Raw genomic sequence first — 55,357 nt, forward strand, 5'->3', positions numbered from 1 at the left:
AACATCGGTGGATCAAGGCTAAAGCTGGGCCAGAACCTGGGCCGGTTTGTTGGTGGTGATCTCGTGAATACCGAGCCCCTGGCACAAGGCCACGTCGTTCTCGGCATCCACTGTCCACACGCGGAACCTGCGGCCCGAGGCCAGCCAGCGCTGGACGGTGCGGGCTGGCGCACGTAGTCGATGCCCGGCCCGGCCATGCCCACTTCGCAGTCGTTGAGGATCCGCTCACCCTCCAGCTGGGCGGCTTTCATCACGTTGGCCACGGCCCCGCCCGTGAGCGGTCCAAGGCCCAGCTCTTCCCGGATTTCGGCGACGTTGATGTCATCCAGCAGCTGGCAGATGAACTCCCCGGGTACGGTCTTGCGAAGATGCCGCACCGAGTCCGGGCTGAAGCTCATGAAGGTGATCCGGATGTTGGCCAGCCGGGACGTCAAGGGGTCCCAGCCTTCCCTGCGGAGAACCTCCAGCACCCGGTCCTCCAGTTTCAGCTGGTACGGGCTGGGATGTTTCAGTTCGATGGCAAGCCCGATGTCACGCCCGAAGTCCCGGAGTAGGTCGAGCAGGTCGGGCAGCGTCAGGAACTGCTCGGACCGGGCGCCGTACGCCTCGGGAATGCGGACTCCCTTCCACGAGGAGAAGTCCAGCAGGCGCAGTTCGTCGATGGTCCGTTCGGCCACCGGCCCCGTGCCATCGGAGGTGCGGTCCAGGTTGGCATCGTGCAACAGAACCACGTGCTGGTCGCGGGTCAGGTGCACATCACATTCCACGCCGTCGGCTCCGTCGGCCAGGGCCCGGAGATAGGCTGCGCGCGTATGCTCCGCAAAGTCCGCGCTGGCGCCCCGGTGGGCATAGACCAGGGGGCGGGCCGGGGCTGCATCCTCGATCGTCATGCTGACACGTTAGCGGACAGCCGCTACGGAAGCGGGACTAGGCTGGGCACATGCAGGTGAACTCTGAGCCAACCACCCAGCCCGAAGCGCCTCCCGCAGCACCGCGGGCACCCTCCCGCCCGGCGCAGGTCCGTCCCGCCGTCGCGAAACGGCAGCTCAGCGCCGGCGACGCCGAAAAGGCGGCTGCCCTCCGGAGAATGAAGCTCCTGGCGCTCAGCCTGCTCATCGCCATGGCCGTTGTGTTCATCTTCGCCTTCGCCCTGCAGAAGCAGTACCCCTGGCTGGAATACGTCCGGGCCGCGGCCGAAGGCGGGATGGTGGGCGCCTTGGCCGACTGGTTCGCGGTGACGGCCCTGTTCAAGTACCCCATGGGCCTGAAAATCCCGCACACCGCCATCATTCCGCGCCGCAAGGACCAGATCGGCGCGTCGCTTGGAGAGTTCGTGGAGACCAACTTCCTCTCGGAGCAGGTGGTCCAAGAGAAGCTGGCCAGCCTGAACATTTCCGGCAGGGCTGGCCAGTGGCTGTCCGGTCCGGGCGGCGCCGAGCGGGTGGCCAAGGAAGGTGCCGCGGTCATCCGCGGCGCGTTCAAAGTGTTGAACGACGACGACGTCCAGGCAGTAATCGAGGGCATGGTCCGGAAGCATCTGCTCGCGCCGCCGTGGGGGCCGCCGGTGGGCAGGATGGCAGAGCGGATCTTCGCCGAGGGGCACCACCACACGCTCATTGACCTGCTGGTGGACCGCGCCGCGGACTGGGTGGCGGCCAACCACGAAACCGTCAACCGGCTGGTAACGGACCGCTCACCGCAGTGGGTTCCCAGCTTCGTGGACGGCCTCGTGGGAGACAAGGTCTACCTCGAGCTGCTGAAGTTCGCCCGCGCGGTCCAGACGGACCCCCAGCACCAGGTCCGCCTGCACATCGACAAATACCTCACCGACCTGGCCCAGGACCTGCAGCACGATCCGGCCATGATCGCCCGCGCGGAAGGCATCAAGGCCCAGGTCCTCGGCGACCCGGAGGTCCGCGAACTGGCCTCCCGGACCTGGGCGACCATCAAGAACGCGCTGCTCACCGCCGTCGACGATCCGGACAGCGAGCTGACCGTGAAATTCAAGGCCGCCGTCCGCGACTTCGGCGCGCGGCTGGTCAACGACGACGAACTGGCCGGCAAGGTCAATGCGTGGATCGGCGATGCCGCCGGCTACCTGGTCCGCACGTACCGGTCCGACATCGCCGCGGTGATCACGGACACCGTGGCGCGCTGGGATGCCGAGGAGACGTCGCAGAAGATCGAGCTCCAGGTGGGCAAGGACCTGCAGTTCATCCGGATCAACGGCACGGTGGTGGGGTCGCTGGCCGGGCTCGCGATCTTCACGGTGGCGCATCTGACGTTCGGCTAGGAACGCTCCGGCGGAATGCCCTTGACAGGGCGGACCGCCAGGGCCACGTTGGTGTCTACAACGCCGCCTGGTCTCCCGCCGGACCGTCTCGCGAGGACACGATCCGGCACCGCGGCATTGGTTCCGCAGCGTTCGGAATGAGGTGCCATGAGCCGCAATCCTTGTCCCACCACTGACGAACCAACGGCGTTCCGCCGCAACCGGCGGAGATCCGCGGCCCGGAAAACGGGCCGGCTGTTGTGCCTCCTGTTGCTGTCCGCGGCATTTTCTGCCCAGTTCCTCCCGGCGGCCGGCGCCGGTTCCGATCCCGACGGCGGCTACCGGCCCGGCAGTCCCGGCCTGGGTGATCCGTACTATCCGCTGGACGGCAACGGCGGTTACGACGTAGGGCATTACCTGCTGGACCTCAGCTACGACCCCGCAACGAACGTCCTGGCCGGTTCCGCCACGATCAGCGCAGAGGCAACGCAGAACCTTTCCGCTTTCAACCTGGATCTTGACGGCCTCACGGTCCGCTCCGTCAAGGTTGACGGCGAGGCCGCCGCATTCACCCGCAGGGGCACGGAGCTCACGGTGACGCCGCGCAAGGGCCTCAAGGACGGACGGGAATTCGAGGCCGTTGTGGCGTACGACGGCGTGCCGAAGACGCTCACCGCCCAGTTCGGCACGTCCGGGTTCTTCCACACCGACGACGGCTCACTGGTGATCGGGCAGCCCCATGTGGCCGCAACGTGGTTTCCCGCCAACGACCACCCGCTGGACAAGGCCTCCTTCACGTTCCGGATCACCGTTCCGCAGGGGCTGCAGGCAGTGGCAAACGGAGTGCTCAGCGAACAGGAATCGGAGCCGGAGTCCGTGCAGGGCCGGGGACACAGCACGGCAACCTGGGTCTGGCACGCGGAAGAGCCGATGGCCACCTACCTTGCCACCGCGAGCGTCGGCCAGTTCCGGCTCAACGCCTACCGGAACGGCCGGATCAGCTACGTGGATGCCATCGATCCCGGCCTCTTCACGCCGGTGGTGACGCCGCGGACCGGCGCGAACTTCGCATGGTCGCACGCCGGCACGGGTTCATACACGCGCCTGACCAGGACCATCCGCGTTCCCCAGGCCGGGGCCCGGCTCTCCTTCTGGCTCACGCGGAACATCGAGGCGGGGCGCGACTTCGCGTTCGTGGAAGCGCGCACAGCGGGGGCCGCCGACTGGACCACGCTGCCGGATGCCAACGGCCACACGTCCGCCGATACGGGCCGGTCCTGCACCGGTTTGCTGGCGCTCCACCCGTTCCTGAAGCACTATCAAACGCCCGGCGCCAAAGGCGTATGTGCGCCCACAGGCAGCTCGGGTAAATGGTGGGCCGCCACGGGGCAGGGCACCGGTTGGGAGCCGTGGGCCGTCAACCTTGCCGGCTTCGCGGCGAAAACCGTGGAAGTCTCGCTCACCTATGTCAGCGATGACGCCATCCCCTTCGACGGCGTGTCCGTGGATGACATCACCGTCTCGACGGGGCAAGGCTCCACGTCCTTCGAAGACGACGGCAACACGATGGACGGCTGGACCGCCTCGGGACCGCCTGCCGGCAGTCCTCCCGGCGCAAGCGGCTGGAGCGCCGGAACGCAGGGTCCGCCGTCGCTCGGCGACAAGGTCCAGGCGTCCTTCAAAAGGCAGCCGGAGATCATCAGGTTCCTGGCCGGGTTCCTCGGTCCGTACCCGTTCAAGGCCGCCGGAGGCATCGTGGATGACGTGAGGAACCTCGGTTTTGCCCTGGAGAACCAGACCAGGCCCATCTATTCCAGGCTCTTCTTCGCCACGCCGAAGGGCGGCGACTCGGTGGTGGTCCACGAGCTGGCACACCAGTGGGTGGGCGATGACCTGTCAGTGAAGGAGTGGCGGGACATCTGGCTCAATGAAGGATTCGCCACCTACGCGGAGTGGCTGTGGAGCGAACAGGAAGGACGGGAAACCCCGCAGCAGCTGTTCGACTTCTATGCCGCCGCGATACCCGCGGAAGCACCGTTCTGGTCCGTCAGGATCGGCGATCCCGGAACGGCGGCCCTGCTCGACTTTGCCGTCTACGCGCGCGGTGCCATGACGCTGCACGCGCTTCGCACCCGGGTGGGCGACGAGGTGTTCTTCGGCATCCTCAAGGAGTGGACGGACTCCCACGCCGGCGGCAACGTTGCCAGCGCTGACTTCATGGAACTGGCCGAGGAGCTTTCCGGCCAGGACCTGGCGGGCTTCTTCAACACCTGGCTTTTCACGGCGTCCAAGCCCGCAGGACTGGACGCCGTTGCTCGAAGGTCCGCGTCCCTGGCCATGGATCCGCCGGAGACTGCACGGTTCCTGGAACAGCGGGTCCAGGCCGGCCTCAGGCCCCGATAGCGCCGAGGAAACGGATCCGCTGGCCGGGCCGGGCCTGGCCCAGGAGATCCAGGTCAGCCCGCCGCACGACGGCGATGACGGGGTAGCCGCCTGTCACCGGATGGTCTGCCAGGAACACCGTGGGAAGGCCCGACGGCGGCACTTGCAGCGCGCCGAGCACGGCACCTTCGCTGGGCAGTTCTTCCGTCCGGTTCTGGCGGAGGGGCCTGCCCAGCAGCCGCGCCCCGATCCGGTTGGATTCCGGCGACATGGTCCAGAACTGGCCGGTGAGCCGGCGGAGGGACCCGTCGTCGAACCAGTCGGCTCTGGGGCCCCGGTCCACCCGCAGGGTGATGGGACTGTCGGGGTCCGGCGCGCGGCGGAAAACATGGCGGACGACGTCGGGCGCCGGAACGTGCACCGGAGCCGCGGCCGTTACAGCTGCGCCGTTACCGCGCGTCAGGGCGAGGGTATCCCCCGCCTTCAACGGCGGCGGCCCCTCGCCGGAGAGCAGGTCGGCGCTGCACGAACCCAGAAGTGCCGGGGCGGCGATGCCGCCGGACACGGCCAGGTAGTAGCGGATTCCGAAAGCCGGCGGACCGAATGCCATAACCGCTCCCGGCGGAACCCGGACGGCCTGGTTGAGGTCAATGTCGGTGCCGTTGACGGTGACTCTGCCCTCGGCCCCCGTCACGGCGACGCTGGCTCCCGTGACGAACCGCAGGCGGAGTCCGCCCAGCAGCACCTCGAGTCCCGGCGCTCCGGGCGCGTTGCCCAGCAGTGCATTGGCCAGCATCAGTGATTTTCTGTCCAGCGCACCGGAGGGGCTCAGTCCCAGGTCGGCCGACCCCCGCCGGCCCAGATCCTCGATGAGCGTCAGCGGCCCCGGGGCCATCACCACGATGCCCATCAGACCTCCCGAAACCGCACGGTGTCTCCCGGCCGGATCAGCGCAGGTTCGGGCCGGGCCGAGTCCCAAAGCACCGCCGTCGTGGTTCCGATCAGCTGCCAGCCGCCCGGGGAGGACCGCGGATACACGCCGCTGAACTCGCCGGCGAGCCCCACGGCACCGGCCGGCACCGCGGTCCGCGGCGTGCTGCGGCGGGGCACGGTCAGCTGATCGCCGTCCGTGACGAGGTAGACGAAGCCGGGCGCGAATCCCGCGAACGCCGCCGTCCAGTGCGCTCCGGTGTGGCGCCTCACGACGTCGGCCTCGGTGGTCCGGAGAAGTCGCGCAACCTCGGCCAGGTCCGGGCCTCCGTACGCCACGGGAATTTCCACGCTTCGCCCGGACTCAGCGGCGCTGTGGTCCGGCTCTGCGGCGGACAGCCAGGCCAGGACGTCCGACGGCGCCAGCAGGTCGGGGTCGAAGGTCACCAGCACGGTCCGGGCAGCCGGCACGACGTCCACGACGCCCTGCGGGCGGCCCGTCATTCCGGCGCCGAGGAGACCGCGGTAGAACGCGATGACGGCAGCCAGGTCCGGCAGCTCCACGAGGAAGGCGCTGTCACCATAGGGCACCATGGCGGGCAGCTCAGGCGAAGGGCTCAAGCTCCACACCAGCTTCTTGAAGGCCCGCCCTGACGGCGGCCGCCATGCCCACGGCCCCGGGCGTATCGCCATGGATGCACAGCGAGTCAGGGTCCACCCGCACCACCGAACCGTCCACGGCCACCACCTCGCCCTTGAGCGCGAGGCGGACGGCCCGTTCCACGATCGGTCCGACGTCGTGCAGCACGGCACCGTCCTGCGAGCGCGGCACCAGGGTGCCGTCGGGCAGGTAGGCGCGGTCCACAAACGCCTCGCGGAACACAGGGTGGCCCGCGTCCTGGGCGTGCTTCAGCAGCTCCGAGCCCGGCAGGCCCAGGACCGGCAGGCCCGGATCGTACGCGTGGATGGCGGCCACGATTGCCGAGGCCTGTTCGGCGTCGTGGAACGCCCGGTTGTACAGGGCGCCGTGCGGCTTGACGTAGTCCACGGATGCGCCCACGGCATGTGCCACTCCGTCGAGCGCGCCCAGCTGATATAGGACATCGCCGAACAGCTCGTCAAAGGACATGTCCAGGGAGCGCCGTCCGAATCCCGCGAGGTCACGGTAGCCGACGTGCGCACCGACCGTGACGTCCAGTTCGAAGGCGGCACGGCAGCTGTCCAGCATGGTGACCGGGTCCCCGGCGTGGAAACCGCACGCCACGTTGGCGCTGGTGACGAGCTGGAACATCGCGGCGTCATCGCCCATGGTCCACGAGCCGAAGGACTCGCCCAGATCAGCGTTCAGATCCACCGTTGCCGCCTTCCGGCGCCCGGTTCAGCGGCGCGCCTGCTGTTGATTCTGCTGATGTTTCCGCCGTTGCCTTCAGTTCCCCGGGAATGGTGTCCGGCAGCGGGCCGAACGCCTCCTTGGCATTGGCCACGACCGCACGGCCCATCATGAGGTTGCCGGCGCCGCCCACCACGGCGCCGATGCCGAACGGCAGCGCCCGCCCGAACAGGGCCGTGCCCTGCCGCTTCAGCAGGCTCCGCAGGAAGACTTTCTGGACGTGCTCGCGAATGGAGCCGAATCCCGACGAGGGCATTTTGCGGGCCAGGACATTTCCCCAGGCCTGGGTGGCGCCCTTCCCCTTCCCCAGGGCCTGCCCGCTCAGCGACCCGAGCAGCGCGGTCCCCTCTTCACCCAGCATCACGGCCATGACCATGGTGCTGGCTTTGTCCGGATCCGTCATCCGGATGCCGTGAAGCTCGGCCAGCGACGTTGCGTAGAGCGCCGTCGCTTCGAGGAAGGCCACGGTGGCTGCGGCGGAGAGGCCGAGCGAGGCGATGGTTCCGACCCCCGGGACCACAGCTGTGGCGCCCACCAGGGCGCCGCCGCCCGTGACGGCGGCGAGGTAGTCTCGTTCCATCCTGTCCGCCAGCTGGGCGGCGGAAGCTCGCGGGAAGCGCCGCTGGAGACGGCGGATGTACGCCAGTACGAGCGGCCGCTGGATATCTACCGCGCGCAGCAGCAGATTGTGGACCCCTGGTTTGGGGTTGCCGTGGGCATCGAACACCGCATTGTGTGCTGTTTCCTGCGCGATTCTCACCGCCGGATTGCGTCGCCTGGCCATCGTCACCTCTACCTCGATACAGCTACGTCGATACGGCCAACAGCCGGTTGCTGTCGTCCAGCCTTAACACTAGGCCACGCCCCTGACGCGATGGCCAGGGAGCAGGCCACGGGGGTGGGCCACGGCAGCAGGCCACGGGGGCAGCGGCTAGATCACCCAGGACTCGGCCACGGCCATGTACGCGGAGGAGGACGGTCCGCGCGGCCCCGGATACACCGTGGGAGACCCCGGCCACTCCACCCCGAATTCGGACAGCCGGCCCGTGCTGCATGGCAGGTAGACATTGCTCAGCACGGCGCTGGCGGGCCCGAGCTGGAAGTCGGGCGCGGAAAACTGCCGCCGGTCCAGCACCCCGGAGATCTCGAGCGACGCGCGGCGCCCGGTGGCGGTGAATCCGCGCTCAAGGTCCAGTTTGACGTCGAAGGCGTCGTCGGTGTGGCTGATGGCGCTCAGAGGAAAGCGCGCGGCTTCCGGGAAGAAGCGGGTCAGTTCGGAGGCAAGGGTTGCGGCGAAGAACTCGTTGGAGCCGTAACTGCGCCAGCCTTGGAGCGTGGCCACGAGCAAGGCCGTCCCGGTCCCCCACTTGGACCAGTCTGCCATCCAGAACGATGCGAAGCAGCTGGCCGGCTCGCCGGGAACGTGCGCTCCTTTCCGGTCCACCGGGTGCAGGGCAAGGCCGCAATTGGCACCGATCAGCGCTACGCTGCGCCGCCGCGGTACGGCGGGTATGTTCCCCATGCCAACGAGCCTATCCCGGCCCGCACGTTCCCCCGGGTACAGGCTCGGCTTAAGATTGCCGTGTGCCCCTTCCCCGAGCCCTGCGTCCCTTTGCCCACCGCGAATACCGGGTGCTGATCGGCGCGCTTGCCGTGTCCATCTTCGGTTCGGGCATGTGGGCCGTGGCCATGGTCTACGAGGTCATCCACATCGGCGGCGGGCCGCTTGAACTTTCGCTTGTGGCGGCGGCAGGCAGCGTCGGGCTCGTGGCGTTCGTCCTTGCCGGCGGGATCGCGGCGGACCGTGTTCCGCAGCGTCTGCTGATCATCGCAGTGGAAGGCACCAATCTCGCCGTGATCGCCGCCGTCAGCGGGCTGGCGATGGCGGGCTGGCTGCAACTCTGGCACCTGGCGGCCGGGGCGTTCGTGCTGGGCCTGGGCGCGGCATTCTTCTTCCCCGCGTACTCCGCGATCCTGCCCAGGATCCTGCCCGCGGAGGACCTGCTGGCGGCCAACGGCATGGAGGGGACCATGCGGCCCATCCTGCAGCAGGCAGCCGGCCCCGCGGTGGCAGGCATCGTCGTGGCGGCGCTGTCGCCGTCGCACGCCGTGACGGGGGTGGCCGGATGCCACCTGCTGGCCTTCATCATCCTGAATTTCCTCGGCCAGCACGCGCTGGACGCCCCGGCGAACGATGCCGATCATGGATCGCCGGCTGCGCCCGCGGACGGCCACACGGTGAAACCGCCTGCCCGGACGTCCTTCTTCCACGACCTCCGGGAGGGAGTCAGCTACACGCTCCGCACGCCGTGGCTGCTCTGGACGCTGCTGTGGGCCTGCATCTCTGTGCTGTTCCTGATCGGTCCGATCGAGGTGCTCCTGCCTTTCGCGGTCCGCGACCAGCTGGGCGGGGACTCCAGGATGTTCGGCTTCCTGCTCGCCGTGATGGGAATCGGCAGCGCCGCAGCCTCGCTGGTCACCGCGTCCTTCAGGCTCCCACGGCGGTACCTGACCGTGATGATGGTGTCCTGGGGCGCCGGCACCCTGCCCCTGGCAGCCGTGGGGATGATGGACAGTTTCTGGATGCTTGCCCTGGCGCTTTTCATTTTCGGCGCCACGGGCAGCGTGGGCATGGTCATCTGGGGGACGCTGCTTCAGCGGCGCGTGCCCGCGCACCTGCTGGGCCGCGTCTCAAGCCTGGACTTCTTTGTGTCGCTGGCCCTCATGCCGGTGTCGATGGCCCTGGCCGGCCCCGCGGCCGCAGCTCTCCCCATCTGGCTCATCTTTCTGGTGGCCGGAGGCGTCTGCCCCGTCATGGCGGTCCTGGCGATGGCCGTCGCCAGGATGCCCGCGGACGAAATCGCGCATCCGCTGGACCGCCGTCCCAGCCTCTCCGCGGACGCCGACGCGGAAGCCAATCGCTGACCGCGCCAAACGCATCAATGGAATCAAATCTGAGGACGCTCGTTACGCCTCGCGCCGACAAACTGATGGCCGGTTACCCCAACGGGTAACCGGCCATCAGCTTCGCTGCGTCAACTGCTAGGCGCGGGCGCGCACCACGGGGAGGCTCGCCGTCGGCGGCCCGCTCGGGAAGATCGACGGTTCGGGCACCTCGACGGGTTCCAGGGTCACGCGGACGGGTTCGGCGCCAACGGACCAGACTTCGCCCCGCACATCGACGTCCAGCCGTTCGCCGTCGAGGACGCTCAGCGTGATGGCAGCCGGATCCAGTTCCACGACGAGCAGCCGCCCCTGGAGCTTCAGGTGGAAGGACAGGCTGTCCCATTCCTCGGGAAGCCGCGGGTCGAAGTAAGGCACGGCGCCCTGGTCCCTAAGCCCGGCAAAGCCGCATACCAGTGAGCTCCACACGCCGCCGGTCGACGCGATGTGCACGCCGTCGATCGTGTTGCCGTGGGAGTCGTCCAGGTCGATGAATACTGCGTTGGTGAAGTGTTCCAGGGCCGCCTTGCGGTAGCCCACTTCGGCGGCCATGATCCCCTGGACGCACGCGGACAGCGTCGAGTCGCCGGTGGTGATGGGATCGTAGAAATCGAAGGCGCGGCGCTTCTCCTCGGCGGTAAATTCCTGCCACTGCAGGAACATGGCCAGCACCGTGTCGGCCTGCTTGAGCACCTGGTGCCGGTAGATCACCAGCGGGTGGAAGTTCAGCAGGAGCGGGTACTTGGAGCGGGGCGTCGTCCAGTCCCACGGCTCCAGGGTCATGAAGTCGTTGTCCTGCGAGTACACCTGGAAGCGCTCATCGAACGGCAGCTGGATCCGGGCCGCAGCGGCCTCCCAAAGCTGCCGCTCGGCGTCGTCGATTTCCGGGTGGTCCAGCGCGGCCGCGGCCCGCAGGTTAAACCGGGCCATGACGTTGGTGTAAAGGTTGTCGTTCACCACGGCCGTGTACTCATCCGGGCCGGTCACGCCGTGGATGTGGAAGAGGCCATCCTTGCCGAAGAAGCCCAGGGACACCCACATGCGGGCGGTCTCGATGAGCAGGTCCGCGCCCATGCCGCCACGGAACTCGGAGTCGCCGCTCGCCCAGACGTACCGGTTGGCGGCAAAGGCGATGGCGGCGGCAATGTGGAACTGCGCCGTACCGGCGGCGTAGTAGGCACTGGCCTCCAGCCCGTTGATGGTACGCCAGGGGAACAGCGCGCCGTCCACGCTGAGTTCCTTGGCCCGAATCTTGGCGTCAGGCAGCATCTCATGGCGGAATTCCAGGACCTGGCGGGCGCCGTCGGGGTTGGTGTACGTCAAGTACGGCAGGAGGTAGACCTCCTGGTCCCAGAAGTAGTGGCCCTCGTAGCCCGAGCCGCTCACGCCCTTGGCCGGGATGCCCGCAACTCCGGCGCGGGCCGTGGCCTGCGCCAGCTGGAACAGGTTCCAGCGGATGGCCTGCTGCAGCTCCGGCTGGCCGCCCACCTGGATGTCGGCGGTGGACCAGTAATTGCGGTAATGGGCTTCGCTTTCGGCAAAGACTTCGCTCACCGGCTTCAGGCCGGCCTCGGCCACCTCGGCAGGATCCAGCCCGGCTTGGGCATCGATGGCTCCGGGCACGCCGGCAAGGGCACCCCGTGCTACGGCGTAGCTGACGCTCTTCTCGAGCCGGAACGGCTCATCCGCGCCCACGGCCAGCACATAGCGGACGCTGCTGTCGTCCTGGTCCACGAGGGTATCGAACGGCTGGTGCCCGGCCGAGGTCCAGTGATCCACGGCAACGCCCACGCGCTGCTTGGACTCCGCGGCCTCCCAGGACAGCCGGAGCGAGCCGTCGCCGCCGTCGATCCTGAGGGGAAGCAGGACGCGGCCGGCGTGCCGGCCTGCCCGGCGGGGATCATGTGCGGAGTGGTCCTCCACCGGCTGGTCCTGCCGGTTGATCACGGAGGACGTGACGTCTGCGGAGACGGCACGGTCCGTGGAAAGCTCCAGCGAAATGCCCAGGCTGCCGCGGGACTCGAACCCTACGGCGCGGCGCTCCACCGTGGTGACTGTGGCACCTGAACGGCACTGCCACACGATGCGGCACTCGTAGATTCCGGTGGCGAAATCCGTGGTTCGGCGGTAGTCCAGCACGGTCGATTCAGCGAGGCTGAGCGTTTCGCCGTCGACGATCACCGTGAAGTTGTTGGCGTCCGGGATGTAGAGGATCCGCTGGCCGGTGCGGGCGAAGCCGAAGGCATTTTCCGCGTGCTTGATGTCCCAGATCTCGTGGAATCCGTTGATGAAGCTGCCCGGAAGCTCGGCATCCGCCGCGGCCCAATGGGAGCCCCTGATGCCAAGATGCCCGTTGCCCAGGGCAAAGAGCGTTTCAAGCGTGCCGGCGTTGCCGGGGGCGTGGCTGGTCTCCACGAGCTTCCAGGGATCGTTGGGGAAGCGGACGCGGTCAGCAGTAATGAGTGCCATGAGTGGCGTTCCTTAGGCGGTCGGAGGTGCGGCCAGGGTTGGGGACCTGGCAGGGTGTTCTGTGCCGGGCTGGGTCAGCCGGGCTAAAGGAGCTCTTCAAGGTCGTTAACCACGAGTGTGGCGCCGGCGTCCAGCAGCGTCTGGCGTCCCGCGCCCCGGTCCACGCCGATCACCGAATGGAAGCTGCCGGCGTTCCCGGCCTGCACGCCGGAAACGGCATCCTCGACGACGACACATTCTTCGCTCGGCAGGTCCAGGAGCCGGGCGGCATAGTCGTAGGTCGCCGGGCTGGGCTTGCCGGGCAGGCCCTCGGCAGCGGCCACGACGCCGTCAACCACCACCGGGAAGTGGACGTCCAGCCCTGCTGCGCGCAGCACCGACGGGGCGTTGCGCGAGGAGGACACGACGGCGACCTTCAGTCCGCGCGCCAGCGCGGCTTCGAGGAAGCGGACCGATCCCGTATACGGCTCCACGCCGGAACTGACGATGTCGTTGAAGATCTTGTTTTTCCGGTTGCCCAGGCCCTGGACCGTGGCGTGGTCCGGATGGTCGTCGGTGGGACCCTCGGGAAGCGTGATGCCCCGCGATGTCAGGAAGTCCCGGACGCCGTCGAACCTCGGCTTGCCGTCAATGTGGTCGAAGTAGTCGCTCTCGCGGTAGCCGGCCTTGCCGGGCTGGGACTCGAGGTAGCCGTCAAAGAGCTCCTGCCAGGCACGCTCATGGACAACCGCGGTGGGCGTGAGCACACCGTCAAGGTCGAAGAGGATGGCGGAAGCATCCGTCCAGCTGTTGGGGGTACTGCGTGGGCTGGTGCTAAGAAGATCGGTCATGCCTGGTGCGGTGTCCTTTCGGATTGCGGACAGCATTGGTTGGGGACCATGGGGCGAGGAGGTGCGGCGTCGGCGACCGCGGGTGGAGCGTCGTACGGCGCAGTGCCTCGACTGGGGAGCGCCCGGAGGGCGCGTTCAGGTGACTACATGCGCAGGCGCTCTGAGAAACGTCTACTTCCATGATGAGGCCGTTGCCCGATCAGGGCAAACGCCACGCGGTTCACCGCCGGGGTCCCTGCAGCGTGCATGCGCGGTCCAGCCCTTTCAACGCTCCAGTCAGGGCCGGTGGTCTCGGCCGAAGTCGAGTGTAAGCGCTTGCAAATTTGCCCGGCAACTGTTTTTAGAAACCGGCTGAAGTTTTACGGCCACGGCTCAGTTCAGGACGTAGTGGCGGAGGAACGCGCTGACGTCCACCATCTCTGTCTTGGACATCGCATGGCCCATGCCGGGATACGTCCGCGCCGTCAGCCGGGTATGGGTATCCAGCCACTCCGCGGTGTAGTCGGTGGCTTCGTCGTTGATGACCAGATCGGCCTTGTCCCTGCCCCAGAAGAACGGCGGCGGGACGTCAAAGGATTCGCTGAGCGCCAGCAGATCATTATTCAGGACAAAACCGGAAAGCCCGACGACGGCGGGAAAGTCCCGCGGCCGCAGCCGCAGCAGCGTGCTCGCCATCGCCATGCCCTGCGAATACCCCAGCAGGCTCACGCTGCTGTGCGCGCCTTTGACCAAGTCGATCCAGGAAAAGACCGAGTTGGCGGCCGCGATGACGTCGGCAAAATCGTTCGCCAGGAAGTAGTCCAGCAGGAACCACCCGTAGCCGTCAGCGATCGGCATGGGCGCGCGCAGCGCGGCGCACGTGAATTCGGACGGGAGGTGGCCGAACAGATTCACCATCCGGGACTCGTCCGTGCCGTAGCCGTGCATCATCACCAGCAGCGGCGTGCCGGCGCGCTCATTTTCCGGCTTTGACCAAACGACTGTCTCCATCGGAACAGCCTAGCGAGTCGAAACGGATCGATCCCGGGCTGACCTGCGCGGATGATTGAAACAGGGGTTACCGCGATGTAGCCTGACGTTTGACAGCATGCTTAGCAATTGACGCAGGACAGGCCATAGCTACCAAGTTGCGGGAAGTCCGCGAACGCAAGGAGCAAGTCATGAGAATCGGTTCCGCAATCTTCCTGATCGCCATCGGCGCCATCCTGGCTTGGGCCATCACGCCGGGACTCATCCCGAACGTCGACCAGACGCTGATCGGCTACATCCTCATGGCGGTGGGCGTGATCGGGCTGATCGCCTCCCTCGTCCTGGCGTCCCCCGGACGGAGCCGCCGCATCAGCGAAACGCGCTCGGTGGTGGACCCCAATACCGGCGAGCGGATCACCCGCAACGAAAGCCGTGACGGCGGAATCTGACGTTGCGCAGGCGGATCGCCGCGCCGCGGAATGGCCGGCCGTGAACCCGCCATCAAACACCGGACTGCCGGGCCAGACCTCCGGGTCCGGCCCGGCATTTTGGTTTCATGTTGTTTTTTCATTGACAAACCAACATGAACGAAGATAAAGTCAAGTAATTGCAGATCATGTGATTACAGTCACTGATCGGGCAGGTCACTGATCAGCAGTGACGGAGCGGTTTTGCAGTAGTTACGCAGTGCAGTACTTACGCAATGGAGGGTATGTGTTCGCTGAGGAGCGTCAGCAGCAGATCGCCGGGCTCGTGGCAGCCAGCGGCCGCGCCAGCGTCACCGATCTCGCCGAGCGTTTCCGGATCACCACCGAAACCGTCCGGCGCGACCTTGCCGCCCTCGAATCCGCGGGCACCGTGCGCCGCGTGCACGGCGGGGCAGTCTCCGCTGACCGCTTCAGCACCACCGAGGAAAGCATCCTCGAGCGGACCATCCAGCGCCAGGCCCAGAAACTCCGCATCGCCGAGGCCGCACTGAATTTCCTTCCCCAGGGCCCGTCCGGCAGCATCCTCCTGGACGCCGGCTCCACCACCGAGGTCCTGGCCGACATCCTCGCCCGCCGCAGTGCCGGAGGAGCCGGCTCCCAAGGCGCGGACGGCGAAAGGGAACTGGTGGTCATCACGCACGCCATTCCCATCGCCGCGAAACTTGCCAGCACGCCAGGAATAGCCCTGCAGATCCTCGGCGGCCGGGTCCGCGGACTCACCCAGGCGGCCGTCGGGCAGGCCACCGTGGATGCAGCGCACAAGCTCCGGCCGGACATCGCATTCGTAGGAACCAACGGCATCCACGCAAGCTTCGGCCTCAGCACTCCCGATCCTGAAGAGGCCGCCGTCAAGGCTGCCTTCGTCCAATCGGCCCGCCGCATCGTGGTGCTGGCCGATTCGTCCAAGCTGGACGCGGAAACGCTCGTCCAGTTCGCCTCGTTGAAAGATCTGGACACCGTGATCACTGACCGCAAACCCAGTTCCGAACTAGCGGCCGCCCTGGCCGAGGCCGGGGTCGAGGTGGTGATCGCATGATTGTCACCCTCACTGCAAACCCCAGCCTTGACCGGACCGTGGCTCTGCCTGCCCCACTTGAACGGGGTGAGGTGCAGCGCGCTGTCTCTGTCCGCCAGGAATCCGGCGGCAAAGGCGTCAATGTCTCCCGCGCCCTCGTAGCGTCCGGGCTGGAGACCCTGGCGGTGCTTCCGGGAGCAGACTCCGATCCCGTCCTTGCGGGCCTGCGGGACGCCAAGGTGCCTTTCGCGGCGCTGCCGATCCATGAACCGCTGCGCACCAATGTGGCGCTCACCGAGCCCGGGGGCGTCACCACCAAGATCAACGAGCCGGGACCGGTCCTCAGCGAAGAGACGCAGGAGGCCCTCATCGACCTCCTCCTGGAACGCTCGCAAGGCGCCAGTTGGGTGGTCCTGGCGGGTTCCCTGCCGCCCGGAGTTCCGGCCGACTTCTACGCCACCGTCACCCGGAGGCTCCGTTCCGCCGCCTCCGGTGCCGGCGTTCCGCAGGTCGCCCTCGACTCCTCGGGGGCGCCGCTCGCCGCGGCCATCGCCGGCGAGGCGTCAGGAACAGTGTCCGGGAAACCGGATCTGCTCAAACCCAATGCCGAGGAGCTCGCGGAACTCGCCGCCGCAGCAGGTTTCGCCTCGGTGAGCACGGCTGAGGAACTCGAAGCGGATCCGGAGGCCGCCGCGGCGGCCGCTGCCGCCGTCGTGCGTTCCGGTGTGGGGGCCGTGTTGGCAACGCTCGGATCGAAGGGCGCTGTCCTTGTGACGGCCGACGGCGCGTGGCTGGCCACGCATCCGCCGGTCACCGCGGTCAGCACGGTCGGTGCAGGCGATTCGTCGCTGGCCGGATATCTGCTCGCCGCCAGCCAGGGCGCCGCCCCGGCTGACTGCCTCCGCCAAGCTGTGGCCCACGGTGCCGCAGCCGCTTCCCTGCCGGGCTCCACAGTCCCGGCAGTCCACCAAACCACCCCCGACGCCGTTACCATCACGGCCCTCCGGAAGGATTGACAGTGACTCAGCTCATCACCACCGACCTGGTCGAGCTCGACCAGAACCTGGGCAGTTCGCCCGAGGACGTGATCCGGCATCTGGCTGGCAGGGTTGCCGCCACCGGACGCGCGAGCGAAGTCGAAGGCCTCTTTACCGATGCCTTCGCCCGCGAGCAGAAGACCGCCACCGGCGTACCCGGCGGCATCGCCATCCCGCACTGCCGCTCGGCTGCGGTGAACGAACCGACCCTCGCCATGGCACGGCTGTCCCAGCCGGTCGACTTCGGCGCGAAGGACGGCCCCGCCGACCTCATCTTCTTCATCGCAGCGCCGACGGGTGCGGACCAGGAGCACCTCAAGCTCCTGTCCAAGCTGGCCCGGTCCCTGATCAAGAAGGACTTCACCGGAGCCCTGCGCGCCGCCACGTCCAGGGAAGAAATCGTCGAACTCGTGGACAACGCCCTCGCGGACAAGCCGGCACCCGCCGCCGCGGCGGCCGCTCCCGCGGACAGCATGGAGGCTGCCGCAGCGGCCGGCGCAGCCGCAGGCGCCACCCCGGCAAAGGGCGGCCCCAAGCGCCTGGTTGCCGTCACGGCCTGCCCCACGGGCATCGCGCACACCTACATGGCCGCCGACTCCCTCGTGGCAGCGGCCAAGGAAGTGGGCGTCGACCTGCAGGTGGAAACCCAGGGATCCTCCGGCGCCAAGCCGCTGGACCCTGCCGTGATCGCTGCCGCCGACGCCGTGATCTTCGCAGTGGACGTGGATGTGCGCGGCAAGGAGCGCTTCGCCGGCAAACCCGTTATCAACGCCCCCGTCAAGCGCGGCATCGACGAGCCCGCCAAGATGGTCCAGGAAGCGCTGGACGCAGCGGACAACCCGCATGCCCGCCGCGTTCCGCACTTCGGCGCCGAGGAGCAGGCCGAGCAGGAAGCCGCCGAAAAGGGCGAGCACATCGGCCAGAAGCTGAAGAGGGCACTGCTGACCGGCGTCAGCTACATGATTCCCTTCGTTGCCGGCGGCGGCCTGCTGATCGCCCTGGGCTTCCTGCTGGGCGGGTATGACATCACCGGTGTCGCCGACAAGGTTGTTGTTGAGAACAACTTCGGCAACCTCCCCGAAGGTGGCCTCGCCATCTACCTGGGTGCCGTGATGTTCAAGATCGGCGCCCTGTCCATGGGCTTCCTGGTACCGGCACTGGCAGGCTATATCGCCTACGCGATAGCGGACAGGCCGGGCATTGCCCCCGGCTTCGTTTCCGGTGCCGTGGCCGGCTTCATGGGTGCGGGCTTCCTCGGCGGCATCGTCGGCGGCCTGCTCGCGGGCTACATCGCCCACGTGATCGGCACCTGGGCGGTACCGCGCTGGCTGCGCGGCCTGATGCCCGTCGTCATCATTCCGTTGCTGGCGTCCATCGTCGCCTCCGGCCTGATGTTCATGGTCCTCGGAGGACCGATCGCCGGCCTCACCGCCGCCCTGAACAGCTGGCTCTCCGGCATGACCGGCGCCTCGGCCGTGGTCCTGGGCATCATCCTTGGCCTCATGATGTGCTTCGACCTCGGTGGTCCGGTTAACAAGGTTGCCTACGCCTTCGCTGTTGCCGGTCTGAGCGCCGGCAGTGCCACCAACCAGGCGCCCTGGCAGATCATGGCGACCGTCATGGCCGCCGGCATGGTGCCGCCGCTCGCGATGGCCCTGGCCACCGTGCTGGACAAGAAGCTCTTCAGCCTGGCCGAGCGCGAAAACGGCAAGGCAGCCTGGCTGCTGGGTGCCTCCTTCATCTCCGAGGGTGCCATTCCGTTCGCCGCTGCCGATCCGCTCCGCGTTATCCCCGCCAGCATGGTGGGCGGGGCCGTCACCGGTGCGCTCACCATGGCCTTCGGCGTCACGTCGCAGGCGCCGCACGGCGGAATCTTCGTGTTCTTCGCCATCGGCAATGTGCTGATGTTCATCGTCTCCATCCTGGCCGGCACGGTGGTCACGGCGCTCGTGGTGCTCACCCTCAAGCGCTGGGCGGCCCGCAAGGCCGTTGATACGGTGGAGAGCGTCCCCGTGACTGTCTGACCCCCGCTGTCCTTCAGCACCAACCCCAAACTGCAATTGCAAGGAGCAGAAATGTCCGAACGTACCGCAACCGTCGCCAGCCGAGTAGGCCTGCACGCCCGCCCGGCAGCCATCTTCGCCGAGGCAGCCGGCGAGTTTGACCTCGACATCACCATCGCCCGCGAAGGCGAGCCTGCCGACGAAGCCATGGACGCCGCCAGCATCCTGTCCCTCATGAGCCTTGGCGCATCGCACGGCGACGTTGTGGTGCTCCGCGCGGACGGTGCAGGCGCCGACGTCGCCCTCGAACGCCTGGTCCAGATCCTGGAAACGGACCACGACGCCGAATAGGCCCCGCCAGTTCAGTGGCCGGTTTCCTCCGCAGCACCCGTCAGGGAGTTGCGAAGGAAACCGGCCACTGCTGTCTAAGTAAGCAAACTTAGTAGTTTCTTGTGTTTGTTCCTGAGCACAACTAGCTTGGATTTGGATAGTTGGAATTGCGGCCCCGCCGTTCGACACACCCCCGGAGACCCGGGCTGAAGGAGGATGACAGAGTGGCAACCTTGCAGGAAAGCATCGAAGTCGAAGTTCCCGTCAGCACCGCCTACAACCAGTGGACGCAGTTCGAATCGTTCCCGCACTTCATGAAGGGCGTGGAATCCGTCGAGCAGATCGACGAGACCTCCCTCCATTTCCGCACCAGCGTGGCGGGGATCAAGCGCGAATTCGACGCCCAGATCCTGGAGCAATCGCCTGACTACTGCATTGCGTGGGTGAGCAAGGACAAACCCCGCCATGCCGGCAGGGTCACGTTCGAAAAACTGGGCCGGGACCTTTGCCGGGTCTCCGTGGAGCTCGAATGGGAGCCGGAAGGGCTGCTGGAGAGGACCGGCGCCGCCGCCCATGTGGATGAACAGCAGGTCGCCTCCGACCTGCTGCGCTTCAAGGAATTCATCGAGTCGCGGGGCTTCGAGACGGGCGCCTGGCGCTCCGCCGTCGACCACGGCGAGGTCGATGCCCCTGACGCCCACTAACCCACCCAGAAACCGGAGGTAGCCATGCCTGGGAAAAAGAACCCCAGCCTGAAGGATCCCGAACTGTACGAAGAACTCCGTGAAGACGGGGCCTCGAAGCAGAAGGCCGCACGGATTTCCAACGCGGCAGCCAAGAAGGGCCGGTCCGAAGTTGGCCGCAAGGGCGGCAAGTCCGGTGACTACGACGACTGGACCGTGCCCCAGCTGAAGGCACGGGCCAAGGAAATCGGCCTCAAGGGCTACTCGGGCAAGAAAAAGAGCGAACTCATCTCAGCGCTCAGAAACTCCTGAGCGGAGTTCCCATGAGACCGCGGGGCAGGGTGGCCGCCTCCTCAGGCACCCTTCCGCACCGTCTTCGCGGCCGTAGTCTTGCCGGCGGCAGCCGACTTCGTGGCGCTGCCGGCCTTGGATGCCGTCCCGGCCTTCGCCGCACTGGTCTTGGCCGCACTCGTCTTGGTTGCTGCACTCGCAGGTTTGGAGGCGGAGCGCGTAGCGGTCTTGGCCGGAGCCTTGGCCGCGTCTCCGGCCTTGGCTGCGCTTCCCGCCTTGGCTGCGCCGGTTTTCGCCGCGCCGGTTTTCGCCGCGCCGCTCCTGCCGGCTGCACTCCTGCCGGCGGCCTTGGCCGCGGGCTCGGCCTGCTCGTCGGAGGCCTCTCCCCCGGCTGCTCCCCGTTTCCGGTCCAGGCTGCGTTTGAGGGCCTCCATGAGGTCGATCACCTCGCCGGTGCCGGACTCGGCGGCCGCAGCCCCGAAGGTTTCTTCGGTGTCCAGGGAATCGCCCTTTTCCAGTTTGGCCTCGATGAGCTGGCGGAGCTGAGCCTGGTAGTCGTCAGTGAACTGCTCCGGCTCGAAGTCGGAAGCCATGGACTCCACCAGCGCGGCGGACATTTCACGTTCCTGGGCAGAGATGCGGACCGAGGTTTCCAAGGCGGGAAAACCTGCCTCACGCACCTCGTCCGCCCACAGCAGGGCCTGCAGCATCAGGACGTCGTCGCGGATCCGCAACGCCCCCAGGCGGGTCTTGTCGCGCAGCGCAAACTGCACGATCGCCACGCGGTCCGTGTCCTCGAGCGCCCGGCGCAGCAGCATGTAGGCCTTGGGCGACTTGGAATCCGGCTCCAAGTAGTAGCTCTTCTCGAACATGATGGGATCGAGATGTTCGGCCGGCACGAACTGCACCACTTCGATCTCGTGGCTGTTTTCCGCCGGTATGGACTTGAGCTCGTCGCGGGAAAGGATCACGGTCCGGCCGTCATCCTCGTAGGCCTTGTCGATGTCCGCATAGTCCACAATCGTGCTGCAGACCTCGCAGCGGCGCTGGTAGCGGATCCGGCCGCCGTCGGCGTTGTGGACCTGATGGAGGCTGATGTCGTGGTCCTCGGTGGCGCTGTAGACCTTTACCGGGACGTTGACCAGCCCGAACGCGATGGCGCCTTTCCAGATGGCTCTCATGAGACAAGTGAACATCACACTGCGCCGGAGGTGAAGACCCGTGGCCGGCGGTAAGCAGCGCGTCCGAGTGGGCGGCCGGGAATTGGCGCTGACCAATCTGGACAAGGTGCTCTACCCGGCCACGGGCACCACCAAGGCGGATGTCCTCGCCTACTACGCCGCCGTGGCGCCGGTGCTGATTCCCGCGGCCGCCAACAGGCCGGCGACGCGCAAGCGGTGGGTCCATGGCGTGGGGACGGCTGAAGAGCCCGGCCAGGTGTTCTTCCAGAAGAACCTGGACCATTCCACCCCGGGCTGGGTTCCCCGGGCCGCCATCACCCACAAGACCAGCACCATCTACTATCCGCTGGTTAATGACCCCGCCACGCTGACTTGGCTGGCGCAGATCGCCTCGCTGGAGATCCATGTCCCCCAGTGGCGGGTGGACTCACACGGCAACGCCCTGCCGCCGGACCGGATCGTGCTGGACCTGGATCCCGGCGAGGGCGCCGGACTGCCGGAATGCGCGGAGGTGGCCAGGCTGGCGCGGGCCATCCTGAAGGACGTGGGACTGGATCCGGTTCCGGTCACGAGCGGCAGCAAGGGCATCCACCTCTACGCCGCATTGGAGGGCACGCAGACCTCGGACCAGATTTCCGATTTCGCCCACGAACTGGCCCGGGCCCTTGAGGCCGACCACCCGGACCTTGCCGTCAGCGACATGAAGAAGTCGCTGCGAACGGGCAAGGTCCTGGTGGACTGGAGCCAGAACAACGCCGCCAAGACCACCATCGTCCCGTATTCGCTCCGCGGAAGGCTGACCCCCACCGTGGCTGCACCGCGGACCTGGCGGGAGCTGAGTTCCGCGTCCCTCCGGCAACTGGACTACGGGGAGGTGATGCGCCGGGTCGAGTCCGGCAAGGACCCCTTCGCCGTCGTTGACGAGGGCAGCGGACACACAGGCGCCGCCCCGCACGGCGCGGCCGGCAGCGGCGGAAGCCGCAGCACCGGCACACGCGGTGCCGGCACCTCCGCGGCCGGCAGCCCCAGCGAAAAGTCCGACGGCGGCGCTCACCGGAGCGGCGGCCATGAGGATCCGCGGCTGGACAAGTACCGGTCCCTTCGCGACCAGGGCGAGACGCCGGAGCCGTTTACCGCCGAGAAGCACCGCGGTGCCAGGGGCGCCGGTGAGGACAGGGCCGGTGAGGACAGTGCCGGCGGGGACAGGGCCGAGCAGCAAGCCCGGGCGGGGAACCAGGATGATAAGGAGATCTTCGTCATCCAGGAGCACCATGCCAGCCGCCTCCACTTCGACTTCCGGCTCGAGCACGAGGGCGTCCTGGTGTCCTGGGCGCTGCCCAAGGGTGTGCCGGAGACGGGATCCAAGAACCACCTGGCGGTCCAGACAGAGGACCACCCCATGGACTACGCCGATTTCGAGGGAACCATCCCCAAAGGACAGTACGGAGCCGGCGACGTAAGCATCTGGGACAAGGGCACCTATGAACTGGAAAAGTGGGTCAACGGCAGGGAAGTCATTGCCACGCTGACGGGCCGGGAAGGCGGCGGACTGGGAGGGACCAAGAAGTTCGCCCTGATCCATACCGGGCAGGGCCAGGGCGAGCAGTCGCAGTGGCTCATCCACCTCATGGACAAGGCTCACGGAATCCGCGGCAAGCGCAGCGCCCTGCCCCCGGCTGCTCAGGCTGGGGCGGCCGGCGCTGGGGAACCGCACGACGAGCCACACCAGGACGAGCCCGCGTCCACCGGCGGAGGTGGCGGCGTCGTCGAGGACCCGGTCCCGATGCTGGCAACGGCCGGGACGCCGGCGGATCTCCACGGCAGCGACTGGCTCTTCGAACTCAAGTGGGACGGGATCCGGGCCCTGGTGGTGGCGGACGGCGGGAAGATCCGGCTGCTCAGCCGCAACGGCAACGACATGTCCGCCAGCTACCCCGAACTGACCGACAGGAGCTGCTGGCCGCCGCAGGACTTTATCGCCGACGGTGAGATCATCGCCGTCGGGCCAACCGGCAGGCCCGATTTCGGCGTCCTGCAGGGGAGGATGAAACTGACCAAACCGGGCGACGTCAGGAGGGCCCGCGCCGCCATCCCAGTCCGGCTCATGCTCTTTGACCTGCTGGCCGACGACGGGCGTGACTTGCGCAGGCTCCCCCTCGCGCAACGGCGGGAACGCCTCGCGGAGTTCTACCGCCCGTCGGACTGCCCGGTTGAGTTGTCCGAGGCGTTGGATGAGCGCGTGGACCACATTCTCGACAGCGCGCGCGAACTTGGCCTTGAGGGCGTGATGGCCAAGCGCACGGACAGCCGCTACGTCAGCGGCCAGCGGAGCCGGTCCTGGATCAAGCTCAAGATCGAGCAGACCCAGGAGGTGGTGGTGGGCGGCTGGCGTCCCGGCAAGGGCGAACGGGGCAACACGGTGGGCTCGCTGCTGCTGGGCATACCGGACGGCGAGACGCTGCGCTACGTGGGCCGCGTGGGCAGCGGCTTCAGCATGCGCGAACTCACGGAACTGCGGCAAACCATGGACGGGCTGGCGCGCAAGACCTCGCCGTTCGATGACGTGCCGGCCGCCGACGCTGCCGATGCCCACTGGGTCAGTCCCGCACTGGTAGGCGAGGTGACCTTCGGCGAGTGGACCGGCAGCGGAAAACTCAGGCATCCCGTGTGGCGCGGCTGGCGGCTGGACAAGGAGCCGGAGGACGTCGTCGCCGAGTCACATCGCTGAGCCCCCTCCCCGAGCACCCGCTGCCACGATGACGGCGCCCAAAACGCCCGGCGACAGGCAAATGGCCTGGGGACTCCCGAATTCGGGTGTCCCCAGGCCATCTGAGCATCCTCAGGCCGGACTACGACGAGTGCGGCATCTGCGGGCGGCCGGTCCGGTGGATCGCCGTCACGGCTGCCTCCTGGCCCGCGCGGCCGTGGCTTGAACCGCGATCCTTGGGGTGCCGGCGCTTACCGTTGCCGTCGGGCCACTGCCGGTTTCCGCCCATAGCGGCGGTGACGGCCATGGTTTCCGGGGTGGGCAGCGGCGGCCTGTCCATGGACTCCGCCAGGTGTGCGGCCACGTCCGGCTTGATGGTGCTTCCCTTGTTCTTGTCAGCCATTTGTTCTTCCTTTCCGCGATGAAATGAAGTGTTCACCCATATGGGCAGTGATTCCGGTCTGTCTGCCGGAATCAGAAGCGGTCTCGCGCCCGTTCTCAGGCTGCTTCAACTTGGCCGGAAGCTGCGTCCAGCAACACGGCGCAACGCGGAGGCATAGCCTCAACAGGCGCGGTATTTGTGGTCGGATGCGGAAGGCGGGGCACGGCAAAACCCGGCGGGAACCGATGGCTGCCATGCCGGCCCACTACTCGAAGATCAGTGTTCCCATGGCTCCACCATAGGCAGAAACAGGCCGGCCGGGAACCCCACGGCGGCCACTCAATCTTCGGCGCTGCTGCGGAAGGATCCCTCCCAGACAGCCCTGGATCCGGACTCCCCGATCTGCACCACGGTGAACACCGTTCCGCCGCACAATACAAGAGCCAGCACGACGGCGATCGCGCCCACTACGCGGGAGCCCGCTGTTCCGAGCCTTCTCCGCAGCCCGTCGGCCTGCGTTGCGCCGTACCGGAACCAGAGCCACTGCGCCAGTGCCACGAGGAATACGCCCACGACCCAGGGCAACAGCGTCCCGCCCAGTTGCATGTGCGCGATGATCCTTGGCGTGGAATCGACGCGCTCCAGCAGCCAGGCACCCGCCGCAACGGTCACGGGCACCAGGACAAGCGCCACGAGCGCCACCAGCGGTGTGATGATCCCCAAGCGCCGCCTGGCGGCGGGCCAGACGATGCCCAGCACCACGCAAAAGGCCGCCAGCGGAACAAAGACCACGGTGGCGTGGACGATCAACACGTGCATTGGCAGGCCGGTGACCTCGTAGTCCATGCCGAACACCCCTGTCTGGAATTATCGAACCCTGAAATCCATGTCCCGCGGCACCCGAATACCGGACATACCCACTCAGACGAGCGCCGGCGTCGAACGGTTCAATCGACCGCTCCGATCGAACGGTCAATCGCGGGGTCCGAGCCGCGTCCCTTGAGGCCTACAGCAGCCGCAGAACAGGCCGATTACCCCGAAAAACGGGCCCCAAACGGTTCCTTCCAGAAAAAGGTTTGGTAACGGCGCCCTCCACCCCCGCTTTCCGCGGGATTACGCGGTCAAATCGGTCAAAAATAAATAAGATTTCTTGCTGCTCAGGGGCGCTGAACGGGTGATCGTACGGCACGAAACTCTCGATTTCCATGGAAATCGCGTAAAATTGAAGGCCTGCCCGGAGCGGGGCAGCTACAAGTCGCAAGCAAATGACCTCCACAGGAGTCGCCCAAATGCCCATAGACCGAAGCACGACCGACTCTTCAGCAGGCGTGAGGAACGCCAGCGGAACCAACCAAGTGGCACCCCAGGGTGTCAAGAAACCAAAGCTACTCGCACGTCGCCGGCTCAAGGAGTCCGACGTAAATGTCGTAGACCAGCCCATGCTGAAGAAGGCCCTCGGCGGCACGATCGTCGGCAACACCATGGAGTGGTACGACGTCGGCGTGTTCGGCTACCTGATCACCACCATGGGACCGGTGTTCCTGCCTGAGGCCGACAAGTCCGTGCAGACCCTGTTCCTCCTCGGAACCTTCGCCGCCACCTTTATCGCCCGACCTCTGGGCGGAGTCATCTTCGGCTGGCTCGGCGACAAGATCGGCCGCCAGAAGGTCCTCGCCGCCACGCTGATGCTGATGGCCGCGAGTACTTTCGCAGTCGGCCTGCTGCCCGGATATGCGCAGATCGGAATGTGGGCCGCGGCTCTGCTGGTGCTGCTCAAGCTGGTCCAGGGTTTCTCCACCGGCGGCGAGTACGCCGGTGCCACCACCTTTGTGAGCGAATACGCCCCGGATAAGCGCCGCGGCTTCTTCGCCAGCTTCCTGGACATGGGCAGCTACCTCGGCTTCGCCCTCGGCGCCGCCCTCGTCTCCGTGCTCCAGCTGACCTTGGGTCAGGGTGCCATGGAGGAGTGGGGCTGGAGGATCCCGTTCCTGATTGCCGGTCCGCTCGGCCTGATCGCGGTCTACTTCCGTAGCAAGATTGAGGAATCCCCGCAGTTCCAGGCCACCCTGGATGCCCAGGAAGAACTCGGCAAGGATGCCACTGCCTCAGATGCCGCTGCGTCCAAGGGCCCGGTGGGCATTGTGAAGGCCTACTGGCGTTCGCTCATCGTCGCCATGATCCTGGTTGCCGCCGCGAACACCGCCGGCTACGCCCTGACGTCCTACATGCCGACGTACCTCACCGAGTCCAAGGGCTACGATCCGGTTCACGGCACGCTGCTCACCATCCCCGTGCTGGTAATCATGAGCCTGTGTATTCCGCTGACCGGAAAGCTCTCCGACCGCATCGGCCGCCGCCCGGTCCTGTGGATCGGTGCCCTGAGCACCATCGTGCTGGCTACTCCTGCGTTCCTCCTGATCGGCATGGGCAGCGTCTGGTCGACGCTGGCGGGACTTGCCCTCGTGGCCTTCCCCGTCACGTTCTACGTGGCGAACCTGGCCTCGGCCCTGCCGGCACAGTTCCCGACTTCCAGCCGTTACGGTGCCATGGGCATCGCCTATAACTTCTCGGTGGCGATCTTCGGCGGAACCACGCCATTCATCGTGGCAGCACTGATCACGGCGACGGGCAACGACATGATGCCTGCGTATTACCTGATGGCTACCTCTGCCATCGGCGCCGTCGCGATCTACTTCCTGAAGGAATCGGCCAACCGCCCGCTGCCGGGCTCAATGCCCAGCGTGGACACCCAGGCGGAGGCCCGCGAGCTCGTGGCTACCCAGGATGAGAACCCGCTGATTGATCTCGACGAACTGCCGTTCGAGGCCCTGGACGCAGAGCCGAAGGCTGGACTGGACGCTGAACTCGACGCCGAACTGGACGCTGAACTCGAAAAGGTCCCGGCCAAGGCCTAATGCGATAACAGCCCCGCGTCCGCACTGACGACGAAGGCCTGTCCGGCGCGCTCCCTTGGGGGAAGCGCGCAGGGCAGGCCTTCGCTCTGCCCTGCGCTGCTCTGCTCTGTGCTGTGCTGCGCGGTGCTGTGCTATTTTTCCCATGGCGGTTCTCCCGGAGAGCGGCCGACTGAGTGATAGGTGGTTTCCCGTGCGGTCCGTTCTGCGCCATGTCAGGATCCTGCACAGCCTGGGACCGGCCAACAACGACCATCTCTCCGCCCTTCGCGTGGCCATCAGTGTGGCGGTCCCGTCGCTCCTGCTGCTTCTGAGCGGGCGGCCCGAGCTGATCATCTACGCCGTCTTCGGCGCGCTGACCGGCATGTACGGGCGGTCCGAGCCGCACCAGCTGCGGCTGAGGCACCAGCTGCAGGCCACGCTGGTCCTGCTCTCCGGAGTGGGAGCGGGAGTGTTCCTCTCCGTCAACCAGCTCCATTCGTGGTGGCTGGTGGGCATCGAGGCTTTGCTGGCCGGAGCGGGCTCGGTCTACTCCGACAAGGTGCGGCTCAAGCCCAACGGCCCCTTCTTCGGCATCTTGGCTCTCGGTGCCTGCGCCTCCGTCCCCACGGTTGTTCCGTGGTACGTTGCCCTGCTCATCGGCGCCGGATCGGCCGCCTTTTCCCTGCTTGTGGGCTTTGGCGGCTGGGTGCGGCGCCGCGCCTGGAACACCGGGGCGGTGCGGGAGACCGTCCGGCTGCGTGGACGGTTGCGGCGGCAGGCCATGATCCACGCCGCGCGCTACGTGGTGGCGGTTGGCGCCGCCGGGACCATCGGCGTCATCACAGGCAGCGGCCACCCGCACTGGGCTATGGCCGCCGCCGCTGTTCCCCTTGCCGGCGCGGACCTGCCCAGCAGCGTCCACCGCGGCATCCACCGCATCATGGGGACGCTCCTGGGGCTGGTGGTCGTCGCCGTCGTGCTTCTGCCGGGCCCGTGGGCCCCGCTGAACTTTTTCCCCGGAGCCGAAGCCGCCGTCCTCGCCGTACTGGTGATGGTCTTCCAATTCACCACAGAGCTGTTCATGACCCGGCACTACGGGCTGGCGATGGTTTCCTTCACGCCCGTCATTCTCCTGATGACGCAGCTGGCTGCGCCCGCCGATCCCCACGTGCTCATTGCCGAACGCGGCATTGAGACTGTCGTGGGTGCGGTGACGGGCATCCTGGTGGTGTTGTTCATCCGTTCGCGCCTGAGTCCTGTTCCTTCGGCCTCCGCGGCGGGCCCGCCATGATCCTGTCCGGCAGGATCCGGGCGGCCGCGGTAAGCACTTTGTAGCGTTTGGTGGGAATCGAGACCGCCTTCCCCCGTGCGTTGTCCGCCAGCCCTTCCCTGACCACGCGGCCCGGACCCAGCCAGGTCCAGCCGGGGGCGACGGATTTGTCCATCCCCATCCGGTCATGGAACTCGGTGTGGACAAAACCGGGGCAGACCGCCGTCACCCTGACGCCCCGGGCAGCGTAAGCGAGATTGGCCCACCGGCTGAAGCTCAGCAGCCAGGCTTTCGCCGCGGAGTACGAGCCCCGCGGAAGGAACGCCGCCACGCTGGCCACATTGATGATCCGCCCGGAGCCGCGCTTCAGCATCCCCTGCAGGGCGGCGTGGCTGAGCACCATGGCGGTTTCCACGTGCAGTTTCAGGTGCTTCTTCTCGTCCTCGATGCTGTTTTCGTCAAAGTTGAGCAACAGCCCGATCCCGGCATTGTTCACCAACACGTCCACCGGACGCGATGCGTCGGACAGACGCGCGACGACGGAGGCCACGCCGGCGTCGTCCGTCAGGTCCGCGGACAGCACCTCGGCCGTGGTCCCGTACCGCTGCTGCAGCGCCTCTGCAGTTTTCTGAAGGCGTGCCTCGTCGCGTGCCACCAGCACGAGGTTGTGGCCCTGCTCGGCGAGCTGGCGGGCGAATTCAGCGCCCAAGCCGGCGGTGGCACCGGTGACAAGGGCCGTGGGGTTGGTGTTCGGCGTCATGCCAACAGCCTAGCCTCGCGGCCGCGCGGGAGGCAGGGCTATCGGCAGGGCTGGTGGCATGACGCCGGGCAGGGCCGGGGATCACGCCGTGATCATGCGAACCTTGCCAGCGGATTCTCCAGCCGGCCAGCCATCTGCAGGCCCCCGGACGGGTCGGTGAGGTCCAGCATCTGCTGGTTGTTGCGCAGCTGCAGCCTGTTGAGGCAGGAAAACTGGAAATCCGACGCGAACAGATCGTGGCGGGCAAACTGGTCTTGGAGCTCCGGGTGCTCTGCCTGGTAGCCGTGAATGGCTGCGGCCGCGATGCGCCAGAATTCGTCGCCGCTGAGCACACCGTCTTCCTCGAGGAGGGCGCCGAGGAACCGGAAGACGCAGTCGAACACGTCGGTGAAGATGGCCAGGACCTTCTCGCCGTCGGGGATTTCGACCTTGATCCGGGACACGGCTTCGGGCAAGTCAATCCTGTCCCCCATCACGACGATCTCCTCGGCAATGTCCTTCATGACCGCCCGGACCGGCACGCCGTTTTCCAGGACCAGGATCACGTTCTCGCCGTGCGGCATGAACGCCAGCTCGTAGCGGTACAGGCAGTGCACCAGCGGGACGAGGTAGGCCTCGAAGTAGCGCCGCAGCCATGCCCCGGCTTCCAGCCCGGACTGTTCGATCAGCGCCGACACCATGGGTTTGCCCGCAGCGTCGATGTGCAGGAGCGAGGCCATGGTGGCCAGCTGCTGTCCGTCCTCAAGCAGCGGCAGGGGACTTTCCCTCCACAGGGCGGACAGCATCTTGCGGTAAGGCGAATCCTTCGCGGACGCTGCCTCGTAATAGCCGTTGTGGTACCCAATGGCAGCCACTTCGCGGATCATGGCGAGCCCGCGGCTTTGCAGGGCCTCGTCGCTGGCAATCAGTTCCTGGAGCCAGTCATTGATCGCTGGCGTGGCCTTCATGTACTGCGGTGACAGGCCGCGCATGAAGCCCATGTTCAGGACGGACATGGCCGTCTTCACGTAGGCCTTTTCTGGTGCGGCCGTGTTAAAAAAGGTCCGGATAGACTGCTGGGCCTGGTAGCTGTCTGCCCCGATGCCGAGGTGGACGATGTGCTGCTGGGCAATTTCCGCTGCAAAAGTCACCGTCAGCTTGTTCTCCCACTGCCACGGGTGCACCGGCATCAGGAAATACTGGGCCGGGTCCAGGCCCAGCGCGCCGAGTTCAGCGTCGAAGTAGGCCAGCGCCCCCGCACCCAGTTCGGCGTCAAGGTGGGCGGCGTAGTCCAGCCCCGAGCTGGAGGTGAACACGGCCTTGGTCCGGTGGACCGCGATCCATTCCAGCTGCACGGGGGCGCCGGTTTCCGGAGCGAAGGCACGGTAATCGCTGATGCCGAATCCCAGCCTGCCGTTGTTGGCCACAAAGCAGGGGTGGCCCTCGGTCATGCTGCGTTCAATGGTCTGGAAGTCGGTGGCGACGTCCGCTCCGCCGGTCACGCCGGCCGCCAGCTCAACGGACGACGGCTGCCCCATCCACTGCTTGTACGCATGGCTGGAGAGCGTGCTGCTGATCTCCTCGAGGTAGACCGGGAGCATCTCCTGCCGGATTCCCAGGGCGTGGCGGAACTCAGTGATGAACCGGAGCGCATCCAGGGGTGCGTCCTGTCCGTCGCGGCTGCACCTGATCGAGGCGGCATCGACGGCCCAGTGGTCAAGGTGCAGGACCCTGGCGGAGAACCGGTATTCAACCGAGTCGTCATCGCTCAGCACCCGGTATTCGCTGGAATGGCCCGTGCTCCCGGTCTGGTCCCCGGTGCTGGTCCGTTCGGGGCTGAGGATCCGCTCGTGGGAGAACTCGGCGAGCGCCTTGCGGACGAGGTGCCGGTTGGCGGCAGCCCAGCGTTCCGGCGTGAGGTGGGTTGCGGCGTTGCCTGCGGTCAGGACGGATTCAAGTTCAGCGGTGGTCATAGTGATGCTCCCTGGCGGATCGGGGATGAGTGGAGGGCTGCGCGGGCCGAATGGAAGGCTTCACGGGTGCAGAAGCTGAGGAGGGCCTGCTTGTCCGAAAGGGTCACTTCTCCGGCGGGTTGGAAGCCAAGCCGCGCGTTGAGGACATGGATTTTGTGGTTCCGGGCGTCGGGTTCAACCACTACGCGCTCCACCTTGTCCTTGGCGAAGAGCCTGTCCAGGACTGCTTCCATCACGGCGGCGGTGTACCCGGTCCGTGGCGGCCCGGCGGGCGGGGCGACGAGGAGGTGCATCCCGATGTCCCCCGGCTGGACGGCGTACAGGCCCGCCAGCGGCGACAGGACCGGAAGGTACTCCTCCATCAGGAAGGCGGGGACGCCGTCGTCGAGCCCCAGCAGGGCGTGGTGATGCCCGCTGGACTGGATTTTGGAGTATTCCTCAACAACGTCCTCCACTGTGGCGGACTGCATCCCCCAGAAGGCGGCGTACGGCCGGATCACCCAGCTGTGGAGGAGTTGTGCATCGGCCTCCGGGTCGAAGCAGCGGAAGGTGAAACTCATGCGTGCACCTCTTCCGATTCAGCAACCGCGGTTTCGTGGACGCCGGCCGGGAAATCCGGCTGCTCCTGCACCCCGAACTCCTGGAAGGCGATGCTCCGCTCCACGGGATAGACCTCCCGGCCGGTGATTTCGCGCAGGATGCACGAGTTCCGGTAGGCCGCCATCCCCAGGTCCGGCGTGACGAAGCCGTGGGTGTGGAGTTCGGCGTTCTGGACGAAGATCTCGCCGGTTTCGACGCCGGTGCTGTAGTTCCGCTCGACGGCGAACCTGCCGGTGCTGTCCCGTGCGATCCGGTCCTGCACGCCGGCGAGGAATTCCGGCTCGCGGTAGCCGTAGCCCGTGGCCAGCACCACGGCTTCGGTGTCCAGCGAGTAGTCCGCGCCCTGTTCCCCGTGCCGCAGCTGCAGGGTGTGGGAACCCATGGACGGGTCCCACGAAGCCCCGGTGAGCGCCGAATGCGTCAGCAGCCGGGTGTCCACCATGCCGGAAAGGCTCTTGGTGTAGAGCAGGTCGTAGATGGCGTCTATGAGCTCGGAGTTAATGCCCTTGTAGAGATTCTTCTGGGCGCCGACCAGCCTGTCCCGCTGCTCCTGCGGCAGGGCGTGGAAGTAGTCCACGTAGTCCGGAGAGGTCATTTCCAGGGTGAGCTTGGTGTATTCCAGCGGGAAGAAACGCCCGGACCGGGTGACCCAGTTGAGCTGGTACCCGTGGACGTCGATGTCCTGCAGCAGCTCGTAATAGATCTCGGCCGCGCTCTGGCCGCTGCCCACGATGGTGACGCTGCGCCGCTGCTGGAGCTCGCTCTTCCTCGCCATGTAGTCGGCGTTGTGGAGGACAAGGCCGCCGGCCTTGGCTATCCCGGCACACGCGTCTGGAATGTAGGGCGAGGTGCCGGTGCCAAGCACCAGCCTCCGCGCGCGGAGCACCTCCCGCCCGTCCGGGCCGTTCACCGCAATCGTGTACACGCCGTCGTCGTAAGTGACTTCCGTGACGTCCGTGCCGAACCGGACCGAGGCCAGCTGGCCCGCCACCCACTGGCAGTACTGGTTGTACTCCGCCCGCAGCGGGTAGAAATTTTCCCTGATGTAGAAGCGGTAGAGCCTCCCGGTCTGCTTGAGGAAGTTCAGGAAGGAAAAGGGCGACGTGGGGTCGGCGAGCGTCACCAGGTCAGCCAGGAGGGGGACCTGCAGGTGGGCCTGCTCGAGCATCATGCCGGGGTGCCAGTCGAAGGAGTCCCGGCGCTCCAGGAACACGCCGTCCAGGCCGTCGACCGGTTCGCTCAGGGCGGCCAGTCCCAGGTTGAAAGGCCCGACGCCGATTCCGGCGAAGTCGTAAATGCGGCCTGCGCCAGAGGTGCTCACTGCGGACGTGCTCAATGCGGACGTGCTCATGCGTGTGCCTCCCGGGCTGCAGCGGCGGATTCGCCGGCAGTTGCTGTGCCGGCCAGGCTCTCCCCTGCCCGACGCACGAGCTCGATGATCTCCCGGATGTCCTCCAGCGTGGCCTCGGCATTGAGCAGCGTGAACTTCAGGAAGTGCCGGTCCGCGACCTTCGTTCCGGCCATCACCGCTTCGCCCGAGGCAAAGATCGCCGCGCGGATGGCCGGATTCAGGCTGTCCGCGAGGTCCTCGGACAGCCGCGTCCCGTCCGCGAGCACCGGCCGGTAGCGGAAGACCAGGGTGCTCAATTGCGGCTCAGCCGCCAGTTCGAAGTCGGGATCCGCCGAGAGTACTGTTCCCACACGGGCGGCAAGGTCGATCGCCTCGTCGAGGAGCGCACCGATGGCATCCGCACCCATGATGCGGAGCGTGAGCCAGAGCTTGAGGGCGTCGAACCGGCGCGTGGTCTGGATGCTCTTATCCACTTGGTTGGGGATCTCGGCCCGTGCGGCGGCTTCCGGGTTCAGGTAGTCGGCGTAATACGTCACGTGCCGGAGCATGCCGCCGTCCCGGACCAGGATGGCGCTGGAGCTGACCGGCTGGAAGAACGTCTTGTGGAAGTCAACGGTGACGGAGTCGGCCAGCCGGATTCCGTCCAGGAGGTGCCGGTAGCGGTTGGACACGATGAGCCCGCCGCCGTAGGCAGCATCCACGTGGAACCAGGCACCGTAGCCGCGGGCCAGGGCGGCGAGCTCGGTGAACGGGTCCACGGCGCCGAAGTCGGTGGTCCCGGCCGTGGCAACAACCGCCATCGGCACCAGGCCGGCGGCGTGGGCCGCCGCGATGGCCTCGGCCAGCGCGGCAGGATCCATCCGGTGGTCGGCGGCGCAGCCAACGGACACGACGGCGTCGAAGCCCAGCCCGAGCATGGACGCCGATTTCCGGATGCTGAAGTGGCTGTCCTCCGAGGTGAAGATCCGCAGCTTGTCCAGCAGTGCCGGGAGCCGGAGCCCGGCGTTCGCCGGATCGAGCCGCAGCTCCGCCACGGCGTGGTTCCGCGCGATCAGGAGCGCCTGGAAGTTGGACTGGCTGCCGCCGGACGTGAACACGCCGTCTGCCTCGCTTCCGAGCTGCAGGCGATCCGCGGTCCAGTCGATGAGGCGCCGCTCGATCATCGTGGCGCCCGCGCTCTGGTCCCAGGTGTCCATGGACGAGTTCACGGCGGACAGGACGGCCTCCCCCACGAGCGCCGGAATGACCACCGGGCAGTTCAGGTGCGCGGCGTACTTGGCATCGTGGAAATAGACGGCGTCGCGGAGATACGTGTCCTGCAGCTCGTCGAGGGCGGCCGCCGTGTCCGGCAGGGGCCGGTCCAGGTCGACGGCGTCCACCCGGCTCTTCATCTCGGCAGGGCCGACGCCGGTGAACGGCTGTGAGGTCCGCTCAAGTTTGGTGGCCACGGCGTTGACTCCCTGCAGCACCTGCGCCACGTACCGAGGGGCATTGCGGGCGTTGAACAGATGGTTGCTGGCGGCGAGGGCCAGCTCCACCCCGGCCCCGAAGTCAACGTCCGGCGAAAGGTTGCCGCGAAGGCGGGAACCGGCCGTTGCCACTCCAGCGGGATATCCGGCATCGGTTTCTTGGTCCACGCGTGTTTCGTCCACATCGGGCAGCAGGGTCATGGCAGTCATCCTTTTTTCGGGATCGGGTCCGCTCAGTTGCGGCGACCGCCCCCAAGCAAGGCAAGCCTTACTTAGGACACCCTTTTAGTCAAACTTCAGTGATGTAATTCAAGAAATCCCCGGAAAATGGGCGTATTTTGCTGATATCCGAGGTCATTGACTTTCCTCCACGGAGTGAAATGCCCCAGAATGTCCCCTGCACGGAGGGCGCGCGCGTGGTCCCGGCAGGGATGGGACACGAATTGCCTCAAAGCCGGGCGCCGGAAAGTCCTGCGGAGTAGAGTTCCTACCACGCGGCCTCACAGGCGGCAGGAAGCAGGGGGACGTGTCCGGAACTGAGCATGATCCGATCAATTTCAGGGAAATGGATTCCCAGGGACGGCCCACCGGCTACGGGCGCATGCCGGACCCTGCCGGTACCGGGCGAAGCGGCGGAGCGCAGGCGGGAGCGGCGGACTTTAGCGGCACCGGATTTGGCGTGGCCCCGTTGGACTCGGCAGATTCCGGCCAGCCGGGCCGCCTCATGGTCAACCCGTTTATCGTGGCCCTGTGGGTAGTCGTTTCAGGGCTGATCGTCGCCTCGTTCGGGGCGTTCACCATTGCCCAGGAGACCGTCAACTCGGGCCCGACGGGTCCGGCCATGCCCCTGAGCTACATCCTGATCAGCTTCGCCCCGTACGTGATGTTCGCCGGACTCCTCGGCATGATCGGCCTGCTCTTCTGGCACGCAGCGCAATGGCGCCGGAACCGCGAAAAGCAGCCCCCGCCGTCGTAAGCTGCTCGCCAAAGCCACAGCGCGAACGAACACTTGCGGCCCAAACTACAGCGCGAACGAACACTTGTGATCCCCCCAACCGTGCATTTTCTGGGCCACAAATGTCCGTTCGCGCTGAACCTATCCGGCCGGGACTTCGCGCCCGGCGGTTTCGCCCGGGCCCGGGTCATCCGAGGCCGCCGGCGTGTCCGCCGTGCCGGTCAACCGACGCGTCCGGAGTTCGTCCGTGACCTGGGCGTACCAGGAGTGGGCCCCGAAGGCCGGGCTGGGCGTATCCAAGTGCCGGTACAGGGCATCCGCAAGTTCCGCCAGCGCCGATTCAGGCAGCGCCGCCACCGCCACAGCCGGGTCCACGGTCTCGTCGAGGTACCGGGTCAGATCTTTCTCATTCATCGCGCGCTCCCCGCCTCAACTAGCCCGGCAGGCCTCCCGCCGGGACGGGACAGAGGACTGGTGTTGCCGGCAAGCGGCACGCCGGCCAGCGCTGACTCTGCGTCGGTTGCACCGCAGTGGATGGGGCAGACCGGAAGTTCGCCTGGCTCCGCGAGTGTCAGCTGAAAATCGTTTGCATCCTCGAGCGCGGAAGCGGCCGCAACCCCGAGTTCGTGGTGCACCTCCACGTGCTCTCCGCGGGCATGCTCCCCGGGCAATGCGGCTTGTCGCAGGTAGGACAGTACTGACTCGTCAACGTGCGAGGCGTCGCGGAAGTCCAGCGTGACGCTCGGGCTGGTGGCCAGCTTCTGGGCCCGCAGCAGCAGGTGAAGGAGTAAGGGGAAGTTCGCCGGGGTCAGGCACCCGCTGACTTCCAGGGTGACATGCCCGGGATCCAGGTCCACCCGTACCAGCACACGCAGTTTGTGATTCAAAGAATTCCCCAAAGAGAGAGTCCGTCAGCCAACTGCATAGCCAGCCTGAATCGTATGTAATTGTCGCGGGGGTCACAAGTCCGGTCCAAGCGCCGATACTTATCCGCCCGGCGGACCTAAACTGAAAGGTATGGACCACACTGCACTGGATAGCTCGGACCAGGGCTTTGCCGCGGCGGCGGAACAGTTGCAGGATCTGGTGATCGACAGCAAGGACGTCAGCGGCTTCCTGTCAGAGCTGTGCGAGTTCTCAGCCAAGTCCTTCTCCGCCTCCATGGGAATGGAGGTTGTGTGTGCCGTCACGCTGCACCGGCACCGGCGCCTGAACACGGCAGCCTGGAGCACCCCGGACGCGCGTAAGTTCGACGAAATCCAGCAAGGGTTCGGCGAGGGGCCGTGCCTCCACGCCATGGAAACCCAGACCACGGTGTTGGTGCGGGATACGCGCACGGATCCGCGGTGGCCGGACTACTGCCAGGCGATGGCAGCCCTGGGGCAGCTAAGTGTCCTTGGTGTTCCCCTGGCCCTGGACGAGGGGGCCACTGCGGCGCTCAACATCTTCGCCACCGTGCCTGATGTGTTCGACCCTGGCACCATAACATCGGCGGAGCTTTTTGCTTCCCAGGCGCAGCGGGCCCTGCGCCTTGCGGTCCGCATCGGCGTCCGTCAGCAGTTGGCCGACGACCTTCGCGCGGCAATGGAATCGAGGACCACCATCGACCTCGCAGCGGGGATCATCATGGGACAGAACCGATGCTCCCAGCACGAGGCCATGGCCATCCTTACCAAGGCCTCCAGCGGGCGCAACAAGAAGCTCCGGGATGTGGCCGCCGGACTGGTGAGCTCCTTCGACGGCGTTCCGGTTACCACGCACTTCGACTCGTAGCAGGGTTCGGCTACTCATAGCAGGGACCGCCAGCAGCATCACCTGGCAGCATCACGTGCCCATGAGCTTGGGCGCAGCCTCCTCAGGCCAGTCGATGCACTGCGTGTAGATCTCGTGCTTGCGCAGGTAGCGTGCGGTGAAGGGGCAATGGGGAATGATGCGCTTCCCCGCGGCCACGACGTCGTCCAGGGCGAAGTGCACGAGGACATTGGCGAGGCCCTGCCCCGCGAACTCCTCGGCCGTTTCGGTGTGGATGAAGTCAACGTGTCCCGGTTTGTCCATGAACCGGATATGCACCGCCAGCTTCCCGCCCACGTGCAGCTCGTAGCGGTGGAGCGCATCGTTCCGGAAGGTGGTGACATCCGGGGTGAATTGGTCCTCGGTGGATACCGTGTTCTCCGTCATGGTTCGACATTGGCACTTAATGCCTGTGCTGGCAATGGCTCTGGCGCAAGGGCCGGGACCCGCCCCAGCAGCAGGGCAGCAAGCGTAAAGCAGGCAGATCCGCCGCCCAGGTGCGGCAGCGACAGTCCGTTGAACGCTGCATCCGCCACCGGAACAAAGACGACGACGGCGGCCGTCACCACGGCGGCACGAGGCCGGCCGCGTGAGTGGACAGACGCCGTCGGCCGATCCTCCAACCGCCCGAACAGGGCAATTGCAGGGAGCAGCAGGAGCACAACGCCCAGCAGCACGAGCGGACGGGACCACCACCATTCGGCAGTGCCGGAGGCCGGCTTGGGGAAGTCCGTGAGAAGCAGCAGCCCCGCCATGGCGCCCAGCAACGGCAGGTGCCAGAGGTAGACCGTCATGGACCGGCGGCCCGCGAGCGCCACCATGGCCCGGACCCAGCGCACGGTGCCGATCCTGTCCAACGCCGGCTTGGCAAGCTGTAGGGTGGCCGCCTGCGAAACGCCCAGCAGGAAGAGGCAGAAATTCGGCGGGTTCAGATTTACCAGCATGTTGTCCCGGTACAGGCCCAGCCCGGTAAGGACGCCCAGCAGCAGGTTACTGGCAGCGACCAGACCCACCAGCCGCGAGGTACTAAGCCGGGCGAGGTGGCCGTCTGCCATGAAAAAGCCGAGCTGCTGCACGGCACACCACAGGAAGATCATGTTGACGTAGGCGATGAGCGGCATGGCGCCGCGGAAACAGTCGACCGCCACCACGAGCGCCGCGAGGCCGGCCAGTGTCAGCCAGGGCGCCCGCCGGTGTAACCGCTCCAGGAGCGGGATGTTCAGCTGTGCGGCGAGGTAGGCGGCCAGGAACCACAGCGGCATGCCGGCCCCGCTCGCCAAGAGCTGCACCACCTGAGGGTCCACGCCCAGGAGCAGGGCGCCCCACAGGCCAACGAACATCACCGCCAGCAGCGCGGCCGCCGGGCGGATGAGGCGCAGCAGCCGCGCCTGGGCGAACCCGTAGCCGTTGCCTCCACGGTCCCGCAACCTGCGCCAGGACTGCAGGCCGGTGATTCCGCCGGCCACGAAGAACAGCGGCATCACCATGAAAATCCAGATGACGGGCTCGAACCAGTCCTGCTCAGCGAGGGTGTTTTCGGTGGTCACCGTGCCGTCCGCATGCAGGACCGGGCTGGCCATCATGCAGTGGCTGATCACCACCAAGGCCAGGCAGAAGAAGCGGGCAAGGTCGATGGCCAGGTCGCGGGGCGGCGATGCCGAGCCCAAGCCGGAGGAATCCGTGCCCACGCCGGGTCCTGCCCGCTGCGCTGCACCATCCATGGAGCCCCCTCCCCGACGCGGAACTGGCCAACCATTTTGTAGGGTCCATTGTCCGCCGGGACGGCGGCGAGGGCCAGAGGACCCGGCAGCCGGCGTCAGGGCTGGCCGGACTTCTGGCGCAGTTCCGATTTCCGGATCTTGCCGCTGGCCGTCCTGGGCATTTCATTGACGAAGACAACGGATTTGGGGATCTTGTACCGGGCGAGCTTCCCGTCCAGGTGCTCCCTGAGTTGTTCCTCGCTGAGCTGCGCACCTTCGCGCAGGACCAGGACGGCCTGGGGCACTTCACCCCACTTCTCGTCAGGCACCCCGATGACGGCGACGCTGCCGACAGTCTCGAGTTCGATGATGGCCTGCTCCACTTCCGCCGGGTAGATGTTCTCCCCGCCGGAGATGATCATGTCCTTGAGCCGGTCAGACACGAAGACGAAGCCGTCCGGGTCCCTGTAGCCCATGTCGCCGGACCTGAACCAGCCGCCGTCGGCATACGACGCCGCGGATTCCTCGGGGCGCCCCCAGTACCCCTGGATGACGTTCGGGCCCTTGATCTGGACTTCTCCCACGGTTCCGGCGGGCGTCGGGTCGCCGAGGGGGTCCGCGATCCGGACGTCCGTGAAGAAGTGCGGCAGCCCGGACGAGCCCGCCTTGTCCCGTGATCGTGAGGCCGGGAGCGTCGTGGCACCCGGCGCCGTCTCCGTCATGCCGTAGCCGTTGGAAAACCGGAGGCCCCGGGCCTCGTACGCCTCCAGCACCCGCGTGGGAACTGCCGAGCCGCCGCAAGTCAGCTTGTTCAGCGAGCTGATGTCCGCCGTCGCCCAGGCCGGGTGCTCGCAGAGCAGCTGGTAGGTGGTTGGAACTCCGCTGATGGTGGTGACGCGGTGCTGCTCAATGAGCTGCAGGGTCCGCGACGGATCGAACTTGGGTTCCAGAACGACGGTCCCGCCCTTGAGAAGGGTCGGGAGCACTCCCATGTTCAGTGAGGCCACGTGGAACATCGGCGAAATCATCAGGGCCACGTCGGCGGACGAAAAGTCGAAGTCCACGATGACGTTGATGCAGTTCCAGGTGATATTCCCGTGGGTGAGCAGCGCGCCCTTGGGACGCCCGGTGGTACCGGACGTATAGAGAATCATGGCGCCGTCGTCCAGGCCCACGGCCTCGTCCAGTGCCTGCGCGGCGCCGGAGGCCACGACGTCGTCGAAATCCTCCACGGCGGACTGGGCGGCGGCGCTGTCCGGCGCCGCCCCCTGAACGCCGGCGGAAGCGTCGACGGCGATCAGCCGCCTTACGGCCGTCCCCGCGGCGCCGCTGGAGGCGAGCCCGCTGAGGCTCCCGGCGTGGATGAGTACCACGGCGGCGCAGTCCTGAAGCTGGTACTGGATTTCCGGGGGCGCCAGCCGCGTGTTGAGCGGGACGAAGATGGCACCCAGCAGGCCGCAAGCGAACAGCGTTTCCAGGAAGGCAGGATGGTTCTCGCCGAGGTAGGCCACCCTGTCGCCCTTTGCCACGCCGCGGTCACGGAGTGCGTTGGCGAGCCTGTCTGTCCGTTCCGCGAATTGCTCATAACTGAGTTCGCGGTTCCCGGAGATGAGTGCCGTTTTGGTGCCGGACTTCGGGCGGCGCCGTTGCAGCCACGAACCGATGCCTGAATTGTCCATCGTTGGTCCCTTCTTATCTCAAGTTAGTCCTACTGGTGAGGGTCAGAGCCGCACAGTACGGAGATCGTTGTTCTTCGGTTCGCGGGTCAGCAGGATGAAAATGATTGACACCAGCGACATGATGGCGAGATACCAGACCACGGACGCCGTGTCCTGGCCCGAATCCTTGAAGATCTGCGCCACGATCCCCGGCGTGAAGCCGGCGCCGAGGAGCGTGGCGAGCTGATACCCCAGGGAAGCACCGGTGTAGCGGGACGACGTGCCGAACTGTTCGGACACGAAAGCCGCCAGCGGTCCGAAGAGGATGGAATGGATCATCAGGCCTACGGTGAACGCCACGAAGATCAGCAGGATGTTGTTGGAGGACAGCAGCTGGAACATCGGCGTGAGGTACACGATGAACAGCACCAGTCCGCCGATCATGACCGGGCGCCGGCCGAGCTTGTCGGAGAGCCTGCCACCCAAAACGACAAACATGATGGAGATAAGCGAGGCAGCCGCGTACGCATAGAGCACGCCCTGCCGGTCAGCACCCCTGGCGACTGCAAAGGTCACGGCGAACGTGGCCAGGACCACCTGAAGGCCAAACCCTGCGGCGCCGGCGAGCATGGTGAAAATCAGGGTCCTGGGCCTGCGGAGCACCTGCAGCAGCGGAATTTCCCGCTTCGCCGAGGCCTCCGGACCGGCCCCTCCTGCCCGGGACGCCTTCTCCTGTTCCAACTTCTCCTGTTCCAGGGCCGCCTTAAAGATGGGGCTCTCCGACACCCTGAGCCGGACGAACATGCCCACGCCCAGCAGCACGAAGGAGAGCAGGAACGGCACCCGCCAGCCCCAGGCGAGGAACTGGTCATTCGGCAGCGATGAGAATGCACCCATGATGAACGTGCCGAGCACGGCACCAGTCGGAGCGCCGGCGTTCACGAAGGAGGCGGCAAAGCCGCGCCGTCCCGGTTCCGAGTGCTCCAGCGCCATCAGCGCTGCCCCGCCCCATTCGCCGCCCACTGCGATGCCCTGCGCAACGCGGAGGATCACCAGCATCACGGCTCCCCACGGTCCGACCACCGAGGCACCGGGAACCAGGCCGATCAGGGTGGACGCCACGCCCATGACAAGCATGGAAATGATCAGCATTCCCTTGCGTCCGATCCTGTCACCGAAGTGTCCGAAGATCACGCCCCCGAGCGGGCGTGCCACGTACCCGGCGGCGAATGTGCCGTACGCTGCCACCACGCCCACCCAGTCGTCCATGCCGGAGAAGAAGACCTTGGGAAAGACGACGGCTGCTGCCGTCGCGTAGAGGAGGAAGTCGTAGAACTCGATGGTGCTGCCGAGGTAGCTGGAGGCAATGACGGTGCGTGCTTCCTGGCGCCGGCCGGCCACGTCCATGGCCTGGAGCTGCGATATTTGGGACATCGTTGTTCCTTAAAGCAGAGGGGTATTGGCAAAGCAGTGGGATGTGGTGCTGCAGGACTGCGCGTGAAGGCGGCCTACTTGTAGAAGCGCGCGAGGAATTCGGCCACGACGGCGGGCCGCTCCTGGCCCTCGATCTCGATGGTGTTGGAGACCTTGATCTGGGCGCCGCCCTTGACCTCGGTGACCTCGGCGATGGTGGCCCGCATGCGGATGCGCGACCCCACCTTCACGGGCGAGGTGAAGCGGACCTTGTCCAGGCCGTAGTTCACCTTGGTGGTGACGCCGTCGACGTCGAACAGTTCGCCCCAGAACGGGATAATGAGCGAGAGTGTGAGGAAACCGTGGGCGATCGGAGCGCCGAACGGGCCGTCCTTGGCACGTTCGGGATCGACGTGGATCCACTGGTCATCGCCGGTGGCATCGGCAAATTTATTGATCTGTTCCTGGGTGATTTCGCGGTATTCCGTCACGCCGAGGTCGGTTCCGGCGAGGGTGAGCAGTTTGTCGAAGTCGACGACGAGATTGGGCATCTTTGCCTCCTGATGTGGATTTTTGGAGTTGCGGAAGTACGACGGCGGTGCGGTGCTGCCGCCGTCGGGTTTCAGTTGTTGTTTGGGTTCAGTTAGCGCGGTTCAGTTGCGCAGTTCGGTTTGTGCAGTTCAGTTGCGCGGCGTCAGCGGGTGAAGGCGCTTTCGCCGGTGAGTGCGCGGCCGACGATGAGCGCGTTGATTTCGTGGGTGCCTTCGTAGGAATAGACGGCCTCGGCGTCGGCGTGGAACCGCGCGACGTCGGATTCGAGCGTGATGCCGTTGCCGCCCGCCACTTCCCGTGCCAGGGCCACGGTTTCCCGCATCAGTAGGGACGTCTGCATCTTGGCCAGGGCCGAGTCCTGGTCGCGGTAGATGCCCTTGGCCTGCTGTTCGGTCAGCCGGACCACCAGGGACAGTGAGGACGTCACGTTGCCGAGCATCCGGGCCAGCTTTTCCTGGACCAGCTGGAAGGATCCGAGCGGGCGGCCGAACTGCCGGCGTTCCGTCACGTACCGCAGTGCTGCTTCGAACGCGCCGGCCTGAATGCCGGTGGCGATCCAGGCGACGTCCGAGCGCATGGCCCGGAGCATCGCGGCCACATCCCTGAAGGAGTTCACGTTGTGCAGCCGCATGGACTCGTGAACGCGGACGCCGTCGAGGGTGATGTGGGCGTTCTGCATCATCCGCAGTGCTGTCTTGCCGTGGATCTTCTCCAGCGTCACGCCGTCCGCCTCTCGGTCCACCAGGAAGGCCTTGACCTGCCCGTCGGTAACGTCGCGGGCGAACACGGCCAGCACGTCCGCGGTGGCCGCGCCGCCGATCCAGCGCTTGGCGCCGTCCAGGACCAAGGTGTCGCCTTCCCTGCGGGCGGTGGTGGAGAGCCCGCCGGCGATGTCCGATCCGGAGTCAGGTTCGGTGAGCGAGAAGACGCCCTTGAGCGAGAAGTCGATGACCTTCGGCATCCACTCGGTCTGCTGATCTGCCGATGCGCCCACGCGGATGGCGGTGCGGAACAGCCCGGCCTGCGCGGTGTACCAGGTGGCCAGCGAAGCGTCCGTGCGGGCCAGCTCGAAAATCCGGAAGCCCTGGTAGATGCCCCGGGCCGGACTCCCATCCGCACGCGGGCCACTGAGCTCGGCGGGTTCCATCAGGTCCAGGTCGACCAGCGGCTGTGCGAGCTGCTGCGGAAACTCCCCGCGCTCCCAGTACTCGGCCAGCAGCGGCTGCGCTTCCCGGTCCAGGAACTCCCGCAGCCGTCCCAGCACGCGGCGCTCGTCCTCCGTGAGGAGGGACTCGGCGTCGTAGTAGTCGCAGACGCCGTAGAGCCGGGTCTTTTCGGCAGTAGGGGTCTGCTCAGCTGTGGCGGCGCTCATCTCAGCCGTCCAGTCCGAGCAGTCGCACGGCGTTGTGCTTGAGGATCTTGGACCGGACCTCGTCCTTCAGCGGCAGGTCCGCGAAGGCGCCCAGCCATTTCTGCGGTGTGATGAGCGGGAAGTCGGTGCCGAACAGGACCTTGTCCTGCAGCACGGAGTTGGACATCCTGACCAGCGACTCGGGGAAGTACTTGGGTGACCAGCCGGAGAGGTCGATGAACACGTTGGCCTTGTGCGTGGCGATGGAGTTGGCCTCGTCCTGCCACGGCACGGAAGGGTGCGCCATGATGATCTGCAGGCCGGGGAAGTCCGCGGCCACGGCGTCGAGCAGCAGCGGGTTGGAGTAGGCCAGCTTGATGCCGTAGCCGCCGGGAAGACCGGCGCCCATGCCGTTCTGGCCGGTGTGGAAGATGGCCGGCAGGCCCAGTTCCTGCAGGGTCTCCCAGAGGGGGTAGAACTGCTCGTTGGAGGGGTCGAAGCCCTGCAGGCTGGGGTGGAACTTGAAGCCGCGGGCGCCCAGGTCGGTGGCCTGGCGTTTGGCGCCCTGGATGGCCTCGGCGCCGGTGCGCGGATCCACGCTGCCGAAGGGGATCAGCACGTCGTTGTTCCTGGCCGCGCCGGCGATCAGGTCCTCGATGCTGTTGGGCTCGTGCTTGAGCTGGGTGCGGGCGTCCACGGTGAACACGACGGCGGCCATGTTCAGTTCCCGGTACACCTCCGCGATCCGGTCCAGCGACGGAGTGCGGTCCTCGGACTTGAAGTACTTGGCCGAGGCCTCGGTCAGGGCCGGCGGCAGTGATTCATGGCCGTGGCCGTCCACTTCGAGGTGGACGTGCATGTCGATCGCGTCGAGCGCCGAGGCGTCGATGCCGAGCTCATAGCGGGTAGCAGCCATGGCTAGCCGACCTTCGCAGGCACGGCGGCGGGCTGTGCCTCCGGCTGCAGTTCCTCGGGCAGCGGGAGGAATTCCTCGCCAACGGGCTGCAGCTTGCCGCCGAAGAGCGGGCCGAAGTTCTCCACGAGGTCCTGGTAGCGCCAGCCGCCCTCGCGGTATTCCGTGGCAGCGGCCTCGGGGTGGGTCCAGAGCTGCAGCCGGTCGCCGCCCGCGCCGATGGCCTGGCCGGTAATGCCGGCCGCCGCATCGGAGGCGAGGAACGCGACCAGTCCGGAGACGTCGTCGGCCGTTCCGAAACCGAGCTCGTGGCGGAAGAATGCCGGCATCGCCTCGCCGCGTTCGTCCGCTTCCACCGCTTTTTGGAAGTACGGGACGGTCTTGGTCATGGCCGTGGCGGCGACCGGGATGACGGCATTGGCGGTCACGCCCGCCTTCTTCATTTCCAGCGCCCAGGTGCGGACCATGCCCACGATGCCGGCCTTGGCGGCGGCGTAGTTGGTCTGGCCGAAGGTTCCGCGCTGTCCGGTGGGCGAGCCGATGGTGATGATCCGGCCTGCGATGCCGTTCTCCTTGAAGTACGCGAACGCTTCCCGGACGCACGTGAAAGTGCCGCGGAGGTGGACGTTGATGACGGCGTCAAAGTCCTCGTCGGTCATTTTCAGCAGGCTCTTGTCCCGCAGGATGCCGGCGTTGGTGACCAGGATGTCCAGGCGCCCGAAGTCCGTGACGGCCGCCTGCACCAGCTGCTTGGCAACCTCCGTGCTGCCGACGGGGGCGACGACTGCCGCCGCGCGGCCGCCGTCGGCCTGGATCAGCGCCACTGCTTCTTCGGCGACCGCCGCGTCGACGTCGTTGATGACGACGGCAGCACCCTGCCGTGCCAGTTCCCGGGCGTAGCCCAGGCCCAAGCCCCGACCGCTTCCCGTGACGATTGCTACTTTCCCTGACAAGCTCATCGCTGCTCCTTTGCTAGCTGACCTTGTGCATCCTGCCCTGCGGCGTGGGATGCTGTTCTGTATCCATGAAAATATGGATAGTTGAAAATGTCAACGATTTGTTTTGAGGATTATTGGAGTTGGGCATGACGATCGAGACACAAGGCGAGCAGCGAAACGGGCAGGGCCACAAGCTCGTCGCCGCGTCGATCAGCCAGGATCTGGGTTTTCTTCTGGCAAAGCTGCATGCCGCCGGATCGGTTCTGAACAACCGCGCACTGTCCGAGTTTGACCTCAAGGAACGCTCGTACTCAGTGCTGATCCTCGCCAACAGCGGGCTGGAGCCGACGCAGCGCGAGATGGCGGACTTCCTTAGCCTCGACCCCAGCCAGATCGTGGCACTCGTGGACGAGCTCGAAAAGCGCGGACTGGTGGCGCGGGCCGCCGGCAAACAGGACAGGCGTGCCAAGATCGTCACTGCCACGGCGAAAGGGAGCCGCCTCCTGGCGCAGGCCGCCGGGGCCGCCGGCCGGGCCGAGGCGGACGTGCTGGACGGACTTTCGGGCGAAGAGGCGGCGCAGCTGAAGGCGCTGCTGCGAAAAGCATTGTGGGGTGCCTTGGGCGCGTGAGCAGCGGGGCATCCCTCGGCAGATCTGCGCAGGATCCTAGCCGGCCAGCACCGCCAGGAGGCAGAAGACGACGGCGAGCAACGGCGTCGTGCCTTGCATGGCGGCCGCGCGGAGGTACTTCCTGCCGCTCAGGGCGAGCACAACGGATGCCAGAAACATTGAACCGCAGCTGCCGACAATGAGGGTCCAGCCCACCGCCGGATGCCCGGACAAGACGGCGGCGACCCCGGCGAGCGCACCGGCTGCCAGGAAGAGGTTGTAGAAGCCCTGGTTAAAGGCGAGTTGCTTCGTCGTCTCGGCGTCGGCCTGGGATGCCACACCGAAGCCTTCCACGTGCCCGGCCGGGTCCAGGTCAGGGACTCCATGATGAAGATGTAGACATGGAGGAGGGCCGCAAGGACCGCAAAGGCGAGGGAGGCCGGGATCATGGCTCGATCCTAGCCTCCCCCGCGGCGGACCCTCCGCCCGGAACGTCAGCGGCTGAGCATGCCCAGCGTGGCGGCGGCAAAGTCCTTGGCGGAGGCGTTCCAGTGGGCCAGCAGCCCCTGCAGGTTCTCGCCGTCGGCCCGGTGCGCCGCCGTCTGCGCCTCGAGCGTGGCCAGGACGCCCGTGCGGAGTTCGGTGTTGAAGTTGACCTTACCCACGTTCATGGCCGGCGCCTTGGCCAGCTCGTCCGCCGGGATCCCGGACGCACCATGGAGAACCAGCGGGATGCGGGTGCGCACGGCAATGTCCTGCAGAACGTCCCACCGCAGTTCCGGCTCGCCCTTGTACTTTCCATGGACGTTGCCCACGGCCACGGCCAGCAGCTGCGCTCCCGTCCTCGCCACAAAGTCCTCCACCTGCGCGGAATCGGTGAGGCCGGCAACGTCGTTACCGGACGGTTCCCCGCCCGAGTCGGCGCCGAACGCCTTGTCCTCATCGCCGGCGAGCCCGCCCAGCTCGGCTTCCAGGACGACGTCGGCACTGCCTCGGGCGTCCAAAGCCTTCCGGACTTCGCGAACGAGCGCGATGTTCTCCTCGTAGGGCAGGGACGAGCCGTCCGCGAGGACGGAATCCGCCCCGGCAGCAACGGCCGCGGTGATGACTTCGAGGTCTGACGCGTGGTCCAGCTGCACGGCAACGGGCACGGAGGCCTCGTCCGCCAGGCCTCGCAACGCGGAGATGAGCCGCAATCCGTTGGTGGTGGCTGCGGTTTTGGGAGCCACGAGCAGGATGACGCCGCGGCCGGCTTCCTCGGCGGCACCGACCACGGCCAGGGCCGTGGTGAAGTCGTAGCACGTGAAGGCAGGCACAGCCGAGCCCCGCTGCAGCGCCGAGCCCACGATCTCGTCGAGTTGCGCGCGCATCAGCCCGCCTTTGCGGTGCGCTTGGTGGGAGCCACAACCTTGATAACGGCGGAGTCGTCCGCGGCGGCAAGGCCATGGGCCTGGCCCAGCAGGTAGAGCTGCTCGGCGGCGGCGGCAACGGGCGTGGCCAGGCCGGCGCTGCGGGTTGCCTTGCCGACGATGCCCATGTCCTTGACGAAGATATCGAGGCGGCTGAGCACCTCCGCGCCCTCCTCGCTGTACGCCTCCAGGATGCGCGGGCCGCGGTTGGAGAGCATGAAGGAGCCGGCAGCACCCGCTTCGAGGGCGGCGAGCGTCTTCGCCTGGTCCAGGCCCAGGGCGTCGGCAAGTGCCATGGCCTCGGCAGCGGCGGCGATGTGGATTCCGCAGAGCAGCTGGTTGACGGTCTTCAGCGCCTGCCCGTCGCCGGGCTTGTCGCCGACCACTGTCAGGGTGGAGGCCAGCAGTTCCAGGACCGGACGGGCTGCCTCGAGCGCCGAGGGCTCGGCACCCACGACAATCAGCAGGTCGCCTTCGCCGGCGCGCTTGGGCCCGCCCGAGAGCGGTGCGTCAACAAGCCCGACGCCGAACTCGGCCAGGCGGCCGACGGTGGCCGGAATCGCTTCGGTGCCCACGGTGCTGGTCAGGATGACGACGGCGCCCGGCTTCAGCACCGAGGCCACGCCGTTCTCGCCGAAGAGGACGTCGTTGAGCTGTTCGCTGTTGCGTACGGCCAGCAGGAGCGCGTCGGTGCCCTCCGCGGCTTCGCGGGCGGAGGAAAAGGTGCGCACGCCGGCCTCTTCGGCGAGCTGCAGGCGCGGTTCGGCGATGTCGAAGCCATGGACGGTGAGCTGGCTCGCCAGGCGTGTGGCCATCGGCAGGCCCATTGCCCCGAGGCCGAGGACGGTGACTTTGTAATTCGCGGTCATGGTGTTCTCCGTTGAATGCGTGATTGAGCGAAATTAGAAGGTGTTGCTGAGCTTGCGGGTGACCTGGGCGAGGGACTCGTCGTCGCCCACGTTGCCGGCGAACACGATGTACGGGATGCCCTTGGCCGGGCCGTCAACCGGATCCCACAGGCTGACAATGCCGGGCAGCATGGGCCCGCGAACGATCGCGTGCCGGATCTCCAGTCCGTGTGCGGCCACGTCCGAGGACGTGATGCCGCCCTTGGCGATGACGAACCGCGGCGGGAAGGTCTTGAGCGTCCGGTTTACCACCGCGACGACGGCGGCGGACACGGTGCGCGCGATCCGCAGGCTTTCGGCCGGGTCATCCGTCTTGATGAGCAGGCGGCTCGTGTGGACGATGACGTCGCCGCCGCGGAGCGCCTCCACCACGGCATCCACCGTCTGGTCGAGGTAGGCGTCCGCTTCATCCCCCAGCAGCTTTTCGACGTCGATCTCCACAATGCGGGCAGCGCTGTGCTGGTCCGTGAGCACCTTGAGCTGCCGCGTGGTCACGCCGACGTGCGAGCCCACCACGATCAGGCCGCCGGCCTCGGACGGGGTGTGGCCGGCATAGGCTTCCTCGCCGCTGAGCTCGGTCCGGATGTCCTGGCCGATCCTGGCACGGACGAACGGCGGGCCAACGCGGTAGAGCAGGTTCTTGCCGCGGCGTTCCGCCTCTTCGAGCCCGAGTGCGAGGGCGCGGAGGTCGTTCTCCGTGACGATGTCCGCCACGATCGGGGTGGAGGCGGTGGCAGGTTCGATCGCGTCGGCGATGGCCTTCGCGGAAACGTCCGCATCCCCGGTGCCCGCGCCGGCGCGGATGATGTTGAGGTCAAGCACGATCACGGAGTCCGCGGGGAACTTGCCCTGCGACTTTTCCTCGACGTACTTGGCCATCTCGGAGTTGGCGAATCCGAACGTCGCGTCCTTGGCGAATTCCGTCTCCGCAACGGGGGTGAGGTTCCCGGCGTCGGACCCCGTTCCCCGCATGTAGTGCACGCCGCCGATGGTCACACGGCCGGCGTCGGGAAACGCGGGGACGATCACGACGCCGTCCGTTGCGGCGCCGCTCTCGGCGGCCACGGTGGCGGCGATGACATCGGGCTCGAGCGGGAAGTGTCCGCGAAGCGTCGAATCGCTGCGGCTGACGAAGCTGAGGTGGATTTCACCCTCGCCGTCGCGGGCGGCGGCCAGGGCGTTGCGCACGATTTCTTCGTTGCGGGCGGCCGCTTCGGCCGGGTCCAGGCTGCGGGTGTTGGTCAGCACATAGACAGCGGGCTTACCCTGATGGAGAGCCCAGGTGAAGTCTTCGACTTCCCAGCGGGTGAGCACGGGCAAGTCGGCAACGGACTGGGTTCCGGTGGGGTCGTCGTCGAGCACCACCAGTACGCGGGGAGACGTCGCGGCAGAGGCTGCGACCGCGCTGGCGACCTGCTCGGCCGGGATGCTGAGCTCCGCGGGAAAAGCGGCCAGGATGTCTGCTTCAAGGGGCACTGTGCACTCCGTTGTGTCGAAACTATATTGCGGAAAGATCATTGTCAGATGTCAGACATCTGGCGTTTGATGCTAGTGTGGCATAACGCACAGCACGTGCGCAAGTAGACTTGTCTGACACACGGGCCTGACAGGGTGAACGGGGAAAATGGCACGCAAATCACTGGTGGGCGTCGTCGCTGACGAACTCCTAGACCGCATCATTTCAGGCGAGTTCCCGCCGGGCGCCAGCGTACCGGGCGAGCTTGAGCTCAGCGCACGGCACGAGGTCAGCAGGATGACCGTTCGCGAGGCCATGAAAACACTCGAAGCGCAGCGCATCCTCAGCGTGGAGCGCGGCCGCGGAACGTTCGTGAATCCATTGAACCGCTGGTCGTCGCTGGAGGCCGTGCTCCGGGCCGCTTCCGAGGGGCAGAACGGGCCCGCCGCCGCAATCCAGCTCATTGAACTGCGCAGGATGCTGGAAACAGGGGCCTGCGAGCTCGCGGCCCAACGCATCACTGACGCGGAACTCGAGTCCCTGAACGTCCGGGTCGAGGAGATGCGCGAAGCCCACCGCGCCCACGACCTGGCCCGGTTCGTCGCGGCCGACCTCGCGTTCCACGACGAGATACTCCACGCTTCCGAGAACGTGTTTGTGGCCGTCCTGTTCGAACCGCTGCACCGCGTCCTGGAGAAGAGGCGCACGGAAACATCAAAAGTGCCGCAGATCCAGGAGCACGCCATCGGTCACCACCAGAACATTTTCGACGCCCTTGCTGCCCGCGATCCCCGGCGGGCACGGGACGCAATGGACGCCCACATGCAGCAAACCCTGGACGACCTCAGAAGCTACGTCTTGGAAGCCTAGTCCAGCGGCGCCTCGTCCGATACTCTGCAGGAACGGCCACGCAGCCGGGTATCAATGGCGATCACGAGGAGCGAAGTTGTCTAATCACACCTACAGCATTTCTGAAATTGTCGGAACCTCGACCGAAGGCGTGGACGCGGCCGTCCGCAACGGAATAGCCGAGGCAGCAAAGACCCTGCGAAACCTAGACTGGTTCGAGGTCAAGGAAATCCGCGGCCACCTCGACAACGGCCAGGTGGCCGACTGGCAGGTGACCATCAAGCTCGGCTTCCGGCTGGAGCGCTGACCGCCGGAGTCAGTTCAGTCCCGGGTCCACACCTGGACGGGGTCGCCGCCGCACAGGAGGCGGCGGCCACGGACTGAAAAATCCACCCAGAGCATTTCCTGGTGCGTAGAGACTTCGTCGACGTGTCCGGCAACGAATCCGGAGCCTTCACTCTCCACCCACACCGCTTCGCCGGGAGCCAGTTCGGCCCAACGCGCAGGCGCGAGCCGGGTCCCGGCAGTGGGTGGCCGGTGCTCCTGGCCCAATTCTTGGCTCAACATTTCTGGCCCATCAGTCCTGGCCCGCGGCCCGGCGGCGCCACACGGTGGGCATGCCCTGGAACGCCGGAAAGACCTGCCCCTCAAAGAACGTGTGAGCCTCGTCCGGTGACTGATCCGGGGTCCACAGGCCCGACGCCGGGCAGTGGGCTCCGGTCGAGGCCGAAGGCGCGTTACGCTCCCTGAGCAATGCGATGCGTTTCATCGTTGAATGCCATCCTTGGTGATCGAAGAAGTTCTCCTCCAAGGCTAGGAAGGCGGTCTACGCAGCCCAATGGGCGAATGGATAGAATCCCGCCCGCGGGCTGGGCAGCAGCACAACAGCGCTCAGCTTTCAGGGGCGCTGTGCTCCCCGAACGCCGGCAGACCGGGTTTCCGGCGGTTCCGCGCCGGCGCGATCGGGAGTCTCCCCCGCCGTCGTGCTTTCCCGGGCGGTACCGGCGCCCAGGCTGCCAAGCAACGCCAGCGCATCGGCCGACGGCGATCCCGGCTTCGGGGAAAACACCCGGAGCACCTGGTCGGGGTCATCCGGCAGGACGAGGTTTTCAAAGTTCAGTTCCAGGTCTCCGACGGCGGGATGATGGAGCCGCACGCTGCCTGAGGAACGCGTAGCCACCCGGTGACCGGCCCACCACTGGCGGAAATACTCGCTGTGCACCGCGAGCTCGCCCACCAGCTGATTGGCCTGCGCGTCGTTGGGGTGGCGCCCGACGTCCACGCGAAGCGCGCCGGCGGCCTCGGCCGCCACTGTCTTCCAGTCCCGGAAGAGCTCGCGCGCCCGCGGATCCAGGATCAGCCAGCGGGTTAGGTTTCGCTCCCCCGGCGGCAGTTCCGGGAAGTCCGCGAACAGCAGGAACGCCATACGGTTGCCCGCCAGGACGTCCGTACGCCGCCCCAGCACAAGGGCCGGGACATCTCCCACGGCTTCGAGGAGCTGGCGCAGCGCCGGACGCACGTCCTGGATCGGCACGGGCGACCGCGCAGATTCGGCACAATGCGCAAGGAGATTCATCATGTGGGCCTGCTCGCCGGCATCAAGCTTGAGTGCCCGGGCCACCGAATCAAGCACCGCCCGCGACGGGTGGATGTTCCGGCCCTGCTCAAGCCGTGTGTAGTAGTCGGTGCTGACGTCTGCCAGCCGGGCAATTTCCTCCCGGCGCAGCCCCGGCACGCGTCTGGCGCTGCCGCCGCCGGCCACGCCGGCATCCTCCGGCTTCAGCCGCGACCGCATTGCTTTGAGGAATTTGCCGAATTCGGCGCTCTGACCCATGCCTTCCATTCTGCCCCGCCCTGGGGACGCCTTTCTACAACGAAGGTAGGACTGGCAGTCCTAGGAAAAGCAGGGACAGGCATAACTGCTGACTCGGGGGGTGCACACGAATAGGCTCATTGAAGAGCCAGACAAATCCCCTATCGAGGAGAACCCCATGTCCCAGACTCCTGAAACCGGCGTCCGCCAGTTCGCCCTCAACAACGGCGTCGCCATTCCCCAGGTCGGTTTCGGCGTTTTCCAGGTCCCGGCGGAAGAGACCCAGCGGATCGTTGAGGAAGCCCTTGAAGCCGGCTACCGGCACATTGACACCGCCGCCGCATACCGGAACGAGGCCGGCGTCGGCGCGGCAATCGCGGCCTCCGGCATCCCCCGCGAGGAACTCTTCATCACTACCAAGCTGCGCAACGGTGAGCAGGGCTCCGCCGCCGAAGCCTTCGAAAACAGCCGCAAGGCTCTTGGCCTGGACGTCATTGACCTCTACCTCATTCATTGGCCGGTGCCGTCCCAGGGCTTGTTCACCCAAGCTTGGAAGGTCATGGAAAAGCTGTACGCCGACGGCCAGATCCGCGCCATCGGTGTGTCCAACTTCCTGGAAGACCACCTGGACACGCTCCTGGCTGAGGGTGGCGTTGTGCCCGCCGTGAACCAGATCGAACTCCACCCGACGTTCCAGCAGTCTGCACTGGCCCTCAAGAGCCGCTCCCACGGGATCGCCGTCGAGGCTTACAGTCCCCTGGGGCAGGGTGCCGACCTGAACGCCAGGGCCGTCACGGCCTTGGCCGAGGACAAGGGCGCCACGCCGGCGCAGATCATCCTGGCCTGGCACCTGGCCGCCGGCACCATCGTGATCCCGAAGTCCTCCACGCCGGCGCGCATGCGGGAGAACCTCGCTGCCGCGAGCCTCTCCCTGGGCGCGGCGGATCTTGAGGCCATCAGCGCCCTGGAGGCCGGCTCCCGCGTTGGCGGAGATCCGGCCGTCGCAGCGCACAGCCAGTTTTAGCTTCGAATAAGCCAAACAGGAATCGAGAAAAGACCAATGCAGTACACCCATCTGGGCCGCTCCGGCCTGAAAGTCTCCCGCCTTTGCCTCGGCACGATGAATTTCGGCCCGCAGACGGAGGAGTCCGCAGCGCACTCCATCATGGATTCGGCGCAGGACTCAGGCATCAATTTCTTCGACACAGCCAATGTTTACGGCGGCGCGGAGCACCGCGGCTGGACCGAGGAGATCATCGGCCGCTGGTTCGCCAAGGGCGGCGAGCGCCGTGAACGCACGGTCCTGGCGACCAAGCTCTACGGCACCATGACGGACCGCCCCAACGAGTCCAAGCTCTCGGCGCTGAACATCCGCCGTGCGCTCGATGCGAGCCTGAAGCGGCTCCAGACCGACTACATCGATGTCTACCAGTTCCACCACGTGGACCGGAACACTCCCTGGGACGAGATCTGGCAGGCCACCGAGGTGGCCGTGCAGCAGGGAAAGATCCTCTACTCAGGCAGCAGCAATTTCGCGGGCTGGCACATTGCGCAGGCCCAGGAAGCCGCCGCCCGGCGCAACTACTGCGGCCTGGTCAGTGAGCAGTCCATCTACAACCTGCTGACCAGGAATGTGGAGCTTGAAGTCATTCCCGCCGCACAGCAATACGGACTCGGAATCATCCCGTGGTCCCCGCTGCACGGCGGACTTCTCGGCGGGGTTCTGAAGAAAGAGCGCGACGGCGTCCGGCGGCTTGAGGGGCGTGCGCACGAAACGCTGAAAAAACACCACGACCAGATCCGGGAGTACGAGGACTTTGCCGACGATCTGGGCCACGAGCCCGGCGACATCGCCCTCGCCTGGCTCCTCCACCAGCCGGCGGTGACTGCGCCGATCGTAGGGCCCCGGACCCAGGAGCAGCTCGACGCCGCCGTCCGGGCCTTGGACGTCTCGCTGAACGACGACGCACTCAAGCGGCTGGACGGCATCTTCCCGGGACACCGAACGGCACCGGAGGACTACGCCTGGTGACCGCCCCCCTTGGTAGAACGGCAGCCGCCGTCGGGCCGTCAACGGCACGGCGGCGGTCGCCGGCTAGGGCTGGACGGTTGAGCCGCTGGGACCTGGCGGATGCTGCGGGTCTTCTAGGGCGGGATCCGCTGGTTCGTCGGACTGCCCCGCAGGCGCGTCCGGCGGAGACTGCGGAGGGTTCGCGGGGTCTTCCGAGGGCGGGTTTTGCTCGGGATCGAAGGGAAATTTGCCCGTTCGGTTCGTGGTTGAATCGTCGGGTTCTTCGCTCATGATCAGGATCCTTTGCTGGTTGGGAGCGCCTGGCATCAGGTACGGCCAAGGTGTGCGCCCGGCCATTCCCGCTCTTGCACCGGCCACCTCCAAGGGATATCAGCGCTGGTCCGGTTAGTCCATAGCCCTGGCATCGCGCCCCG

Annotated in this window: 52 protein-coding genes and 2 pseudogenes; 20 read left to right on the top strand and 34 right to left on the bottom strand. The window is 66.7% G+C overall.

Annotated features, from left to right (window positions below; translation table 11 throughout):
- Nucleotides 1-18: 18 nt before the first annotated feature.
- Nucleotides 19-890 (bottom strand): annotated as a pseudogene (locus tag J7I89_RS20925) (glycerophosphodiester phosphodiesterase).
- A gap of 50 nt (nt 891-940) precedes the next feature.
- Between J7I89_RS20925 and J7I89_RS20930 the strand changes: the two are divergent.
- Both J7I89_RS20930 and J7I89_RS20935 read left to right on the top strand, forming a co-directional pair.
- Nucleotides 941-2,293, top strand: coding sequence for a DUF445 domain-containing protein (locus J7I89_RS20930; protein ID WP_214974319.1), 1,353 nt, complete (start codon nt 941-943; stop codon nt 2,291-2,293).
- A 147-nt stretch (nt 2,294-2,440) separates the two neighbouring features.
- Nucleotides 2,441-4,675, top strand: coding sequence for a M1 family aminopeptidase (locus J7I89_RS20935; RefSeq protein WP_214974327.1), 2,235 nt, complete (start codon nt 2,441-2,443; stop codon nt 4,673-4,675).
- On the opposite strand, the gene J7I89_RS20940 is transcribed toward J7I89_RS20935, so the two are convergent.
- The 5 genes from J7I89_RS20940 to J7I89_RS20960 form a co-directional block, all read right to left on the bottom strand.
- Nucleotides 4,662-5,564 (bottom strand): biotin-dependent carboxyltransferase family protein, encoded by a 903-nt coding sequence (locus J7I89_RS20940; RefSeq protein WP_251045660.1) that lies wholly within the window; start codon nt 5,562-5,564, stop codon nt 4,662-4,664. The two genes, J7I89_RS20935 and J7I89_RS20940, sit on opposite strands and share 14 nt — an antisense overlap.
- The gene (gene pxpB / locus J7I89_RS20945) at nt 5,564-6,178 is read right to left on the bottom strand and encodes a 5-oxoprolinase subunit PxpB (protein ID WP_214974418.1); all 615 of its coding nucleotides are present in this window, start codon (nt 6,176-6,178) and stop codon (nt 5,564-5,566) included. Before pxpB ends, J7I89_RS20940 begins: the two co-directional genes overlap by 1 nt.
- Before the next feature lie 10 nt (nt 6,179-6,188).
- Entirely contained in the window at nt 6,189-6,938 is a 750-nt protein-coding gene (locus tag J7I89_RS20950) for a LamB/YcsF family protein (RefSeq protein ID WP_214974329.1), read from the bottom strand.
- On the bottom strand, nt 6,922-7,758 hold the full coding sequence (locus J7I89_RS20955; protein ID WP_214974331.1) for a hypothetical protein: 837 nt from the start codon (nt 7,756-7,758) through the stop codon (nt 6,922-6,924). The genes J7I89_RS20950 and J7I89_RS20955 overlap by 17 nt, the downstream gene beginning before the upstream one ends.
- A 147-nt stretch (nt 7,759-7,905) precedes the next feature.
- A complete protein-coding gene (locus J7I89_RS20960) occupies nt 7,906-8,496 on the bottom strand; it encodes a hypothetical protein (protein WP_214974333.1) in 591 nt (196 codons plus the stop codon).
- 62 nt (nt 8,497-8,558) lie between these two features.
- On the opposite strand from J7I89_RS20960, the gene J7I89_RS20965 reads away from it, so the two are divergent.
- Nucleotides 8,559-9,899, top strand: a complete 1,341-nt coding sequence (locus J7I89_RS20965) for an MFS transporter (RefSeq protein ID WP_214974335.1) — start codon at nt 8,559-8,561, stop codon at nt 9,897-9,899.
- Between the two features lie 117 nt (nt 9,900-10,016).
- On the opposite strand, the gene J7I89_RS20970 is transcribed toward J7I89_RS20965, so the two are convergent.
- The 3 genes from J7I89_RS20970 to J7I89_RS20980 all read right to left on the bottom strand — a co-directional run bounded on the left by J7I89_RS20970 (nt 10,017) and on the right by J7I89_RS20980 (nt 14,206).
- Nucleotides 10,017-12,386: a glycoside hydrolase family 65 protein gene (locus tag J7I89_RS20970; RefSeq protein ID WP_214974337.1), complete on the bottom strand. Its 2,370-nt coding sequence runs from the start codon at nt 12,384-12,386 to the stop codon at nt 10,017-10,019.
- A gap of 83 nt (nt 12,387-12,469) precedes the next feature.
- Complete coding sequence (locus J7I89_RS20975) at nt 12,470-13,216, bottom strand: HAD family phosphatase (RefSeq protein WP_214974339.1); 747 nt, start codon at nt 13,214-13,216, stop codon at nt 12,470-12,472.
- 372 nt (nt 13,217-13,588) lie between these two features.
- Nucleotides 13,589-14,206: an alpha/beta hydrolase gene (locus J7I89_RS20980; protein ID WP_214974341.1), complete on the bottom strand. Its 618-nt coding sequence runs from the start codon at nt 14,204-14,206 to the stop codon at nt 13,589-13,591.
- Between the two features lie 170 nt (nt 14,207-14,376).
- Here J7I89_RS20980 and J7I89_RS20985 point away from each other — a divergent pair, with 170 nt between their 5' ends.
- The 7 genes from J7I89_RS20985 to J7I89_RS21015 all read left to right on the top strand — a co-directional run bounded on the left by J7I89_RS20985 (nt 14,377) and on the right by J7I89_RS21015 (nt 20,053).
- Nucleotides 14,377-14,634 carry a DUF6458 family protein gene (locus J7I89_RS20985; RefSeq protein ID WP_214974343.1) on the top strand — a complete coding sequence of 86 codons (258 nt, stop codon included), beginning with the start codon at nt 14,377-14,379 and terminating at the stop codon, nt 14,632-14,634.
- Between the two features lie 265 nt (nt 14,635-14,899).
- Entirely contained in the window at nt 14,900-15,709 is an 810-nt protein-coding gene (locus J7I89_RS20990) for a DeoR/GlpR family DNA-binding transcription regulator (RefSeq protein ID WP_214974345.1), read from the top strand.
- Nucleotides 15,706-16,704 carry a 1-phosphofructokinase family hexose kinase gene (locus J7I89_RS20995; RefSeq protein ID WP_214974347.1) on the top strand — a complete coding sequence of 333 codons (999 nt, stop codon included), beginning with the start codon at nt 15,706-15,708 and terminating at the stop codon, nt 16,702-16,704. The genes J7I89_RS20990 and J7I89_RS20995 overlap by 4 nt, the downstream gene beginning before the upstream one ends.
- 2 nt (nt 16,705-16,706) lie before the next feature.
- Entirely contained in the window at nt 16,707-18,749 is a 2,043-nt protein-coding gene (locus J7I89_RS21000; protein ID WP_214974348.1) for a fructose-specific PTS transporter subunit EIIC, read from the top strand.
- A 51-nt stretch (nt 18,750-18,800) separates the two neighbouring features.
- Complete coding sequence (locus tag J7I89_RS21005) at nt 18,801-19,079, top strand: HPr family phosphocarrier protein (protein WP_214974350.1); 279 nt, start codon at nt 18,801-18,803, stop codon at nt 19,077-19,079.
- Between the two features lie 203 nt (nt 19,080-19,282).
- Nucleotides 19,283-19,762, top strand: a complete 480-nt coding sequence (locus tag J7I89_RS21010; RefSeq protein WP_214974352.1) for an SRPBCC family protein — start codon at nt 19,283-19,285, stop codon at nt 19,760-19,762.
- Nucleotides 19,763-19,786: 24 nt separating this feature from the next.
- Nucleotides 19,787-20,053, top strand: a complete 267-nt coding sequence (locus tag J7I89_RS21015; RefSeq protein ID WP_214974354.1) for a Rho termination factor N-terminal domain-containing protein — start codon at nt 19,787-19,789, stop codon at nt 20,051-20,053.
- Between the two features lie 41 nt (nt 20,054-20,094).
- Here the strand turns inward: J7I89_RS21015 and J7I89_RS21020 are convergent, their stop codons facing one another.
- Nucleotides 20,095-21,213, bottom strand: a complete 1,119-nt coding sequence (locus tag J7I89_RS21020; RefSeq protein WP_214974356.1) for a Ku protein — start codon at nt 21,211-21,213, stop codon at nt 20,095-20,097.
- Between the two features lie 40 nt (nt 21,214-21,253).
- On the opposite strand from J7I89_RS21020, the gene J7I89_RS21025 reads away from it, so the two are divergent.
- Nucleotides 21,254-23,941: an ATP-dependent DNA ligase gene (locus tag J7I89_RS21025; RefSeq protein WP_214974358.1), complete on the top strand. Its 2,688-nt coding sequence runs from the start codon at nt 21,254-21,256 to the stop codon at nt 23,939-23,941.
- Between the two features lie 121 nt (nt 23,942-24,062).
- Here the strand turns inward: J7I89_RS21025 and J7I89_RS21030 are convergent, their stop codons facing one another.
- Together J7I89_RS21030 and J7I89_RS21035 are read right to left on the bottom strand one after the other, a co-directional pair.
- Entirely contained in the window at nt 24,063-24,323 is a 261-nt protein-coding gene (locus tag J7I89_RS21030) for a hypothetical protein (protein ID WP_214974360.1), read from the bottom strand.
- 318 nt (nt 24,324-24,641) lie between these two features.
- Nucleotides 24,642-25,148, bottom strand: coding sequence for a DUF2231 domain-containing protein (locus J7I89_RS21035; RefSeq protein ID WP_214974362.1), 507 nt, complete (start codon nt 25,146-25,148; stop codon nt 24,642-24,644).
- A gap of 443 nt (nt 25,149-25,591) precedes the next feature.
- Here J7I89_RS21035 and J7I89_RS21040 point away from each other — a divergent pair, with 443 nt between their 5' ends.
- Together J7I89_RS21040 and J7I89_RS21045 are read left to right on the top strand one after the other, a co-directional pair.
- Nucleotides 25,592-27,217: an MFS transporter gene (locus tag J7I89_RS21040; RefSeq protein WP_214974364.1), complete on the top strand. Its 1,626-nt coding sequence runs from the start codon at nt 25,592-25,594 to the stop codon at nt 27,215-27,217.
- A gap of 190 nt (nt 27,218-27,407) precedes the next feature.
- A complete protein-coding gene (locus tag J7I89_RS21045) occupies nt 27,408-28,487 on the top strand; it encodes an FUSC family protein (RefSeq protein ID WP_308159994.1) in 1,080 nt (359 codons plus the stop codon).
- Here the strand turns inward: J7I89_RS21045 and J7I89_RS21050 are convergent.
- The 5 genes from J7I89_RS21050 to J7I89_RS21070 all read right to left on the bottom strand — a co-directional run bounded on the left by J7I89_RS21050 (nt 28,432) and on the right by J7I89_RS21070 (nt 34,799).
- A complete protein-coding gene (locus tag J7I89_RS21050) occupies nt 28,432-29,226 on the bottom strand; it encodes an SDR family oxidoreductase (RefSeq protein ID WP_214974368.1) in 795 nt (264 codons plus the stop codon). The two genes, J7I89_RS21045 and J7I89_RS21050, sit on opposite strands and share 56 nt — an antisense overlap.
- 92 nt (nt 29,227-29,318) lie before the next feature.
- The gene (locus J7I89_RS21055) at nt 29,319-31,178 is read right to left on the bottom strand and encodes an IucA/IucC family siderophore biosynthesis protein (protein ID WP_251045662.1); all 1,860 of its coding nucleotides are present in this window, start codon (nt 31,176-31,178) and stop codon (nt 29,319-29,321) included.
- Nucleotides 31,175-31,738, bottom strand: a complete 564-nt coding sequence (locus tag J7I89_RS21060; protein WP_214974370.1) for a GNAT family N-acetyltransferase — start codon at nt 31,736-31,738, stop codon at nt 31,175-31,177. Before J7I89_RS21060 ends, J7I89_RS21055 begins: the two co-directional genes overlap by 4 nt.
- On the bottom strand, nt 31,735-33,129 hold the full coding sequence (locus J7I89_RS21065) for a lysine N(6)-hydroxylase/L-ornithine N(5)-oxygenase family protein (protein ID WP_251045663.1): 1,395 nt from the start codon (nt 33,127-33,129) through the stop codon (nt 31,735-31,737). The genes J7I89_RS21060 and J7I89_RS21065 overlap by 4 nt, the downstream gene beginning before the upstream one ends.
- Complete coding sequence (locus J7I89_RS21070) at nt 33,126-34,799, bottom strand: aspartate aminotransferase family protein (protein ID WP_251045664.1); 1,674 nt, start codon at nt 34,797-34,799, stop codon at nt 33,126-33,128. Before J7I89_RS21070 ends, J7I89_RS21065 begins: the two co-directional genes overlap by 4 nt.
- A gap of 325 nt (nt 34,800-35,124) precedes the next feature.
- Between J7I89_RS21070 and J7I89_RS21075 the strand changes: the two genes are divergently transcribed.
- A complete protein-coding gene (locus tag J7I89_RS21075) occupies nt 35,125-35,574 on the top strand; it encodes a hypothetical protein (protein WP_214974372.1) in 450 nt (149 codons plus the stop codon).
- 120 nt (nt 35,575-35,694) lie between these two features.
- On the opposite strand, the gene J7I89_RS21080 is transcribed toward J7I89_RS21075, so the two are convergent.
- A complete protein-coding gene (locus tag J7I89_RS21080) occupies nt 35,695-35,967 on the bottom strand; it encodes a hypothetical protein (RefSeq protein ID WP_214974374.1) in 273 nt (90 codons plus the stop codon).
- Nucleotides 35,964-36,440, bottom strand: a complete 477-nt coding sequence (locus J7I89_RS21085) for a hypothetical protein (RefSeq protein WP_214974377.1) — start codon at nt 36,438-36,440, stop codon at nt 35,964-35,966. The genes J7I89_RS21080 and J7I89_RS21085 overlap by 4 nt, the downstream gene beginning before the upstream one ends.
- 130 nt (nt 36,441-36,570) lie before the next feature.
- Between J7I89_RS21085 and J7I89_RS21090 the strand changes: the two genes are divergently transcribed.
- Nucleotides 36,571-37,326 (top strand): GAF and ANTAR domain-containing protein, encoded by a 756-nt coding sequence (locus tag J7I89_RS21090; RefSeq protein WP_214974379.1) that lies wholly within the window; start codon nt 36,571-36,573, stop codon nt 37,324-37,326.
- 51 nt (nt 37,327-37,377) lie between these two features.
- Here J7I89_RS21090 and J7I89_RS21095 read toward each other — a convergent pair whose 3' ends face one another.
- The 8 genes from J7I89_RS21095 to J7I89_RS21130 form a co-directional block, all read right to left on the bottom strand.
- Complete coding sequence (locus J7I89_RS21095; protein ID WP_056631607.1) at nt 37,378-37,731, bottom strand: GNAT family N-acetyltransferase; 354 nt, start codon at nt 37,729-37,731, stop codon at nt 37,378-37,380.
- Nucleotides 37,728-39,065 (bottom strand): acyltransferase, encoded by a 1,338-nt coding sequence (locus J7I89_RS21100; RefSeq protein ID WP_214974381.1) that lies wholly within the window; start codon nt 39,063-39,065, stop codon nt 37,728-37,730. The genes J7I89_RS21095 and J7I89_RS21100 overlap by 4 nt, the downstream gene beginning before the upstream one ends.
- 95 nt (nt 39,066-39,160) lie before the next feature.
- Nucleotides 39,161-40,723: an o-succinylbenzoate--CoA ligase gene (gene menE, locus J7I89_RS21105; RefSeq protein ID WP_214974383.1), complete on the bottom strand. Its 1,563-nt coding sequence runs from the start codon at nt 40,721-40,723 to the stop codon at nt 39,161-39,163.
- A 42-nt stretch (nt 40,724-40,765) separates the two neighbouring features.
- Nucleotides 40,766-42,136 (bottom strand): MFS transporter, encoded by a 1,371-nt coding sequence (locus tag J7I89_RS21110; RefSeq protein WP_214974385.1) that lies wholly within the window; start codon nt 42,134-42,136, stop codon nt 40,766-40,768.
- 74 nt (nt 42,137-42,210) lie between these two features.
- Nucleotides 42,211-42,666, bottom strand: coding sequence for a MaoC family dehydratase (locus tag J7I89_RS21115; RefSeq protein WP_003798928.1), 456 nt, complete (start codon nt 42,664-42,666; stop codon nt 42,211-42,213).
- 143 nt (nt 42,667-42,809) lie between these two features.
- On the bottom strand, nt 42,810-44,039 hold the full coding sequence (locus J7I89_RS21120; protein ID WP_214974387.1) for an acyl-CoA dehydrogenase family protein: 1,230 nt from the start codon (nt 44,037-44,039) through the stop codon (nt 42,810-42,812).
- Between the two features lies 1 nt (nt 44,040).
- Nucleotides 44,041-44,934, bottom strand: coding sequence for an amidohydrolase family protein (locus J7I89_RS21125; protein ID WP_214974389.1), 894 nt, complete (start codon nt 44,932-44,934; stop codon nt 44,041-44,043).
- 2 nt (nt 44,935-44,936) lie between these two features.
- Nucleotides 44,937-45,890 carry an SDR family NAD(P)-dependent oxidoreductase gene (locus J7I89_RS21130; protein ID WP_214974391.1) on the bottom strand — a complete coding sequence of 318 codons (954 nt, stop codon included), beginning with the start codon at nt 45,888-45,890 and terminating at the stop codon, nt 44,937-44,939.
- A 125-nt stretch (nt 45,891-46,015) separates the two neighbouring features.
- Here J7I89_RS21130 and J7I89_RS21135 point away from each other — a divergent pair, with 125 nt between their 5' ends.
- Nucleotides 46,016-46,498, top strand: coding sequence for a MarR family winged helix-turn-helix transcriptional regulator (locus tag J7I89_RS21135; RefSeq protein WP_214974393.1), 483 nt, complete (start codon nt 46,016-46,018; stop codon nt 46,496-46,498).
- 36 nt (nt 46,499-46,534) lie between these two features.
- Here J7I89_RS21135 and J7I89_RS21140 read toward each other — a convergent pair.
- The 4 genes and pseudogenes from J7I89_RS21140 to J7I89_RS21155 all read right to left on the bottom strand — a co-directional run bounded on the left by J7I89_RS21140 (nt 46,535) and on the right by J7I89_RS21155 (nt 50,270).
- Nucleotides 46,535-46,926 (bottom strand): annotated as a pseudogene (locus J7I89_RS21140) (DUF1304 domain-containing protein).
- 45 nt (nt 46,927-46,971) lie between these two features.
- Nucleotides 46,972-47,847: a class II fructose-bisphosphate aldolase gene (locus J7I89_RS21145; RefSeq protein WP_214974395.1), complete on the bottom strand. Its 876-nt coding sequence runs from the start codon at nt 47,845-47,847 to the stop codon at nt 46,972-46,974.
- Nucleotides 47,847-48,755, bottom strand: coding sequence for an NAD(P)-dependent oxidoreductase (locus tag J7I89_RS21150; RefSeq protein ID WP_214974396.1), 909 nt, complete (start codon nt 48,753-48,755; stop codon nt 47,847-47,849). Before J7I89_RS21150 ends, J7I89_RS21145 begins: the two co-directional genes overlap by 1 nt.
- Nucleotides 48,756-48,788: 33 nt before the next feature.
- Complete coding sequence (locus J7I89_RS21155; protein ID WP_214974398.1) at nt 48,789-50,270, bottom strand: four-carbon acid sugar kinase family protein; 1,482 nt, start codon at nt 50,268-50,270, stop codon at nt 48,789-48,791.
- A gap of 148 nt (nt 50,271-50,418) precedes the next feature.
- Here J7I89_RS21155 and J7I89_RS21160 point away from each other — a divergent pair, with 148 nt between their 5' ends.
- Nucleotides 50,419-51,120 carry a FadR/GntR family transcriptional regulator gene (locus J7I89_RS21160; protein WP_214974400.1) on the top strand — a complete coding sequence of 234 codons (702 nt, stop codon included), beginning with the start codon at nt 50,419-50,421 and terminating at the stop codon, nt 51,118-51,120.
- 76 nt (nt 51,121-51,196) lie between these two features.
- Complete coding sequence (locus J7I89_RS21165; protein ID WP_078029066.1) at nt 51,197-51,406, top strand: dodecin; 210 nt, start codon at nt 51,197-51,199, stop codon at nt 51,404-51,406.
- Between the two features lie 14 nt (nt 51,407-51,420).
- Here the strand turns inward: J7I89_RS21165 and J7I89_RS21170 are convergent, their stop codons facing one another.
- The 3 genes from J7I89_RS21170 to J7I89_RS21180 form a co-directional block, all read right to left on the bottom strand.
- Nucleotides 51,421-51,666 (bottom strand): hypothetical protein, encoded by a 246-nt coding sequence (locus J7I89_RS21170; RefSeq protein WP_251045666.1) that lies wholly within the window; start codon nt 51,664-51,666, stop codon nt 51,421-51,423.
- 10 nt (nt 51,667-51,676) lie between these two features.
- Nucleotides 51,677-51,868 (bottom strand): hypothetical protein, encoded by a 192-nt coding sequence (locus J7I89_RS21175; RefSeq protein WP_214974402.1) that lies wholly within the window; start codon nt 51,866-51,868, stop codon nt 51,677-51,679.
- A 129-nt stretch (nt 51,869-51,997) separates the two neighbouring features.
- Nucleotides 51,998-52,933 carry a helix-turn-helix transcriptional regulator gene (locus J7I89_RS21180; RefSeq protein ID WP_214974404.1) on the bottom strand — a complete coding sequence of 312 codons (936 nt, stop codon included), beginning with the start codon at nt 52,931-52,933 and terminating at the stop codon, nt 51,998-52,000.
- 157 nt (nt 52,934-53,090) lie between these two features.
- Here J7I89_RS21180 and J7I89_RS21185 point away from each other — a divergent pair, with 157 nt between their 5' ends.
- The gene (locus J7I89_RS21185) at nt 53,091-53,936 is read left to right on the top strand and encodes an aldo/keto reductase (RefSeq protein ID WP_214974406.1); all 846 of its coding nucleotides are present in this window, start codon (nt 53,091-53,093) and stop codon (nt 53,934-53,936) included.
- 36 nt (nt 53,937-53,972) lie between these two features.
- Entirely contained in the window at nt 53,973-54,944 is a 972-nt protein-coding gene (locus J7I89_RS21190) for an aldo/keto reductase (RefSeq protein ID WP_214974408.1), read from the top strand.
- Nucleotides 54,945-55,357 lie beyond the last annotated feature (413 nt).

Source organism: Arthrobacter sp. ISL-5 (assembly GCF_018613835.1).
Lineage (GTDB): Bacteria > Actinomycetota > Actinomycetes > Actinomycetales > Micrococcaceae > Arthrobacter.

Excerpts from the sequence above, each read along its gene's own strand:
- J7I89_RS21005 (WP_214974350.1), top strand. The coding sequence starts at position 18,801 with ATGTCCGAACGTACCGCAACCGTCGCCAGCCGAGTAGGCCTGCACGCC.
- J7I89_RS21125 (WP_214974389.1), bottom strand. The coding sequence starts at position 44,934 with ATGGCTGCTACCCGCTATGAGCTCGGCATCGACGCCTCGGCGCTCGAC.
- J7I89_RS21060 (WP_214974370.1), bottom strand. The coding sequence starts at position 31,738 with ATGAGTTTCACCTTCCGCTGCTTCGACCCGGAGGCCGATGCACAACTC.
- J7I89_RS21050 (WP_214974368.1), bottom strand. The coding sequence starts at position 29,226 with ATGACGCCGAACACCAACCCCACGGCCCTTGTCACCGGTGCCACCGCC.
- J7I89_RS20980 (WP_214974341.1), bottom strand. The coding sequence starts at position 14,206 with ATGGAGACAGTCGTTTGGTCAAAGCCGGAAAATGAGCGCGCCGGCACG.
- J7I89_RS20930 (WP_214974319.1), top strand. The coding sequence starts at position 941 with ATGCAGGTGAACTCTGAGCCAACCACCCAGCCCGAAGCGCCTCCCGCA.
- J7I89_RS21145 (WP_214974395.1), bottom strand. The coding sequence starts at position 47,847 with ATGCGCGCGCAACTCGACGAGATCGTGGGCTCGGCGCTGCAGCGGGGC.
- J7I89_RS21040 (WP_214974364.1), top strand. The coding sequence starts at position 25,592 with ATGCCCATAGACCGAAGCACGACCGACTCTTCAGCAGGCGTGAGGAAC.
- J7I89_RS21035 (WP_214974362.1), bottom strand. The coding sequence starts at position 25,148 with ATGGACTACGAGGTCACCGGCCTGCCAATGCACGTGTTGATCGTCCAC.
- J7I89_RS21115 (WP_003798928.1), bottom strand. The coding sequence starts at position 42,666 with ATGCCCAATCTCGTCGTCGACTTCGACAAACTGCTCACCCTCGCCGGA.
- J7I89_RS21020 (WP_214974356.1), bottom strand. The coding sequence starts at position 21,213 with ATGAGAGCCATCTGGAAAGGCGCCATCGCGTTCGGGCTGGTCAACGTC.
- J7I89_RS20940 (WP_251045660.1), bottom strand. The coding sequence starts at position 5,564 with ATGGGCATCGTGGTGATGGCCCCGGGGCCGCTGACGCTCATCGAGGAT.
- J7I89_RS21120 (WP_214974387.1), bottom strand. The coding sequence starts at position 44,039 with ATGAGCGCCGCCACAGCTGAGCAGACCCCTACTGCCGAAAAGACCCGG.
- menE (WP_214974383.1), bottom strand. The coding sequence starts at position 40,723 with ATGGACAATTCAGGCATCGGTTCGTGGCTGCAACGGCGCCGCCCGAAG.
- J7I89_RS21135 (WP_214974393.1), top strand. The coding sequence starts at position 46,016 with ATGACGATCGAGACACAAGGCGAGCAGCGAAACGGGCAGGGCCACAAG.
- J7I89_RS20975 (WP_214974339.1), bottom strand. The coding sequence starts at position 13,216 with ATGACCGATCTTCTTAGCACCAGCCCACGCAGTACCCCCAACAGCTGG.
- J7I89_RS21150 (WP_214974396.1), bottom strand. The coding sequence starts at position 48,755 with ATGACCGCGAATTACAAAGTCACCGTCCTCGGCCTCGGGGCAATGGGC.
- J7I89_RS21185 (WP_214974406.1), top strand. The coding sequence starts at position 53,091 with ATGTCCCAGACTCCTGAAACCGGCGTCCGCCAGTTCGCCCTCAACAAC.
- J7I89_RS20985 (WP_214974343.1), top strand. The coding sequence starts at position 14,377 with ATGAGAATCGGTTCCGCAATCTTCCTGATCGCCATCGGCGCCATCCTG.
- J7I89_RS21170 (WP_251045666.1), bottom strand. The coding sequence starts at position 51,666 with ATGTTGAGCCAAGAATTGGGCCAGGAGCACCGGCCACCCACTGCCGGG.
- J7I89_RS21065 (WP_251045663.1), bottom strand. The coding sequence starts at position 33,129 with ATGAGCACGTCCGCATTGAGCACGTCCGCAGTGAGCACCTCTGGCGCA.
- J7I89_RS21080 (WP_214974374.1), bottom strand. The coding sequence starts at position 35,967 with ATGAATGAGAAAGATCTGACCCGGTACCTCGACGAGACCGTGGACCCG.
- J7I89_RS21190 (WP_214974408.1), top strand. The coding sequence starts at position 53,973 with ATGCAGTACACCCATCTGGGCCGCTCCGGCCTGAAAGTCTCCCGCCTT.
- J7I89_RS21130 (WP_214974391.1), bottom strand. The coding sequence starts at position 45,890 with ATGAGCTTGTCAGGGAAAGTAGCAATCGTCACGGGAAGCGGTCGGGGC.
- J7I89_RS21175 (WP_214974402.1), bottom strand. The coding sequence starts at position 51,868 with ATGAAACGCATCGCATTGCTCAGGGAGCGTAACGCGCCTTCGGCCTCG.
- J7I89_RS21110 (WP_214974385.1), bottom strand. The coding sequence starts at position 42,136 with ATGTCCCAAATATCGCAGCTCCAGGCCATGGACGTGGCCGGCCGGCGC.
- J7I89_RS21015 (WP_214974354.1), top strand. The coding sequence starts at position 19,787 with ATGCCTGGGAAAAAGAACCCCAGCCTGAAGGATCCCGAACTGTACGAA.
- J7I89_RS21095 (WP_056631607.1), bottom strand. The coding sequence starts at position 37,731 with ATGACGGAGAACACGGTATCCACCGAGGACCAATTCACCCCGGATGTC.
- J7I89_RS20935 (WP_214974327.1), top strand. The coding sequence starts at position 2,441 with ATGAGCCGCAATCCTTGTCCCACCACTGACGAACCAACGGCGTTCCGC.
- J7I89_RS21100 (WP_214974381.1), bottom strand. The coding sequence starts at position 39,065 with ATGGATGGTGCAGCGCAGCGGGCAGGACCCGGCGTGGGCACGGATTCC.
- J7I89_RS21180 (WP_214974404.1), bottom strand. The coding sequence starts at position 52,933 with ATGGGTCAGAGCGCCGAATTCGGCAAATTCCTCAAAGCAATGCGGTCG.
- J7I89_RS20995 (WP_214974347.1), top strand. The coding sequence starts at position 15,706 with ATGATTGTCACCCTCACTGCAAACCCCAGCCTTGACCGGACCGTGGCT.
- J7I89_RS20960 (WP_214974333.1), bottom strand. The coding sequence starts at position 8,496 with ATGGGGAACATACCCGCCGTACCGCGGCGGCGCAGCGTAGCGCTGATC.
- J7I89_RS20970 (WP_214974337.1), bottom strand. The coding sequence starts at position 12,386 with ATGGCACTCATTACTGCTGACCGCGTCCGCTTCCCCAACGATCCCTGG.
- J7I89_RS21160 (WP_214974400.1), top strand. The coding sequence starts at position 50,419 with ATGGCACGCAAATCACTGGTGGGCGTCGTCGCTGACGAACTCCTAGAC.
- J7I89_RS21090 (WP_214974379.1), top strand. The coding sequence starts at position 36,571 with ATGGACCACACTGCACTGGATAGCTCGGACCAGGGCTTTGCCGCGGCG.
- J7I89_RS21055 (WP_251045662.1), bottom strand. The coding sequence starts at position 31,178 with ATGACCACCGCTGAACTTGAATCCGTCCTGACCGCAGGCAACGCCGCA.
- J7I89_RS21070 (WP_251045664.1), bottom strand. The coding sequence starts at position 34,799 with ATGACCCTGCTGCCCGATGTGGACGAAACACGCGTGGACCAAGAAACC.
- pxpB (WP_214974418.1), bottom strand. The coding sequence starts at position 6,178 with ATGGTGCCCTATGGTGACAGCGCCTTCCTCGTGGAGCTGCCGGACCTG.
- J7I89_RS20955 (WP_214974331.1), bottom strand. The coding sequence starts at position 7,758 with ATGGCCAGGCGACGCAATCCGGCGGTGAGAATCGCGCAGGAAACAGCA.
- J7I89_RS21030 (WP_214974360.1), bottom strand. The coding sequence starts at position 24,323 with ATGGCTGACAAGAACAAGGGAAGCACCATCAAGCCGGACGTGGCCGCA.